Below are 57318 nucleotides of genomic sequence, written 5' to 3' on the forward strand. Positions count from 1 at the left end.
GCGAAGTCGCTGCCGTCCTGGGCGCGGGCCTGGGCGGCGCGGTCTTCGGCTTCGATCACCTCGATCAGCTTGGCCGCTGCCGAAATGGCCGATACGCCGCGATGGGGCTGGCTGGAATGGGCGGGAATGCCGGTAATCAGCGCTTCCATCACGTAACAGCCTTTATGGCTGTTCACGACCTGCATCAGGGTCGGCTCGCCGATAATCGCCGCGCGCGGGCGGATTCCTTCCGCCAGCAAATCGACCAGCAGCGACGGCACACCCTGGCAGCCGGTTTCCTCGTCGCAGGATAGGGCGATATGCAGCGGCACCGGCAGCGGATTGGCCACTAACGCCGGAATTTGCGCCAGGGCGACGGCACAAAAGCCCTTCATATCGGACGTGCCGCGCCCATACAGCAGCCCGCCGCGTTCGGTGACCGTAAAGGGATCGCTGGTCCAGTTCTGCGCCGCGACCGGCACGACATCGGTATGGCCGGAGAGCACTAACCCGCCCCGCGTTGCTTCCCCATCGTGGGCGGCAATCGTGGCAAAGAGATTGGCCTTATGACCATCGACGGATTGAGTGAGGCGGAAGGGGACGTGCCAGCTTTCAAGATACTCCCCCACACAGCGGATCAAATCCATATTGCTGTCGGAAGATACGGACGGGAAGGCGACCAGACGGTCGAGCCATTCCCGTGCAGTCAGGCGGATACCATGCGGCACGATAATTTTCCTTGGCGGTGGCGGGCAGGGTTTCCCCCGCCCGCGCAATATTTATACCGCTGAGGAGCTTAGACCCGGCTGGCTGATCAGCGCCAGAAATTCACGCCGGGTTTCGATATTGCTGCGGAAGGCGCCGAGCATACGGCTGGTCACCATCGCCACGCCCGGCTTGTGCACACCGCGCGTCGTCATGCACTGGTGCTGCGCTTCGATAACCACAGCGACACCGAGCGGCTGCAACACCTCGTCCAGCACATTGGCGATCTGCGCCGTCATCTTTTCCTGGATTTGCAGGCGTTTAGCGAAAACTTCCACCACCCGCGCCAGCTTGGAGATGCCGACAACGCGGTTTTTCGGCAGATAGGCGATATGGGCCTTGCCGATGATCGGCGCCACATGATGTTCGCAGTAGGATTCGAAGCGAATATCGCGCAGCAGCACCATTTCGTCGTAGCCGTCGGTTTCTTCGAAGGTGCGTTGCAGCATATCCTTCGGATCGACCGCATAGCCGGCGAACCATTCTTCATACGCGCGAACAACGCGGGCGGGCGTATCGACCAGCCCTTCGCGGCTGGGATCATCCCCCGCCCAGCGCAGCAGCGTGCGCACGGCGGCTTCAGCCTCCTCCCGGCTAGGGCGGGGCGCCTCAGTCACCGCTTCGGAGGAAACAAGGTCAGTTTTAGGGGTAATGAATGCGTTCACGATCAATCCTTTCGTCCGACGCGCGGGCCGGAAACCCATCCCGTGGAGTCAGTCTGCCGAACCTTTCAGCAGGTTGGCGCCTGCAAGCCTTTGAGACATGGCGCCCCTACCCACAAAGTCAAGCGCTGTACGGGGTTAATTCAGCCGAACGACCGCGTGCGGGGAATCGAGCGAGAAGGCGGGGACGGCAATTTCAAACCGTTCGCCGGTCTCGGCCTCCATCTCATAGCTGCCGACCATGATGCCCGAGGGCGTCGCCAGCGGCGTGCCACTGGTATATTCGAAAGCCTGGCCCGGCTTTAGCACCGGCTGTTCGCCAACCACGCCCGCCCCGCGCACCTCCAGCCGCCGCCCCAGCGCATCGGTAATCTCCCAATGGCGGTTCAGAAGCTGCACGGTGCGGTCGCCGTCATTTTCAATGCGGATGTGATAGGCCCAAACAAAGCGGCCTTCCCCAGGTTCCGACTGATCTTCCAGAAACGTCGGCTGCACGGTCACGGTGATGGCACGGGTGGTGGCGCGGTACATGGTAAGGGGTTCGGTTCCTTGGCGGCCCCGTTCAGCGGGGGCGGTGATCATTCGGGCCCAGCCTAGCGCCCCCCCTGCAAAAACAAAAGCGCCGATCCCCGAAGGGACCGGCGCCATATAGGCTAGGACTGACTGGCCGCAGTTTAGCGGATGGTCAGTTCAACGCGACGGTTGCGGGCTTCGCGCACGCCATCCGCCGTCGGAACGGCGGGTTCGGTTTCGCCGAGCGCGGTGACCGAGGTGCGTTCGGTGGCGATGCCCTTGGCGACCAGCGCGCTGCGGACCGCATCGGCACGACGCAGCGACAGGCGGGTGTTATATTCCGGCGTCCCCGAGCGGTCGGCATGACCGACGATGGTGATGCGGGCGTTGCCCGTGGCTTTCGCCGAGGCCGAGGCTTCATCGATGATGCGCAGGGCAGCGGCATCGAGACGCGCGCTATCCCAAGCGAAGTAGATGATGAAGTTCTTGCTGAGCGCAGCGGGCTGCGCCGGGGCCGGGGCCGGGGTGGCAACCGGGGTCACCAACTGGGCCAGGGCGTGTTCGAAGGTGCCACGGCACGACGCGATATCGGCCAACTGGAAGGCTTCTTCTTCCTGCTCAACCCAGCAATCGAAAGCCGCTTGGGCCTTCGCGGCAATCGCCGGCTTGGTGGTGCGGGCATTGGCATCCAGCGCCTGGATCAGCTTCGCGCGGGCGGTGCCGAGTTCCTGGGCCTTTTCCGGGGTCAGCGACCAATTGGTCAGCACTTCCGGCAGCACGTTTTCACCGCGCGAGGCGGCCAAGCCCTTCGCCGCGAAGGTATAGGCATCCGGCCAATCCTTCATTTCATCGGCTTCGAAAATCGTCAGCGACCGATATTCGGTGGTGAGTGCCTTAGTGAAGGCAGTGCCCTGCGACGGCTCGGTAGTGCCGCGCAGCGCGTCGATATCCAAAGCGCCGCAGCCCGACAGAAGGGCCAGACCGGCAACAACACCGAGCAGCTTAACCGACTTCATCGCATTCTCCTTTTTTGTCTCGCCCAAGCCCGGGCGCGCCAGCGCTTGAGGGCGAGCCTCAACCTTTAAACTCATGGTGCCATTTCTAATGCGCGCGCGCCGGGGGAGCAAGCCTGAACCGACGCGAAGATGTATCACGTGGCTCTCCACCCGATGGATTCGCCGCTTTCGTTGCGAAATTGCCGCATTGATGCGGGAAAGCCACGGGTTTTGCCTCTCGTCGGCGGTCCTGATCCTCTCCGCCTTCCGGGCTTGCATCCCGGCGCGGGCTTGCCTATAAGACTGTCACTGACGCGCGGACATGCGCCGTGCGGGTGTAGCTCAATGGTAGAGCAGAAGCTTCCCAAGCTTACGACGAGGGTTCGATTCCCTTCACCCGCTCCAAAATCTTCAACTCGATACGATCTTTCGTCGGCTCTGTGCTGATCACAGGGGTGCGAGCCGATACTCCGTCCGCTGCGTGTAGTTGTCCCCGGGTGCCAAACGGGCGGAGGGGAAATGCGGCTGGTTCGGGCTATCGGGGAAGAACTGCGGCTCGAGCGCCAAGCCCGCGTAAGCGCCGTGCGGCGTTGGCAGACCGTGGCCATCATAGACCTGAAGCCCTGCCGCATCGGTCCAAATCGCGCAGGATAGCCGCTCATCCGGGCCGATCAGCCGGGCGATGGGGCCGAAGTGCCCGGCGGGTTTGCGCAGCACGAAATTGATATCGTAAGGATGATCCGGCGCCTGCCGGATTCGGCGCAGCGTGCGGAAATCGAAGGGTGTTTCGGCCACCCGGCGGATTTCCCCCGTCGGGATCAGGTCGGTATCGACGGGGGTGTAGAAATCGGCGGCGATTTCTAAGCGATGGTCGCGGCTGTCGCTGCCCGGTTGCAGCGTGAAATAGGAATGATGGGCGAGGTTCATCACCGTTACGGCATCGCTGACGGCCTGATACTCGACGCGCAAGGTCGCCGGGGCGTCCAGCGTGTAGCGGCACTGCAAGCGCGCCGTGCCCGGGAACCCGTTATCCCCTGCTGGCGAGAGCAGTTCCAGCGTCACTGAGTTGTCTGAAACCGCGACGACGGACCAGTTTTTCCGCGAAACGCCGCTGGTGCCGCCGTGCAGATGCTGGCGGCCTTTTTCGTTGCAATCGACCTCGTAGCGCTGCCCATCCAGCTCAAAGCGCCCTTGTGCGATGCGGTTGGCATAACGCCCGGCGGTTACGCCAAGATAGGCGGGATTGCTGAGGTAGCCGAGTGGATCGGCGTGTTTCAACACCAAGGGCCGCGGCCCCTCCGGCAGGGTCAGCACCAGATCCCACACGGTGGCGCCAAGGGTTAGGATTTCGGCACGCAACGCGCCCTGAACCAGGGTAACGACTTCGACCGTCTGATCGTCCAAGACCGCAAGACTACGCCGCATCATGCCGCCCCCCGCCGCAGGCTGGCGAAGGATCGGGCGATGCCGCGCTGGAAGACGATGAAGGCGAACAGCAAGCCGCCGACGGCGATCTTCGTCCACCAGGAATTCAAACTACCGTCGAAGGCAATCAGCGTCTGGATCACCCCTTGGATCAGCCCGCCGAACAAGGTGCCCAGCAAATAGCCGACCCCGCCGGTCAGCAGCGTCCCGCCGATGACGACGGCGGCGATGGCGTCAAGCTCCACCCCCACCGCCGCCAGCGGATAGCCGGAGGCGGTATAGAGCGTGTAGAGAATCCCGGCGAGGCTGCTGTAAAAGCCGCTGAGCGCGTAAATCCCGATCACCGTGCGCCGTACCGGCACCCCCAGCAGCACCGCCGAGGTGCGGTCGCCGCCCAAAGCATAGACATTGCTGCCGAACCGGGTCCAATGGGCGAGAATCAGGCCACCCGCCAGCGCCGCCAGCATGATCAGCGCGCCGACCGTCAGCCCGCCGCGCCCCGGCAATGGCACGCGCACCCCGGCCAGCATGTCGATAAACGGGTGTTGGATGGCGATGGATTCCAGCGTTAACCCGAAGGCCAGCCCGCGCAGCAGGAACATCCCGGCCAGGGTGACGATGAAGGGCTGAATATCGAAGGCTTCGATCAGCCAGCCCATCGCGGCCCCAAATGCGACGCCGAAGACCAGCGCCGCCCCGGCGGCGGCCAGCGGGTGCCAGCCCGCTTGCGTGACCAGCAGGGCAAAGCCGACGCCGACGAAGGCGATCATGGAGCCGACCGAGAGATCGATCCCGCCCGACAGGATGACGAAGGTCATGCCAATCGCCGCCGTGATCAGAAAAGCGTTATCGGTCAATAGATTGCCGAGCACCAGAGTGGAGGCAAAATTGCGGTACTGTACCATCCCCAGACCATAGAGCAGCAGAAAGACAAGCAGAGTCGCGGCGAGCGGGATTAGGCGTTCGTTCTTAAGCATCTCCAGCCTCCTAGCGCCGGGCGAAACCGAGCAGGCCGAGGCGCGGCGATTGCAGGAACAGCACCAGCAAAATCACCACAGCTTTCACGACCAGCGTATATTGCGGCGGCAGGCCGCTGACCAAGATCGAGGTGGTCAGGCTTTGGATCACCAGCGCGCCGATCAGGGTGAGGCCGAGGGAGAAGCGCCCGCCGATCAAACTAGCGCCGCCGATGACCACGGCCAAAATCGCATCGAGTTCGAGCCACAGTCCGGCGTTATTAGCATCCGCCCCGCGAATGTCGGCGGTCAGGATAATGCCTGCCAGCGCCGAACAGAGACCGGAGAAGGCATAGGCCGCCAGCCGTACCCCGCGCGCTTCGATCCCGGCAAGGCGGCTGGCGGCGGCATTGCCGCCCACGGCTTCGAGAAACAGCCCGAGCGCGGTGCGCCGTAACAGCAACCCGGCGAGAACGGCGAAAACCGCCAGCAGCCACACCCGCGACGGGATCCCCAGCAGATACCCGCTGCCGAGAAAATCCATGACCGCGCTATGGAAGGTGACGATCTGGCCGTCGGTAATCATCTGCGCAATGCCGCGCCCGGCCACCATCAGGATCAAGGTGGCGACGATGGGCTGGATTTCCAAAAACGCCACCAGGAACCCGTTCCACAGGCCGCAAGCGACACCAACCATCAGCACAATCAGCAGAATTGCCGTGGGGGATAGATCACCCGCGCGTAATAAGACGGCGGCAACCGCGCCGCAAATCGCGATAATGGCGCCGACCGAGAGATCAATCCCGCCGGTGGCAATCACCACCGCCATGCCGAGGGCGACGAAACCCAGGGGGGCGGCGCGGTGAACAATATCCACCGTGCTGCCGAACAAATGGCCATCGACGATGCGTAAGGCAAAAAAGCCGGGCGACAGCACAAGATTGGCCGCCAAGATCAGCAGCAGCGCCGCTACCGGCAGCAACCAACGCCGGTTTTGCAACGAGAGTTTCGGGGTCATTGGGCGATAGCCTCGATAATTCCGGCTTCCGTCACCCCCGCGCCGGTCAGTTCGGCAACGCGGCGGCGGTCGCGCAGCACGACAACCCGGTCGGCCACGGCGGTGATTTCCTCAAGTTCGGAGGAAACGAGCAGTAGGGCCATCCCCTCCGCACAGAGTTTGCGGATGAGCGTCATGATTTCGGCGTGGGCGCCGACATCAATGCCGCGCGTCGGCTCGTCGAGCAGCAACAGCTTGGGGTGTGTGATCAGCCAACGGGCCAGAATGACCTTCTGTTGATTGCCGCCGCTGAGCTGCCCCACCGGCTTTTCGCCATCGGGGGTGCGGATGCCGAGCGCGTCGATCATCTCCGCCGCAATCGCCTGCTGGGTCGCGTGGGGCACGCGCTTCAGCCAACCTTGGCGGGCTTGCAGGGCCAGAATGATATTTTCGCGCACCGATAGGTCGGCAACGATACCGTGGTGCTTGCGGTCTTCCGGGCAGAAGGCGAAGCCGTGGCGGATCGCTTGGCGGGGGGAGCGGATATCGACCGCCGCCCCGTCCAGCAGCACGCGCCCCCGGTCGCGGCGGGCAGCGCCAAACAGCAGTTCCACCGTTTCTGACCGACCCGACCCGAGCAACCCGGCCAAGCCGACCACTTCCCCGGCGTGAACGCTGAGATCGACACTCTCCAGCATATGCCGTTTGCCGATGCCTTCGGCCACCAGACGCGGCGGGCCGTCCGGCGCCTTCGCCTCCGCACTGCGATGAGCGGTCACGGCGTCGACATGCTGGCCCAGCATCCATTGCACCAGCTCGCGCCGGGGCAGATCGGCGGCACGGGCGGTGCCGACGCGCTTACCGTTGCGCAAAACTGTGATGCGGTCGGACAGCGCATAGACCTGATCAAGAAAATGGGTGACGAAGACGATAGCGATGCCGCGCGCCTTCAGGCGGCGCAGCAGATCGAACAGCACCTCGACCTCATGGGTATCGAGGCTGGCGGTCGGCTCGTCCAGAATCAGGATTTTCACATCCCCGGCGAGTGCGCGGGCAATGGCGACCATCTGTTGAATGGCGATGGAGTACGACCCTAGCAACCGCCCGACATCAAGCGACAGGCCGAGCGGCTTGAGCAGCGCTTCCGCCTCCGCCCGCGCGGCGCCCCAGCGGATCAACCCCAAGCGGCGCGGTTGGCGCCCGAGGGTGAGGTTTTCGGCAACCGTCAGCGTCGGCACCAGGTTCACTTCCTGATAAACCGTGCTAATGCCCAGCGCCTGCGCGTCCTGCGGGCTGCGCGGGTTGATCTCGGCGCCGTCCAGGCGCATCGCGCCGCCATTGCGGCGATAGAGACCGGTGAGAACCTTGATCAGCGTCGATTTTCCAGCGCCATTTTCCCCGAGCAAGGCATGCACTTCGCCGGGGTAAAGGTCGAAATCGACGCCATCGAGGGCCAAGACCCCCGGAAAACGCTTGGTAATACCCGTTAGGGTCAGTACGGGCGGCAGCGATGTCATAGCAGCCCCTTCGTCATAAAACGCGAAAAAGGGGCCGGGCGGTCGATTAGAAACCGGCCCGACCCCAGGGGGAGCCGATTACTGGGCGCTGCGGCGCTTATACTCGTCCGCCGCCGTATCCGGCAGATAGAGCGGGCCTTGGGCCTTGATCCACTTCGCGACGGGCTTGCCCGCCTTGGCGGCGTCAATCGCATCGAAGGCCGGGCCGCCGAGATGCGGGTTCAACTCGATGGTGGCGTTGGTATCGCCATCGGCCATCGCTTTGAAGATATCCGGCACGGCGTCGATAGAGATGATCGACAGATCCTTGCCCGGCTTCAGCCCGGCTTCCTTGATCGCCTGAATGGCGCCGAGGGCCATATCGTCGTTATGGGCATAAACGGCGCAGAGGGCCTTACCGCCGTCTTCGGCCTTCAGGAAGCTTTCCATTACTTGCTTACCGCCAGAGCGGGTGAAATCGCCGCTTTGCGACCGGGCCTGTTCCATGCGCGGGAACAGTTTCACCACGTCTTCGAAGCCCTTCTTGCGGTCAATTGCGGCGCTGGAGCCAACGGTGCCCTGAAGTTCCACATAGCGGCACTTGCCGCTGGTGCGGGTTGCCAGCCAAGCCGCGGCCAAGCGGCCTTCTTCCACGAAATCCGACGCGACCTTGGTCAGATAGAGCGATTCGTCGGCGACTTTCACACCGCGATCGACCAGAACCACCGGGATTTTGGCGTCTTTGGCTTCCTTCAGCACTTGATCCCAGCCGGTTTCGACCACCGGGGCCAGCAGAATGCCGTCGACACCCTGGGCGATGAAACTGCGCAGCGCCTTAATCTGATTTTCCTGCTTCTGCTGCGCATCGGAAAATTTCAGGTCGATCCCGCGCTTCTTGGCTTCGGCCTTGATCGATTCGGTTTCCGACGTGCGCCAGCCGCTTTCTGACCCGATCTGCGAAAAGCCGATGGTGAGGGCGCTGGCACCGGTCGAGAGCACGGCGAGCGAGGCACCGACCAGCAGCGCCGAAATTTTGGTCCGCGTCATGACATTTCCTTCCTTGGGTCACAGTTTTTTTGGGTGCAACAATCCTCCGCCGATCTGATGTTGATCGGTGGGGCGTTTTGGGGAATTTTGGGGCAGTACAAGCCTGTTCCGCCCAAACAAAGGATTTGGGCCGGTCAGGATTAGAACTGTCTCTGGGACGACGATTGGCGCTTAGGCCATCGTCCTATTGCTCTGCATTCTGTCGTTCCTCCGCCTTTCACTGCCGCGTTTTCCGCTGGTCAGATTTATTTTTAAGGACGAATTAAACGATAAGCAGGTGCGGGGAGGGCGTCCAATACCATTTTCAGAATTAACCATATCGGGTTTGGCATGGTTAATAGATTTACGATTATAAACCTGCTATGGGCCGCGCCGATAGGGGGCCGGTTTGCGCGGCCCCCCGCTTGATCGCTTGACGTGGATCAGGAAATCGGCGCGCCGGGCGTCAGGCTAGACACCGCCCGGACGATGCCCGCCGTATCGATGCCGAAGTGGCGATAGAGGTCGCCGATGGTCCCGGTTTGGCCGAAATGATCGACGCCGAGCGCGATCGTGCGATGCCCAAGCACCCCGCCTAACCAAGCCAGCGTCGCCGGATGACCGTCGAGAACAGTGACGATCCGGCAGTGCCGGGGAAGCGGGGCGAGCAGGCGTTCAACGGCGCAGTCCGCCGTCTGGCCCGCTTGGCGAAGCTGTTGGGCGCCCAGCCAGCCCGCGTGCAGCCGGTCGGCGGAGGTGATGGCGAGCAGGCCGACGTCCCGGCGCTTTTGCGCAATCTGGGCGGCGGCGGCAATCGCTTCTGGCGCGACGGCCCCCTGATAAGCGATCACGGTTTCACAGTTCGGCCCTGGCGGGCGCAACCAATAGCCGCCCGCCAGCACCCCATCGCGGAACCCAGCTTCCGGCAGCGGCGGCTGTTCCAGCGGGCGGGTGGTGAGGCGCAGATAGACGGCGCTGCCTTTATCGTCGGCCAGACCGGTGCGTGGGTCGCGGGCGGGGCCGCCGTCCCGCTGCATGAAATCGAAGCTCCAGGCCATGATCGCCGCCAGTTCGGCGGCGAAGGCCGGTTCGAAGGCGGCGAGACCATCCTGCGACAGGCCGATCAGCGGCGTATTGATCGATTGATGCGCCCCGCCCTCCGGTGCCAACGTTACGCCGGAGGGGGTGCCGACGATCATAAAGCGGGCATCCTGGTAGCAGGCATAGGTCAGCGCATCGAGACCCCGGCAGACGAAGGGATCGTAAACCGTGCCGATGGGCAGCAGCCGTTTGCCGAACAGCGATTCGGTCAATCCTGCCGCGCCGAGGTGCAGGAAGAGGTTCATTTCCGCGATGCCGAGTTCGATGTGCTGCCCGGCGGGGGAGAAGTCCCATTTGGCGGTGGAGGGAATTTTCTGCGTGCGAAACAGGTCGGCCTTATCATGCCGCGCCCAGAGTTTGCGCCGATTGACCCAGGGCCCAAGGCCGGTGGTACCCGTCACGTCGGGGGAGGTGGTCACGATCCGTTCGGCGAGGGGGGAGGCGTCGCGCCCAATGTCGTCCAGCAGGCGGCTAAAGGCCATCTGGGTCGAAATCTCTTTCGCTGCCGGGGCGGCGAGCGCCGGAACCGGGATGCGTGCATCGGTCAGGCGGCGGGGGCCAGCGGCGAAAAACGGTACCTGCGCTAGAAAGGCCCGCAGGCCATCGGGATCGGCGACGCCGGCGAGGGGGGCCCACTCCTGGCCAACCGGCACCCCCATATGGGTTTGCCAGTCGCGCATTTGCTCCGGCGTCATCAGACCGCCGTGATTATCCTTATGGCCCGCAATCGGCGTATTCCAGCCTTTGATCGTATAGGCTAGGAAGCAGACGGGCCGGTCATGGGTGATGCTGGCGAAAACTTCGGCCAGGGTTTCGACGCAGTTACCGCCGAGATTTTCCATCAGCGCCGCCAGATCGGCGTCGCTGCGCCGATCGATCAGCGCGGTTACCGCCCCTTGATCGCCAAGGTCGCTCATCAAATGCTCGCGCCAAACGGCGCCGCCGCGATAGGTGAGGGCGGCATATAGATCGTTCGGGCAAGCGTCGATCCAGGCGCGCAACTGTTCGCCGCCGGGTTCGGCAAAGGCGGCGCGTTGCAGGGCGCCATATTTGACGCGCACCACGTCCCAGCCGAAGGCTTCGAAAATCCGTTCGATGCGGGCCCACAGCCCTTCGTGGACGACGCCATCCAGCGACTGGCGGTTATAATCGATGATCCACCAAACATTGCGCAAATCGTGCTTCCAGCCTTCCTGCAAGCATTCATGCACATTGCCTTCATCGACCTCGGCATCGCCCATTAAGGCGATCATCCGCCCCGGCTTAATGTCGGCGCCCCAGGGTTTGCTGGCGATATAATCCTGAAGGATCGAAGCAAAACTGGTGATGGCGACGCCGAGACCGACGGAACCGGTGGAAAAATCCACGTCATCGGTATCCTTCGTGCGGCTGGGGTAGCTTTGCACCCCGCCATAGCCGCGGAAGTTCTTCAGTTTTTCGACGTCCAGCCGCCCCATGAGATACTGCATAGCGTGGAAGACCGGCCCCGCGTGGGGCTTGACGGCCACCCTGTCTTCCGGGCGCAGCGCCGAGAAATACAGCGCGGTGAGGATCGAGACCATCGAGGCCGAGGAGGCCTGATGCCCGCCGATCTTAATACCGTCCTGCTTCGGGCGCAGGTGATTGGCGTGATGGATCATCCAATGCGACAGCCACTGCAAGCGGCGTTCGACGATTTTTAAGGGCGATGGCGTCATGGCGGCTTCCTCGGTTTTCTCTCTCCAGCATGCCCCGAAGCGCCCCAGCGTGTCCTTGCAAAGACGGCTTAAAAAGCCCTAGGATTAAGAGGAAAACGCTCTAATATGGTTCATAGTCAGTGGAAAACCCTAAGTTTGATAGTTTTGACGTGAAAATCCTCCGCGCGTTGCGCGACGATGGCCGTATGTCCATTCAAGACCTCAGCGAGCAGATCGGCCTAAGTCCAACCCCGGTGGCGCGCCGGGTAAAGCAGTTGGAGGCGGCGGGGGTAATCACCGGCTATTCGGCCCTGTTGGACGAAGCCGCCCTCGGCTATTCGGTGTCGGTCTTTGTGTCCGTCAAACTCGACCGTCAGGTGGATCAGGCCTTGGCGCAGTTCGAAGCGGCGGTACGGGCCTTTCCCGAGGTGGTCGATTGTTGGTTGATGACCGGCAACCGCGATTATTTGCTGCGGATCGTGACCGAGAATCTGGCCGGGTTCGAACGGTTTTTAACCTCGGATCTGACCCGGCTGGCCTGCGTCTCCAGTATCGAAAGCTCCATCCCGCTGCGGCGGGTTAAGGCTGGGACGTCCCGCGCGCCTTAGCCGATGTGTCGAAACTATGTCTGGCTGGCCTAGGCTTTGCATCGTTGGGAAAACGCGGGGCAGTAGCGCCCCGCCGGGCCTTCCGGGGGCGGACCGGGGGTTCTGACGTTTTCCCCGGTGGAGTGGCCGATGAGTGTTTCGAAGCGCGTTTTCCTCAAGGGTATGGTGGCCGGGGTTGGCCTGATCGCCGGGGTTCTGGTGGCTGGGACGGCTGGTGCACAGTCGTTGCTGGAGACGATCACCAAGACGAAAACGATCAAGATCGCCGTGCCGACCGATTATCCGCCCTATGGGTTCGTCGGCCTCGACCTGAAGCCCCAGGGCCTCGATATTGCTGTGGCAGAACTGATTGCTGAAAAATTAGGCGTTAAGCTCGAAACCGTTCCGGTGACCAGCGCCAACCGCATCCCCTACGTCCAGACCAAGCAGGTCGATCTCGTCATCTCGACCCTTGGTAAGAACGAGGAGCGGATGAAGGTGATCGATTTCACCCATGCCTATGCGCCGTTCTTCCAGGCAGTCTTTGGCCCCAAATCGCTGTCGATCAAGAGCTTCGACGATCTCGGTGGTAAGACCATCGCCGTCGCCAAGGGGGCGATGGAGGAGCAGGAGTTGGTCAAGGTCGGCCCGGCGTCGATGGATTTCAAACGCTATGAAGATCAGGCCGCCGCCTCGGCCGCCTATGTCGCTGGGCAAACCCAGGTGATCGCCACCAGCATTTCGAACGCCGGGCTAATTGCGCAGAAAAACCCGCAATTGGGGTCGGAATATAAGCTGCTGATCAAGGATAGCCCCTGCTACATCGGCGTCGCCAAGGGTGAAGACGCGCTGCGCGCCAAAGTGAACGAGATTATTCTGGCGGCCAAGGCCGACGGCACGCTCGAAAAACTCTCCCAGAAGTGGTTGGGCCGTCCGGCGGGCGATCTGCCCCTGTCGAACTAACGCGATCCTGCCGGGGGCCATTGCCCCCGGCCTATCCGGTTCGGCGGGAGGGTGAATGCAGGTCGATCTGAATTTTTGGGCCATTCTTAGCCAATGGCCGTTCCTGTTAAAAGGCATTGCCTGGACGGTCGGGCTGACGGCGGTGTCGCTGATTATCGGCTTTACCCTCGGCATTCTTTGCGCTTGGGCGCGGGCTTACGGGCCGAAGGGCCTGCGTTGGCCCGTGGGGGCCTATGTGGAGGCAATCCGCAATACGCCCTTTATCGTGCAGCTTTTCTTCATCTTCTTCGGGTTGCCGTCCCTGGGCGTGCGCCTGTCGCCGGAGGTAGCGTCCGTCATCGCGATGGTGCTGAACCTCGGCGCCTATTCGACCGAAATCATCCGCGCGGGCCTGATGGCAACGCCAAAGGGCCAGACGGAGGCGGGGGTAAGCCTCGCGCTTAGCCCCGTACAGGTGTTCTTCTATATCGTGCTGCCGCCGTCCTTGAAGCGCGTTTGGCCCGCCTTCGTCTCGCAATGCGTTATCGTCATGCTCGGGTCTGCCGTCTGCGGTCAGATCGCGACGGAGGAATTGAGCTACGCTGCCAACGTCATCCAGGCGAAAAATTTCCATACCTTCGAAGCCTATATCGTCGCGACGATCCTCTATCTGCTGCTGGCCGTGGCGCTCCGCCGTCTGCTGACCCGGGCCGGGCCGCGCTTTATTTTTGGGAGATAGGCAATGGTCGATTTCTCCCTCTGGGACATTATCCGCAATCTGTTGCTGGCGGCGCGCTGGACGGTGGTGCTGTCGCTGATTGCCTTTATCGGCGGCGGGTTGGTCGGCGGTGGGCTGCTGGTGGCGCGACTAACCGGTAAGCGCTGGATCGAGGTTTCCGTCGCGCGCTATGTGCAGGTGTTCCAGGGCACGCCGCTATTGATGCAGATTTTCCTCGCCTATTTCGGCATTGGCATGTTTGGCATCAAAGTATCGCCCTGGGTTTCGGTTTCGGCGGCGCTCACCCTCTATACCAGCGCCTTTCTGACCGAAATTTGGCGCGGTTGCGTGGCATCCGTGCCGAAAGGCCAGTGGGAGGCTTCGCAAAGCCTGGCGCTCAGCTTTGGTGAACAATTGCGCTATGTGATCCTGCCCCAGGCGCTGCGGGTGGCGGTACCGCCGACGGTTGGGTTTCTGGTGCAGGTGATCAAAGGGACGGCGCTCGCCTCCGTCGTCGGCTTTGTCGAACTGACGCGGGCGGGGAACATGATCTCCAACGTCACCTATGCCCCCTTCACCGTCTTTGCCTGCGTCGGTCTGCTCTATTTCGCCCTGTGCTACCCGATCAGCCTTTACGCGCAATTCCTTGAAAGGAAGCTCCATGCCGTCCGCCGCTGACGCTGCCGTTTACGAACCGCCGATCGTTCAAATCACGGCGCTGCGCAAATCCTATGGCGAGGTCGAGGTGTTGAAGGGCATCGACCTTGAGGTCAAGCGCGGCGAGGTCATTGCCATCATCGGCAAGAGCGGATCGGGCAAAAGCACGCTGCTGCGCTGCATCAATGGGCTGGAAGTGTTTCAGGACGGTGCCCTAACCGTCGATGGCAAGCCGCTGGTACACGATAGTCAGGCGGCGATGCGGGCCTTGCGCCAGCGCGTCGGCATGATTTTTCAAAGCTTCAACCTGTTTCCGCACCTCACGGTGGGCCGCAATATCATGCTGGCGCCGACGCTGGTGAAAAAGCGCGATCAGGCAGAAGCGGCCGCCCAGGCGCGGGCGCTGTTGGACCGGGTGGGGTTGGCGGAAAAATTCGACGCGATGCCCGACCAGCTTTCTGGCGGGCAGCAGCAGCGCGTCGCCATTGCCCGCGCGCTGGCGATGGAGCCGGGGGTGCTGCTGTGCGATGAAATTACCTCCGCCCTCGATCCCGAATTGGTCGGCGAGGTGCTGCGCGTCGTCGAACGCTTGGCCGACGAAGGCATGACCCTGCTGATGGTGACCCACGAAATGAACTTCGCCCGCAAGGTCGCCGACCGGGTGATTTTCATGCACCAGGGTCGCGTCCATGAAATGGGGCCGCCGGAGGCCTTGTTCGGCAGCCCCGCGACGGCCGAGTTGCGGCAGTTCCTCTCGTCGTTGCTCGATTAAACCCAGGCCGTGTCGGCCTCCAACGGGTAAATCGGGCGGCGGGCACGGCTATAGGGCATTTTGGTCAGGTCGGGGGTGCAGAGCGCGCCGCTGTCGCAGACGATAACCTCCCCCGCGATGGGGTCGAAGGCGGCGCGGAAATGCTGCATGGATTTCAGCGCCACAACGCGCCGTTCGGTCGGTTCGATGCCGAAGGCTTGGAACTGCGCAAGGTCGAGCACCTGGGTGACGTTGCTGACCACCAGCACCTCGATGCCGCCGATGCGCACGGTGGCACTGGGGCCGAAGCTGCCCTTCAGGCCACCCATCATCGGGCCGTGCCCCACGTAAGTCCCATCGAAGAGACCAATCAGCGTGACCGAGAGATCGAGCGGCCCGCCGCCGAAGCGGGCATCGGTCTTACCGCCCAGCTTCAAGCGCACGGTATCGCCCGGCTGATGCTTGCTCAGCAAGTCCACGCTCTCGGGGTCGAAGATTGGGGCGAAACACGCATCCTGCACGTCTGCCGCGATTAGGGCGGCCAGCAGGGCCGTTGAGTCGCCATAGGCGCCGCCGCCAGGATTATCGGCGAAATCGGCGATGACCAGCGGGCCTTTGCTGACATTGAAGGTTTTGGCGTAACGGGCGGCGGCGTCCACGCTCAGCAGCGGCGCGCCTCGGTCGGCGCGCTTCTCCCAAATATCCGCCGCCAGCCCACGGATGAAGGCTTGGTGCTTCGGCAGATCGCCCTGGCAGGTCACCAAGACGCTCGGTCCCACGTCGGCAATATCGGCATTGGGGAAGGCGCCGTTGACGCTGACAGCGAAAACATCCGGCTCCGTCTCATAGGCACGGGCGGCGGCGATGCGCGGAACCATCGGGCCGATGTCGGTGCGCCCGCCGGTCGCTTCTTCCAGCATCGGCAGTTTCTCCCAAAGGGTGACGGGGCGGATTTCCCCGGCCATCGTCCGCCCGATGATGCGGGCGGCCTGCTCGCCGCACTCGCGCATATCGACGTGCGGATAGGTTTTGTAGGACACAATGGCGGTGGCGAGGCGGACCATCCGTTCCGTCACATTGGCGTGCGGATCGAGCGTGATGCCAATGGGCAGATCCGGGCCGACGATGGAGCGCAGCCGCTCCAGTAACTCGCCCTCGCCATCCTCCACATGGGCTACGACCATCGCGCCGTGCAGACCGAGCAGAATACCGTCGAGGCTGCCGCGCAGAATCTTCGCCGCATTAACGATGACGGCGGCGACATGCTCATACGCCTCGCGCGTGACCGGACCGGATGGGGTGGCGCCAGCGCTGATCGCGTGGTGGACGGTCCAATTTTCGGCGCGGGCAATTTTCAGAAACCCGGCGAGCGGGGTATTGGCGGTCCCACGTTCGGCAATGGCATCCGCCCCGACGAAATAATAGCGGTCGCGGAAGGCGGCCAGATCGGTCGGCCGTTGACTGAACGTATTGCTTTCGTGGGAAAATTCGGCGGTCAGGACGCGGAAACTCATGATCGGGCAGCTCCGGGGCGGTCAGGCGCTGGGGTGGTGGCAGGCGGTCGGGTGATGGTCTGCCGAGAGGGTGGGGCGGGTGGTGCGGCAGTGGTCGCTCGCGCTCGGGCAGCGGGCGGCGAAGGCGCAGCCGGGTGGGCGCTGCCACGCGCTGGGAATTTCGCCCGACAGCCGCGCTACCCGTTTGCGCTGGCCAGGATCGGGGGCGAAGCTGCTGTCCATCAGCGCCACTGTGTAGGGATGGCGCGGGCGGGCCTGGGCGGTCGGCAGGATTTCGACAATCGACCCCAGGTACATGACGATGATCCGGTCGCAGGTGTAGCGCACCAGCCCGAGATCGTGGGAAATGAACAAATAGGTTAGTCCCAGCCGGTCGCGCAGGTCTTCCAGGAGCGCGATGATCTGCGCCTGGATCGACACATCGAGCGAGGCGGTGGGTTCGTCCAGCACCAGAAAACTCGGCTCCAGTGCCAACGCGCGGGCGATGCCAACGCGCTGTTTCTGCCCGCCGGAAAGCTGGTGCGGATATTTCTCCGCCAAGGCGGGATCGAGGCCGACCATCCGCAGCAGGCTGGCGGCTTTGTCCGCTTGCTCGGCCGGCAGAAGCGGCAGGCCCTGGACCTGAAACGGCTCCAGCACCGCGCGGGTGATGGTGAAGCGCGGGTCGATGGCGGAATAAGGGTCTTGGAAGACCATCTGCATTCGCCGCCGCGCCCGGCGCAGGGCGGCGGGGGGCAGGCTTCCCAGATCCTCCCCCTGGAAGATCACCCGCCCATCGGTGGCGTCCAGCAGGCGCAGCACCAGCCGCGCCAGGGTGGATTTGCCGCAGCCGCTTTCGCCGACAACCCCGGTGACGGAGCCGCGCGGCAGATCGAAGGACACAGCATCAACCGCACGCATCCGGCGCTTTGGGCGGAACAAGCCGCCGCTGGCGGTGAATTCCCGCGTTAGGTTTTCGACGCGCAGCACGGGAAGCTCAGACATGGGCGGCCCCCTCCGGGTTCCAGCAGGCGGTGAAACCCGTGCCAACGGGGGAAAGGGCGGGCGTATCGGTTGCGCAAACCGGCAGGCGGGCGGCGCAGCGCGGATGAAAGCGGCAGCCACCGGGATAATCCTTCACCCCCGGCACGGTGCCGGGAATGCCGTGTAGGCTGCCGGGTGCCTGATTTTCCTGCGGAATGCAGTCGATCAGCGCGCGGGTATAGGGATGCTGCGGGCGGGCGAAAATCTCGCTAACCGGCGCGCTTTCCGCCACCCGCCCGGCATAGAGCACCGTCACCCGGTCACAGATTTGCGCGACGACGCCCATATCGTGTGTGATCAGCATCAGCGCGAGGCCCCGGCTGGCGACAAGATCGGCGAGGATTTGGACGATTTGCGCCTGGATGGTCACGTCTAGCGCCGTTGTCGGTTCGTCAGCGACGATCAAATCCGGGTCGGCCATCAGCGCCATCGCAATGACGATGCGCTGTTTCATGCCGCCGGAAAGCTGGTGAGGATAGGCGCGGTAGACGGTTTCCGCCTCCGGGATGCGCAACTGGCCCATCAAATCGAGCGCCTTGGCGCGCGCCGCCGCTTCGGTCTGGCCAAGGTGCAGGCGGGCGACTTGGGCGATTTGCGGGCCGACTGGGCGGATCGGATCGAGCGAGGTCATCGGGTTCTGGGAAATCAGCGCGATGCGGTGGCCGCGTAAGGCGCGATACTGCCGTTCCGGCAGGCGGGTTAGGTCTTGCCCATCAAAGAGGATCTGCCCGGCCGTAATCCGCCCGCCCAAGCGGGGCAGCAGGCCCATGACGCTCATCGCAGTGAGGGACTTGCCGGAGCCAGATTCGCCGACCAGCCCGTGGACCTCGCCTTTTTCGACCGCGAAGCTAACGGCGTCCAGCGGCGCAACGGGGCCAATGGCGACAGAGAGGGAGCGCACCGACAAAAGGGCCATCTCAGCGCTCCTTCAGGCGGTTGCGGATGTCGAGCGCGTCGATCAGCGCGTCGCCGAACAGGTTGATGGCGATGACGGTGACAGCGATGGTGACGCCGGGGAAAATCACCACCCAAGGCGCGAGATAGATTTGCGCCACGCCACCGTGCAGCATCGCCCCCCAACTCGGTAGCGGCGGTTGGGCGCCCAGGCCAAAGAAGCCCAAGGTGGCTTCCAGCACAATGGCGTCGCCGATTGCCAGCATCCCGGCGACCAGCACCGGCGTTAGCGCGTTGGGAATAAGGTGGCGGAACAGGATATGGCCGTGGGAGGCGCCAAGGTTCACCGTCGCCTCGATATAGGTTTCGGCCTTCAGCGCAATGATCTGTGCCCGCGTCAGCCGCGCGAACTGCGCCATATAGCCGATGGTGATGGCAATCGCGGTGCTCCCCAGGCCCGGCCCGAGAATCGCGATCAGCACCAGGGCAATCAGGATTTCTGGGAAGGACCAGGTAATATCGACCCCAGCCATGACGATGCGGTCGAACCAGCCGCCGAAATAGCCCGCCAGCGCTCCCAGCAGCACGCCCAAGCTAACGCAAGCGGCGACGGAGGAAACGGCTACCCCCAGCGAAATACGCGCGCCATAGACGAGGCGGGAGAAAAGATCGCGGCCAAATTCGTCGGTTCCCAACCAATTAGCCGCGCTCGGCGGCAGATAGGCATTGGGCAGGCTTTGGGTGTCATAGGGCGCCGGGGCGATCCACGGGGCAAAGAGCGCGGCGATCACCAGCAAGACCAGGACGGCGGCAGGGATGAACCCGCGCGGAGTGGCAAGGCTGCGGTGCAGGGCGAGGGGAACGGCCATTTTAGGAAATCCTATCGCGCATGCGCGGGTCCATCAGCACTTGCACGAGATCGCCCAGCAGCGTGCCCAGCAGCACGGCGCAGCCCAGCATCAGCAGGCAGCCTTGAACCAATGGGTAATCGCGCTGGCTTAGGGCGTTGATCAGCAGCGTGCCGAGGCCGGGGCGGGCGAAGACGAATTCGATGGTGACGGCGCCACCCAAAATCCAACCGATCTTCAACGCCAGCAAGGTCACGATGGGCAGTAGCGCATGCCGCAAAATATGCTTGAGGTAGATTTGCCAGGCGGGAACGCCCTTGGCGTGCAGCATCATCACGAAATCCTGACGGGCAATATCCCCCATCGCCGCACGGGTGACGCGGGCGACCAGGGCAATCCCACCAAGGCTAATGGTGGCGACCGGCAGCACCAGCGCCTCCCAGGTGCGGGCGCCGGAAACCGGGAACCATTCAAGCTGCACGGCGAACCCCAGGATCAGCAGCAGCCCGAGCCAGAAGGCCGGGACGGTGGAGCCGAGCAGGATCAGCGTCATCACCGCCCGGTCAAGCCAGCTATCACGGAAAATCGCGGCGAGGGCGCCCGTCGCAACCCCCAAGGTCATAGCAACCGCCAGCGACAGGCCACCGAGGGCAAGGCTATAGGGCAGGTTTTGCAGAATGAGATCGAGCACCGGCTGTTTTAAAATCAGCGCCGTGCCGAAATCGCCCGTCAGCATGCGCCCGAGCCACAGGACATATTGCACCGGCAAGGGCTTGTCGAAACCAAGCTGCGCCATCAGTTCCGCCCGCCGTTCGACGGAGGAGCCGATTTGCAGCATGTGATCGATGGGGTCGCCCGGCACCAGATGGACGATGGCGAAGATCACCATCGACATGGCTAAAAACACCGGTAGCAGCAGGGCGAACCGCTTCAGGAAATAACCCAGCATCCACGGCTCCCAAGGGAGGGGGGAGGCCCGGCGGCGTCCGGGGGGATCGCCGCCGGGGAACGGACCGCCTTACTTAACGGGTTCGGCGTCCAGAATCGTCTGGCTGGTCACGCGGGTGCCGCGCACCACCTCTGGCAGCTTCAGCTTTTTGGCCGAATAGGTGAAGACGTTGGCCGGTTCATAGATCGGCGCGAAGGCGTATTGCGACAGAACATATTCGTGATAGGCGATGAAATTCTTCACGCGCTCGTTCCAGGTGCGGGACTTGTTCATCGCCGTATCGTTCAGCTCTTCGGCCTTCGGATCGTTCAGCATCGACACGTTCGGATAACCGAGGCGCTTGCCGGAGAAGAACCAGTCGATGATGTCGGCATTGGTCCAGGAATAGCTGCGGATCGCGAGCTGGTGTTCCGTCTTCTTCTTATACTGGGCATTGATCGTGCTGGCGTCGAACAAGGTAATGTCGGCCAGGATACCAACCGCCTTCAACTGGGCCTGCACGGCTTCGCTGATGCGCTTGAATTCGGTGCCGTTGGTCGTCCACAGCTTAACCTGCAGCTTCTGGCCGCCCTTGGCGCGGATCCCATCCGGCCCCGGCACCCAGCCTGCTTCGTCCAGCAGCTTTTTGGAGCGGGCGGGATCGTAGGCGATGGCGAATTTCGGGTCGATCTTGGCTTCTTCCAACCCGCTGATCAGGAAGCCGTTGGCGGGCTTGCCGATGCCGCCGTAGAGCGCCGTCCAAATATCTTTCTGATTGATCGCATAGGCCGCAGCGGCGCGCAGTTTAATATCGGTGAACGGTTCGACGCTGGTGTTGATCGGCATGTAAACGACTTCGGTGCCAGGGATGACCATCACCTTCAGCGCCGCTTCCTGCTTCAAACGCGGCAGAAAATCGGTCGGCACGGTATACAGAAAATCGACGCCGCCGGTTTTAAGCTCCAGAAAGGCGGTCGAATCGTCGGCGATTTCGCGGACGGTGATTTTCTTCAGTTTCGCCGGGCCGCGATTTTGCGACAGGTCCGACCCCCATTTATAATCCTCGTTACGGACCAGCACGGTTTCCTGACCGACGGTGAATTTCTCCATCTTGAACGGCCCGGTGCCGGTCGCGGCGGTCACGCCAAACTTATCGCCCAGCGCGTCATAGGCTTTTGGCGACGGCACGCCCATGAAGGAACTAGCAAGGTTGAACAGCAGGTTCGGGTCAGGCTTTTTCATCAGGAAGCGGAAGGTCAGATCGTCAACGATCTCCACCTTATCGATGGCTTCCACCATATAGGCGTTCTCGGTGCCCGCGAATTTCGGGATCCACCAGTCGATAACCTTGGCATTGAAGGGTTCGCCATCGTGGAACTTTACGCCGGGCTTCAGCTTGAAGGTCCAGATCATGCCGTCCGGCGTGCTGTCCCACGATTGGGCGAGTAGCCCGTGGAAACTCTGGTCGGCATCCTGCAACAGCAGCCGGTCGAAAATCAGCGAATTGGCGCTATTGAGGCGCGTGCCGGTGATCGGATTATAGCTCGGTGCCCCCACTTCGCGGGCGGTAACGGCGAAAACCGCGTCCTGGGCCAGGGCGGGCAGGGCAGCGGATAGAATAGTGGCGGCGGATAAAAGCGCGGCCCGTGACAGCATACGCATCGCAAAAACTCCCCCAAATGCCGGTTTGGCAGCGTGAAACCTGAAACTGTTCGTGGAATGCCGGGGCGACCCCGGTCGTTCTTATGGGTAGGCTTACTTCTCGGCCCCGCCGGTATCGCCGACATGGCCGGTGAAATGGCTGTAGAGCTGCGACACGCGGGTCATCCGCGCCTCGACACTCGGGCCGATTTCGATGGAGACGGCGTTCATCATCAGATTGACGAGGCTCGCCATTGGGGCGGTTGAGTCCCAAAACAGGTTGAATTCGGTCGGCACGGTGAACATTTCGTCCACCAGATCGGGTGCCCAAGCACAGAAAGCGTCGGTGATTAGGGTCACCGGAATGCCCGCTTTTTTGGCTTCCTGCGCCAAGACCTGCGCCAAGCGCGAATAGCGCCGCGCTTCGAACATCACCAGGCACACGCCGCTAGGGTCGGTCGCCAGCAATTCGATGAAATTGCCGCCCGCAAGGTCGAGGCGCTGCACCCCATCCCGCAGATATTGTAGTTGATAGGCGAACATATCCGCCATCGCCCGCTCCGTCTGAAACCCAGCAACGAAGACGCGGCGGGCCGTCGTCAGCCGCGTCACCACCCGCTTCCATTCGGGGCTGCGCGCCAGTTCGTAGACAGCCACCAAACCGGCGATTTCAAGCTGCAGCGATTGCGCCAGCGCGTCTTCCCCGGCCAGTGAGCGTTCTTGAAACTCCTTGAGCCGGTCGGCGATCAACCAGGGCCGATCGCCGAGATCTTGGCGGAACTGTTCTTTTAGATCCTTGAAGCTCTTGAACCCCAGAGAGCGGCAGAAGCGCCCGACCGTGGGTTCGCTCACCCCCACTTTTTCCGCTAGGGTGGCGGCGGTTTCAAAGGGGATGGAGGCGGTTTTTGCCAGGATATAGGTGGCGAGCGCCCGGTCGGCCTTCGAGCCGCTGCGCGCACAATCCTCCAAACGCTGTCGAACGGGTTCCGCCATGCTGGTATCCCCTGCGTGATCTGGGATTCACGATGAAAGTTTTTCTTTCATTATGTCAATGAATTTTATTTTTCTTGCAGATACGCCGAATTTACGCGCAGGGTGACGAAGATCGGGAGAAGCCCGCAGGGATGGAAGAGGCAGCGCGAAACGCAATGGATGCGGTTGATTTTCTGGTAATCGGGGCCGGGATTTCCGGCGCGTCGGCAGCCTACGAACTGGCGGCGGTGGGCAGCGTTTGCCTGATCGAGGCGGAGGCACAGCCGGGGTATCACAGCACCGGCCGGTCGGCGGCGCTCTATACCGCCAACTTCGGTAGCCCCCTGGTGCGCAAGATCAACGCGGCGGGCTATGGGTTCTTTTTTACGCCGCCCGATGGTTTCACCGATCTGCCCTTGGTATCGCCGCGTGGGGCGCTGACCCTGGCGAAACCGGGGCAGGAGGCGGCTTTGGCGGCGCTCGTTGCCCAGTCTTCGCCGGATCACCCGATTGTGCCGCTCTCACGCGATGCCGCGTTGGCGAAAGCCCCGCTGATGCGGCCCGAGCGTTTTACCGCCGCCGCCTATGAGGTGGGGGTGCTGGATATGGATGTGGATGCTCTGCATCAAGCCTATCTGCGCGGCGTTAAGCGCCGGGGCGGGGCCTTGCAGTGTTCGGCCCCGGTAACGGCGCTGCGGCGCGACGGCGACGGCTGGATCGTCATGGCGGGCGGGGTTGCCGTCCGCGCGCGTGTTGTCATCAATGCTGCTGGGGCTTGGGGCGATGCGGTCGGCGCGCTTGCCGGGGCCGCCCCGCAAGGCTTGGTGCCGAAGCGTCGCACGGCGATGACGGTCGATGCGCCGCCGGGCCTTGCGGTCGAAAGTCTGCCGCTGGTCGAATATGTCGGCGAGGGGCCGTATTTGAAGCCGGAAGCGGGGGCGCTGATGGCGTCGCTCGGCGATGAAACCCCGGTTGCGCCTCAGGATGTGCAGCCGGAAGAACTGGATATCGCCCTCACTGCCGAATGGCTGGAAACCCATACCCAGGTGAGCGTGAAACGCGCCCCGCGCGCCTGGGCGGGCCTGCGCAGTTTCGTGTCGGATGGCGACCCGGTGGCGGGCTTCGATCCAACCGTGCCGGGCTTCTTCTGGCTGATTGGGCAGGGCGGCTATGGGATTATGATGGCGCCGACCCTGGCGCGGATCACGGCGGCGCTGGCGGCGGGGCAGCCGATGCCCGCCGACCTTGCCGCGCGCGGGATTACGGTGGCGGCCCTACGCCCCGGGCGCTCGGGCTAAACGGTTAAGCTCTCGACGACCTGCGCCAAGAAAGTGTCGCAGGCGGCTAATTGATCGAGCGCGCAAAACTCGTCCGGGCGATGGGCCTGGGCGATGGAGCCGGGACCGCAGACCAAGGCGGGGATACCCGCGCGCTGGAACAGCCCGGCTTCGGTGCCATAGGCGACCTTCGGCGGCACGGCGGTGCAGGCAAAGCGCGACATGGCGGCGACGAACCCATCCGCCGGATCGGCGGCTAGGCCGGGATAATTGGTGATTTCTTCGAACAGAATCTCTGCCCGCTGCCGGTCGGTGGCGAGGTTTGTGTCGGTAAACGCCTGGATCCGGGCGAAAATTGCCTCCGGGTCCGTATCGGGCAAATGGCGGCATTCGAAGACGAAGCGGGCGAGGTCCGGCACCGTATTGGTGGACATGCCGCCCTCCATCACGGTGGTCAGCAGCGTGGTGAAGGGGACATCGAACCCGTCATCCGGCTGGTCGTTGCGGCGGACCTCGGCGGAAATTCCGGCGATTTCGGCGATCAGGCGGGCGGCGCCTTCCACCGCATTCACCCCTTCCGGCGCGCGCGACGAATGGACGGCGTGGCCCTTGACCGTGCAGCACCAGGCGCGCTTGCCCTTATGGCCCAGAACGATCTTCATCTCGGTCGGCTCGCCGACGATTACCCCGGCCGGGCGATAGGGCAGCGTATCAAGGAAGGTCAGCAGATCGCGCACGCCGATGCAGCCCACTTCCTCGTCATAGGAAAACGCGAAATGCAGCGGGCGGCGCAGCGGGGCATTGCGGGCGGTTTCGGCAATCGCGGTGGCGGCGGCAACGAAACCCTTCATGTCGCAGGCGCCGCGCCCATAAAGGTTTCCGTCGCGGATCACGGCCTTAAACGGGTCGGAGGTCCAGGCCTGCCCATCGACTGGGACGACATCGGTATGGCCGGAAAGAATGATGCCGCCGTCTACCTCCGGCCCGATGGTTGCCCAAAGATTGGCCTTCGTGCCGGTCTTATCCGTTACCAGCGTGGCGGAAACGCCAAGGGCGGCGAAATGATCGCGCAGCCATTCAATCAGCCCTAGGTTGGAATTACGGCTAACCGTATCGAAACCGATGAGCGTTTCCAGAAGCGGAAGCGTTGCGGATGCCATCGCGGCCTTCTCCCTCGTCCCCGTAAGCATACAGACTGCGCGCAGGGGGATCGGAAAGACAAGCGCTTAACCGATGGGAGTCGGTTGCGTCGCGAACAGATAACCGATGCCGCGTTCGGTGCGAATAAACGCCGGCTGCTGCGGGTTGGCCTCGATCTTGCGGCGTAGGCGCAGAATAGTGACGTCGATCGACCGTTCGAACACGGCATCGCTGGTCCGCCCGCAGCGGCGCAGGATTTCTTGACGGCTTAGCACCTCGCCGTGGCTTTCGACCAGCACGGTCAGAAGCTCGAATTCCGTCGTGCTCAGGTCGGCGATAGCGCCATTGGGCTGCACAAGGCGGCGCAGAGCAAGGTCGAGCGTCCAACCGGCAAAGTGATAGCCCTTTTGCGTCGGGGCGGCGGTGGGGATGGGCGGCGGCGGCGGCGCGGCTTGGGCACGGCGGGTGACGGCCTTGATCCGCGCCAACAGCTCGCGCGGATTGAAGGGTTTAACGACATAATCATCCGCCCCCAGTTCCAGCCCAACGATCCGATCCACATCGGCGCCGCGCCCGGTCAGCATGATGATCGGTACCGGCGATTGCGCGCGGATTTGGGCCGCGAGGGCAAAGCCGTCTTCATCGGGCAAACCAAGGTCGAGCAGGATCAGATCGACCGGCGCGCGGCTCAGCAGCGCGCGCAGGGCGGCGCCGCTGGGGCAGGGGTGGACCTGATACTCCTCTCGCCCGAGGAAATCCCCGAGACTATCGGCAACCAGCGGGTCGTCTTCGACAAGCGCGATATGCAGGCGTGGGCGGGCGGCGGAAGGGGCGGTCATCGGCGTCCGGCTCCTGTAGCAGCGAGGGCCTGGGTTAGGCTGGGGAGGGTGAACGGTTTGCGCAGGACCGGCAGTGCGGCTAGCGCCGGATCGAGACCCGCCTGCGGGCTGGGGTCATAGCCCGTGCAGACCAGGACCGGCAAGTCTGGCCGGGCGGCGCGGGCAGTGCGAATGATGGTCCAGCCGCTCTGCGCGTCGCCAAGCAACAGATCGGTCAGCAGCAAATCGACGGGGGTTGCCGCGAGATGGGCCAGGGCCTCCGCCTCCGTCGCACAGGCGGTGACGCGGTGGCCGAGGTGCGTCAGCATATCGCCCAAAGCTTCGCGCACGGCGGTATCGTCATCGACCAGCAGAATGGCGAGCGGCGGCACCATGGGTTCGGGCGCTGGGTGCGCGGCGGCCAAAGGTTCGACCGGCTTACGGCGCGGCAGAAATAGGCTAACGCGGGTGCCGCGCCCCGGTTCGCTGGCAATGCGCACGTCGCCGCCGCTCTGGCCGATGAAGCCATAAACCATGCTGAGACCCAAGCCGGTGCCGCCGCCGGGCGGTTTGGTGGTGAAAAACGGGTCGGCGGCGCGGGCCATCACATCCGGCGTCATGCCGCTGCCAGTATCCTCCACCGCCAAACAGACCCAGGGATCGGCGGGGCCAAGATCGTCGGGTGCCTGAATGCGGGTGCTGAGGGTGATACTCCCCCCTTCCGGCAGGGCGTCGCGCGCGTTCAGCACCAGATTGACCAACGCGCTTTCGAGCTGTCCCGCATCGACCAGCGTATGTCCGACGGCGGGGTCGAGGTCGAGATGGATGCGAATATCCGGCCCGACCGATAGCTCCAGAAACTCGCTGATGCCGTGGATCAGATCGTTGACCGCCAGCAGTTCCGGTTGCAGGGCCTGATTGCGGGCGAAGACCAGCAGGCGGGCAATCATCGCTGCGCCCCGTTCGGCGGCTTCCAGCGCCCGGCGCAGACGTGGCGGCGGGGCCTCGGCCTCCTGATCGGCCAGCAAGTGCAGGTTGGTTAGAATCGCGGTCAGGAAATTATTGAAGTCATGGGCGATGACTCCGGTAAAACGGCCAATCGCCTCCATCTTCTGCGCTTGCCGCAACTGCCGTTCGATGGAACGGCGCTCGGTCACATCCATGCAGGCCAGAATGGCGAAATCACCCCGGGGCAACGGGGTCCAATGCACTTCGACAATCGGTTCACCCGGGCCGCCATCGGCGCGCGGGCCGGGGAAGGTGAATTCCCAGCGGCCAGGGGCTTGCGCCGGGTGCGTCAGAATATCGTCGGCCAGGATCAACTGCCGCCCGGCATTGCACAGCCGCGCCGAACGATCAATTGCAGCGGCAAGCAGGCCGCGCCAATCGTCCCCCTCTTGCGGCGGTTCCGGCAGGTGCAGCAGGGCGGCCAAGCGGGGATTGGCGTGCAGCAACCGGCCGCCGGGGGTGAAGATCGCCAACCCTTCATCGAGATTATCGAACAGCGCGCGGACGAGGCGGCTTTGCTCGGTCACTTTTTCCAGCAGTTCCACCCGCTCTTGCGCCTGATCGCGGAAGACGCTGAAGGCGCGGGCGAGGCGGCCGATTTCATCGGTGCGGCTGACGGCGGGAACGGGGGTGTCGCGGTCACCACTGGCAAGGCGTGCCATCGCCGCCGTGATCGCATGCAGCCGATGGGCGAGGCGCCGGACCAGGGTAAAACAGGCGAAGGCGGCCAAGCTGGCGCAGCCCGCCCCCAGCAGCAGCATACTGATTTTGGAGGAACGCTGAGCGGTGATCGCGGCGGCGCTATCGGCCCGGGCGCGCGCCTGGACGCTTTGGGTGAGGGCGGAAACCTGCTCAATCAGCGCGGCGGACTGCCGGGCGGTGCGGGCCAGGGTTCCGCCCATCGTCTGTTCGGCCAGCAGCATTTCCCGCCGAAGATCGAAAATCTCGGTATGGGTGCTGGTCAGCGCGCCGAAGGCTTTCTCCAGCGTTTCTGCCGGGAACCCGAGGTCGAGCAGCCGCGCGACGCGCCCGGTCAGCGCGACGGAGGAAGTAACATAGGCGGCCTCCGCCTGTTCGATATCGTTGAGGTGATCAACAGCGAAGGCGGATAGGGTGGCATTGACCAGCCGCGCCGCTTCCTCCGCCGCCAGCCCCAGCGCCAGGACGGCGGCGGCGGGATCGGCGGCGGTGGCGGGGCCGCGCAGCCCACTGGCCGATTGCACCAGCTTGGTTTGCCAGAGCGCCAGATTGCTTTTGGCGCTGGTGTAAAGATCCTTTTGTTGCAGCATCCGGATGCGCAGATCGAGGATGGTGCGGCGGGCGCGGACAAGGCTGCGCAACTCCCCGGCCACATCCTGCGCCGTGCCAGAAATCCGGTCCCGCCACGGGCCGGATGGGGTGGGGCTTGCGCTGTCGGCAGCGAAAAACCCTTCAAGGCTGCGGCGCAAATCGCCCTCGCGCTCCGACAGTTCGTCGGCGATCCGGGCGAGCGGCGGGGCGGCGTCCGCCGTCACGATGACCGGGGCAATGGCGGCCAGCCCAGCGCTGGCATCGGCTAGGGCGACGGCGGCGCTCATCACCGGCATGGCCTGCTGCGACAGTTGATCGGTCACCCGTTCCGCCTGGGTCAGCGCCACCCAACCGATGGCGGCGATGGCGAGCGTCAATAGGCTCGATCCCATGAAGGCGACCAGCAGCTTCGTGCGCACGCTCCACCCGGTGGCGGTTCCCAAGAAAGGCACGGGTTTCCCCTCCGTCTTTGCTTCGGCCTGACGCCGATTTTCCCTCTGCCATGATTACGCCTGAATCAGGATTGACGCGAGTAAAAATAAAGTTCAAATATAAATCATCAAGTTTACTTTATTTCACATGAAGTAACACTTGTAACATAAGAAATATTGGAGGATAGGCAATGAGCGGTTTAGCGAAACTCTCGGCGGTTGCGGCGCTTCTCGGGTCCAGTCTTTTTGTTTCCACGGGGGCACATGCCCAGGGTGCCTTGACCGTTTACTGTGGTGTGCAGGAAGAATGGTGTCAGGCCATGTCGGTCGCCTTTCAGCGCGCAACGGGCGTTCAGGTGGCGCTGACGCGCAAGAGCGCCGGGGAAACCCTGGCCCAGGTGCGCGCCGAAGCCAGCAACCCGAAGGCCGATATTTGGTGGGGCGGGCCAGGCGATCCCCAGTTGCAGGCGTCGGAAGAAGGGCTGCTCGCGGCCTATGAGTCGCCGAACCTTAAGGATTTGCACCCCTGGGCCGTGAGCCAGTTCAAGCAGTCGAAGGGCCGTAGCGTCGGCATTTATGCCGGGGCGCTGGGGTTCATTTATAATACCGACGAGCTGAAGAAACGGAAAATCGCCGCGCCGAAGTGCTGGTCTGATCTGCTGAAGCCGGAATTCAAAGGCGAAGTGCAGACCGCCAATCCCAATTCTTCCGGCACCGCCTATACCTCTCTGGCAACGCTGGTGCAACTTTTCGGCGAAGAGGATGGCTTCAGCTATATGAAGAAGCTGCACCCGCAGGTGAACCAATATACGAAATCCGGCATTGCCCCGGCCAATGCGACGGCGCGCGGCGAAACCTTGGTCGGGCTGATCTTCATCCACGATGGCGTGACCCAGAAGATCAACGGTTTTCCGGTCGATGTTGCTACCCCCTGCGAAGGCACGGGGTATGAAATCGGCTCGATGGCGATCATCAACGGGGCCAAAAACCTCGATAATGCTAAAAAATGGTATGACTGGGCGCTAACCCCGGACGCCCAGGCCATCGCGGGCCAGAATAAAAGCTATCAGGTGCCGTCGAACAAGAAATCGCCGATCCCGGCCGAAGCGCCGCGCCTCGCCGATATTCGTCTGATCGACTATAATTTCCAAAAGTACGGTACCGCCGACGAGCGAAAGCGCCTGCTGACCCGCTGGGATAACGACATCCGCGCGTCCTCCAACTAACCCCATCGCGGGGGAGCGGCATTCGGCGGTTTCCTGTTATCCGCCTGAATGCCCCGTTGCGGATACTTGCGCGCGGCGGCGTTTGATAGTCGCACGCGCGCCTTTTCTCTCTCAGGAGCAATCAAATGCGGCGACCGGTCGGCTTTTGGCTGATCACCGGATGGCTATGCTATGCGGTGATCCCCTGGTACGCAGGGCAGGCCTGGGGCGTGCCTTTTTTCCTCTCTGCCGGGCCTGATGCGGGCGTCGGCCCGGCCCTCTGGGCTGGGCTTGCCCAAGGGCGCTGGTGGCTGGTGCCGATTGGCGCCGCCTTGGCTTTCGCGACGGCGGCGACGCTCTGGCCACTGCCCAATCCGGGGAATGATCCGGCGCGGGCGGCGGTGCACCGGGCTTGGCGCGGCCTCGGTCTCGCCCTCGGAGGGGCGTTCGGTCTGGCGGCGTTGCTGGCCCAAGGGTTCGGCATCGGTCTGCGCGGTTGGACATTTTCCGCCGGGGAAGCCCTGTTCGGTATCGTTGACGCCCAAACCGGCATCGGCCTTGGCGCCTGGGGCACTGGGCTTGCGCTGCTGTTTCTGCTGACCTATGGGTTGGCCGACCGGGGTGCCTTCAAGGGCGATGGGTTCACCGCTGGCGCCGTGGGGCTTGCCGTCGCGGGGATCGGTGTTTTCGTCTTCCTGCCCGTTTTCTATGTGCTGGCCGCTGCGGTCGTTGGGACCAAGGGGGATTTCTCCTTCCTCGCCTTCCTCGACCGGCTGACTACCCGCTCGATCTGGAGCCTTGATTGCGTCGTCGGCGGGCGCCGCTGCGGAGTGGTGTGGAACTCCTTGCTGCTGGCGGTTTTGACGGGCTTCTGCACGACGCTGCTCGGCCTTGGCTTTGCCTTGGTAGCCGTGCGCACCGGCTTTCGCGCCAAAAAGCTGCTGCGGCTGTTGACCGTGTTGCCGATCATCACGCCGCCTTTCGTGATCGGTCTAGCGCTGATCTTGCTGTTCGGGCGCAACGGGATTGTGACCTCGATGGTTTCAACCCTCTTTGATATTCCGCCGTCGCGCTGGATTTATGGGCTACCCGGCGTGCTGCTAACCCAAGTGCTGGCCTTTACCCCCATCGCTTTTCTGGTCATGATCGGGGTGGTGCAGGGCGTCAGCCCGTCGGTGGAAGAAGCGGCGCAAACCCTGCGCGCCGGGCGCTGGCAGACCTTCCGCACGGTGACGTTACCGTTAATCCGCCCTGGCCTCGCCAATGCTTTCCTGATCGGGTTCATCGAAAGCCTAGCTGATTTCGGCAATCCGCTGATCCTGGGCGGGAATTTCGACGTGCTCTCGACCAAGATTTTCTTCTCGGTCGTCGGCGCGCAGAACGATCCCGGCATGGCGGCGACCCTGGGGATTATTCTGCTCACCCTCTGCCTAACCGCGTTCTTCGTGCAGCGGCTGTGGCTCGGCAAGAAGTCCTATACCAGCGTCGGCGGAAAGGGCGACGGCGGCCAGCATGCGCTGCTGCCGCGCCGGGTCTCGCGCCTCGCCTATGCCGTGGTGCTGCCCTGGGCTGGGTTTACGGCAATTCTCTATGGCATGATCCTGTATGGCGGCTTTGTTGAAACCTGGGGCCGCAATCACACGCTGACCCTGCGCCATTACGCGACGGCGTTTAGCGCGGAATGGGTCAACGGCGGGATTCTTTGGACGGGGCGGGCCTGGGCGTCCTTGTTCACCACGCTCGAAATCTCCGCCCTTGCCGCGCCGATCACGGCGGCGGTGGGGCTGCTGACCGCCTATCTGCTGGTCCGCCAGCGCTTTACAGGGCGGGGGGCGTTTGAATTTGCGACCATGCTGAGCTTTGCCATTCCCGGCACTGTCATCGGCATCAGCTATATTATGGCCTTCAACCAGCCGCCGATTGAACTGACGGGCGGCTTTGCAATCCTGATCATCTGCTTTGTCTTCCGCAACATGCCGGTCGCCATCCGCGCCGGGATTGCCGCGATGAGCCAGATCGACCGCAGCCTCGATGAATGTTCCCAGACGCTGGGGGCCAGCAGCGCCACCACGTTGCGCCGGGTGATCCTGCCGCTGCTGCGCCCGGCCATCGTCGCCTCGCTGGTCTATAGTTTCGTTCGCGCCATTACCTCGATCAGCGCCGTCATCTTCCTAGTCTCGGCGAAATACGAGCTGGCGACCGCCTATATCGTCGGGCGGGTGGAGCAAGGGGATTTCGGCCTCGCCGTTGCCTATTGCTCGGCCCTGATCGTGCTGATGGCAGTGGCCATCGGCGTCATCCAACTCCTCGTCGGCGAGCGGCGCATCGGCCGCCGCCCCATCGCCGCCCCCGTGCCCCAAGCTGTGGAGAAAACCGTATGAGCCCCCTTACCACGCGCCCGGCGGGCGTCGAATTCCGCACCGTCACCCGCGCCTATGGGCCGGTCAAAGCGGTCGATAGCGTTTCCTTCACCATTGCGCCCGGCACGCTGGTCACGCTGCTCGGCCCGTCCGGCTGCGGCAAGACGACGACCCTGCGCATGATCGCCGGGCTAGAGTTTCCGACCGATGGGCAAATTCTCATTGGCGGTAAGGATGTAACCCGCCTGCATGCGACCGAACGCGATGTGACGATGGTGTTCCAGTCCTATGCGCTATTCCCGCATATGAGCGTGATCCAGAATGTGTCCTACGGTCTCACGCTCGGGCGGTTGCCGAAGGCGGAGATCGAGGCGAAGGCGAAGGAAGGGCTGCGCCTCGTCGGCCTTGCAGGCTATGAAAACCGCCTACCGTCAGAGCTTTCGGGCGGGCAGCAGCAGCGCGTCGCCGTGGCCCGCGCTCTGGTGTTGGAGCCGGAAGTGCTGCTGTTCGACGAACCACTGTCGAACCTTGACGCCAAGCTGCGCCGCAAGATGCGCGACGATATCCGCGATCTTCAGCAGTCGCTGGGCCTCACCTCCGTCTATGTCACCCACGATCAGGAAGAGGCCTTGGCAGTTTCTGACCGGGTGATCGTCATGAACCGCTCTGTGATTGCCCAGGAAGGCACGCCGACCGATCTGTACGAGCGGCCGGTGAACCGCTTCGTTGCCGACTTCATCGGTGGGGCAAATCTCTTGAACGCCGAACTTTTGGCGCGGACGGATGAGGAACAGGGACAGGTGCGCCTCGGCGATCTGAGCCTGACCCTGCCGCACCGCGATCTTGCCCCCGGCGGGGTGACCCTGGCTGTGCGCCCCCATGCCATCCGGGTTTCCGCGCAACCGGGGCCGAATTCCGCCCCGGCAGAGGTTAAGAAGGCCACCTATCTCGGGTCGCACATCGAATATCACCTTAGCAGCGCCTTCGGCGATTTGTTTGCCGTTGGCGGTGATCTGATGCAGGCGCTGCCCGCCGGGGCGACGGCCCATATCAGTCTGGCCGAGCGCGGCGTAACGCTGCTGCCCGGCGCCTGACGCAGCACAGGGGGAGGGAGCGGTGTCATGGCTACAAAAACGGGGTTCTTCGCAGGGGTAAGGGCGAAACTCTATCTGTCGCTGCTGCTGATCGTGGCGCTCACGGTGGCGGCGAGCGCTACCGGTCTGATCGCTTTCGGGCGGATCGAACAGAGTCTGGCACGGATTACCGACCGTGCTTTGCCGGTCACGGTGCTGGCCCAAGATGTGGCCGTGCGCAGCGGCGCTATCGTTGCGCTCGCCCCACAGCTTGCCGCCACCCGGCGGCAGATGGAGCGGGGGGAGACGATTTCTGATCTGGAGGAGCAGGGCCGTTTGCTAGACGAAGCGATGGCGCGGCTCGATCCCTTCGGCTTTCCGCTCGGCGGCCTACGGAAGGCCCGGGCCGATCTGGCAGCAGCCTTGAGCGATCTCGACGCCACGGTCGAAACCCGCTTGCAAACCCAGCCGCGCCGGCTGGCCCTTTCGGCAGATTTGGCGCGACGGGGAGAGGGGTTGAAAGACACCCTGTCCCCCGCCGAAACCCTGGCGGATGATCAAAAGGCCCGACGCCTCGCCCTGCGCGCAACGGTGGCCGAAGCGCGGGCGCTGTTGGTTCAGGCGCTGGAAGCCGCCGATCCGCGCGACGTGGGGCAGGCCAAACGGGGCTATCCCGATGCCGTTACCGCCGTGCGGACAGCGGCGGCAGAGATTGCTGATGCTTCGGTCGCCGAACAGGTTGAGGCATTTCTGAAAATCGGCGAGGGGGCGCAGGGCCTGTTCGCCGTGCGGCAGACCGAGCTTGACGCCGCCCAACGGATCCCCGATCAACTGGCCGCCGTTCGGCAAGCGGCGGCGGCGATTTCCGCCGCCGTCACGGCCCTGGTCAACGCCGTCAACGATCAAGCCTCTGCCGAAGCGGGGGCGGTTGCGCAGGTGCTGGGGGAAAGTTTCCGCACCCTGGTGTGGGTCGCGGCGGTTAGCCTAGTGCTGGCCCTTATCATTGCCTGGCTTATCGTGCATCGCACCCTGCTGCGGCGGCTCGACCGGTTGGTGGTTGCGACGGAACGGATCGCGGGCGGCGATCTTGGCGCCGATATCCGCGTGGCCGGGCGCGATGAACTGGCCCGCATGGCCGATGCGCTGGCGGTCTTCCGCCGCAATGCCCAAGACGTGCGCGATCTGAATGCCCAGGCAGAGGATGAGCGCCGCCATGCCGGGGACCGTCGCCGCGCCGACCGGCTGTCGCTGGCCGATAGTTTCCGCGACCGGGTGCAGGGGATTCTGGCGGCGGTGACCGAGGATATTCGGCAGGTAACCGATCTATCGGCAGGGCTAAGCGAGACGGCGGGAACCGTGAGCGGGCAAATGCAGGGGCTGATGGGGCGGGTGCGCGCCATCAATAGCAATATTCAAGCGGTGGCCGGGGCGGCGGCCCAGCTTTCCGGCGCGATCCAGCAGGTGGAAGGCCGGGTCATCCAAGCCCAGGGCGTGGCGGAAACTGCGGTGCGGATTGCAGGCGAAGCCAATGCCCAGGTAACCGAAAGCCTGACCGCAGCGCAGCGTATCGGCGAGGCGAGCCGGTTGATCGAGGATATTGCCGCCCGCACCAATCTTTTGGCGCTGAATGCGACCATCGAGGCGGCGCGGGCGGGCGAAGCAGGCCGGGGCTTTGCCGTCGTGGCGGGCGAGGTGAAAACCCTCGCCAATCAAACCGCGACCTCCACCCACGAAATCGCCGGACAAATTGCCGAAGTGCGCCGGGCGGCGACAGGAACGGCAGAGGCGATGCGGTCGATGGATGGGGTTGTTGCCGATCTCAACAGCCTTACCCAAGCGATGGCCACCGCCTTGCAGGAGCAGGGGCAAGCGACCGGCGATATTGCTCGCCGCATGGCCGATGCGGCGGACGAAACCCATCGGGTGGTCGCGGTTGTCGATGACGTTGGTAAAGCCGGGGAGGGCGCCGCGTCCGCCGCCGCCGCCGCACAAGCCGCCAGCGGCGTTATTCAACGCAGCGCGGCAACCTTAGGGGTGGCGGTCGAGCAATATCTCGAAGACCTGCGCGCGGTTTAGCGTTTGCACCCGTGCCCCCATCGTCTAGCTTGACCGAACGCTGGACGATGGGGCTACCGTGATCGATTTTCGTAATCTCGAAACTTTCTTTTGGGTCGCCAAGCTCGGCAGTTTTCGCGGCACGGCGGAAAAGCTGCACACGACCCAGCCCGCGATTTCCGCGCGCATTGCCCAGCTTGAGGATAATCTGCAAATCCGCCTGCTGAACCGCGAGGGGCGGCGCCCGACCCTGACGGTCAAGGGCGTCGAGCTGCTGGATTACGTCGAACGGCTGCTGGCTTTGCGCGATGAAATGGTTATGGCCGTGACCGACCCGAGCGCCTTGAAAGGCATGGTGCGCCTGGGGTTGTCAGAAACCATCGTTCATACGTGGCTGCCCCGGCTGGTCAAGGAAGTCTATCAGCGGCACCCGCAAATCACGCTCGAAATCTCCGTCGATGTGTCGGTCAATCTGCGCGATGCCTTGCTGGAAGGGCAGCTTGACCTTGCCTTGCTGCTGGGGCCGATCAGCGCGCCGAATGTGACCAATCTGCCGCTCTGTACCTACCCAATCGCCTGGCTGGCCGCGCCCGATCTGGTGAACACCAATGCGCCGCTGTCGCTGGAAGACCTTGCGCAATGGCCGATCATTACCTACGCCCGCGCCTCGCGGCCCTATCATCAGGTGATCGAGCTGTTCAAGCGCAATAATATTCCCGGGGTGCGGGTCTTCGGCAATAGTTCGCTCTCGTCGATCGTCCGCATGACGATGGATTCGATCGGCATCAGCGCGATTCCGCCGACCGTGGTGCAAGAGGAACTGGCGGCGGGGAAATTGCGGATTCTGCCTACGAAAACGGCACTGCCCGATCTGATGTTTACCGCGACTTACGTTAATACGCCCGATAACTCCTTGGCGGTCTTGGTAGCGGCCATCGCGCAGCAGGTGGCGGAGACTGTCTAAAAAGGCAGCAAGGCTGACTATTTAATCAGCGGTCTTTGTTTCGGTTTCACTTTAAACCGCACCTAAACGCAAGTTTTTCTGCTTACTGATAAAAATCATTTATCAAAAACCGTCGAAAAAATAAATTGGACGAATGGGCCTCGCGGATGGCTTCATAAAATTGTCACCGCAGAGGAATCTTGACATGACTGATGTCCAGACAATGTCCGACGCCGCCTCGGTGCGAAAACTGATCCGGTCGGGAGTGATCTCCGGCCATACATCGGGTTTTGCGCCGGGTTATAGTCAGGGAAATGTGGTTATTCTGCCGCAAAAATTTGCCGACGACTTTCGCGAATTCTGTAAACTCAATCCGAAATCCTGCCCTGTTCTTGCCGAATCGAAGCCGGGTGATCCGCGTTTGCCCAGCTTGGGCGCGGGGATCGATATCCGCCACGATCTGCCGCGCTACCGGCTGTTTCATCACGGCGCGCTGACCGGCGAGGCGACGGATATTGCCGATGTCTGGCGCGACGACCTCGTGACCTTCGTCATCGGCTGTTCCTTTACCTTCGAAGCGCCACTGATTGCCGCCGGTATTCCGCTGCGGCATGTGGCGCAAAAGCGCAATGTGGCGATGTATCGGACGAATATTCCGACGACGCCGGCTGGCCCGTTCGCGGGGCCGATGGTTGTCTCCATGCGCCCGCTGAAACCGGCGGACGCCCTGCGCGCTATCGAGATTACCAACCGTTTCCCGGATATGCACGGCGGCCCGGTGCATTTCGGGTTTCCCGAGCAGATTGGGATTACCGACATCGCCACGCCCGATTACGGCGATGCGGTGGCGATTGAAGACGGCGAAGTGCCGGTCTTTTGGGCCTGCGGGGTAACGCCGCAGACCGTGATCCAGGCCGCCCGCCCCGAGTTCTGCATCACCCACTCCCCCGGGTGCATGCTGATCACCGACCTGCGGCACGCGTAATCCCGCCCTAGCACGGCTGATCCCCCACCCGTGCTAGGGCGTGCGCCGCCGCAGGTCGGTTCCTTTCCCCCACGATAAGACGATAAAAAACGGAGGCTTATGTCATGGTGAATGTGAAGACTCTTTTGGCATCGGCGGCTTTGTCCGCTGCATTGGCGCTTCCCGCCTATGCCCAGGTTTCGGAAGTCGTGATCGGCGTCATCGAACCCATGTCGGGCGCGGGCGCCCAGACCGGGATCGACGCCAAGGCGGCGATGGAAACCGCACTCGACATCATTAATGAAGATATTGATATCGGCCTGCCGCTTGGGCCGGGCGCCGGTCTACCGAAACTCGGCGGCGCCAAGATCAAACTGGTGTTCGCCGACCATCAGGCCGACCCGCAAAAGGGCCGCGCCGAAGCCGAACGCCTGATTACCGAAAACAAAGTGTCGGCCATCATCGGCGCCTATCATAGCGCGGTGGCTGCCGTCGTCAGCCAGGTTGCCGAACGCTATCAAGTGCCGTTCCTGGCCGCCGATTCATCTTCGCCCAGCCTGCACCGCCGGAACCTAAAATGGTTCTTCCGCACCTCGGCCCACGATGAAATGTTCTCCCAAGCCATGTTCGATTTCTATAAGGACATGAAGGAAAAGAAGAATATCACCGTCGATCAAGTGGCGATGTTCTATGAAGATACGATCTTCGGCACCGACAGCTCCAATATTCAGCGCAAGCTGGCGGGCGAACGCGGCATTAAGGTTGCGGGCGATATTAAGTATCGCGCCAACAGCCCCTCGCTGACCTCGGAAGTGCAGCAGCTCAAATCCTCCGGCGCACCGGTGCTGATGCCGTCGAGCTATACGACCGACGCGATCCTGCTGCTGAAAACGATGGGCGAGCTTGGCTATAAGCCGCAAGGCATCGTTGCCCAGGCGGCGGGGTTTGCCGAACAGGCCTTCTTGCAAGCCGTTGGCGATAAGGCGGAAGGCATCATCAGCCGCTCCAGCTTCTCGCTCGATCTGTCGGAAAAGCGCCCGATGGTCGCCAAGGTCAATGAAATGTATAAGAAGCGCAGCGGCAAAGACCTGAACGATAATAGCGCCCGCCAGTTGATGGCGGTGTTGGTGATGGCTGATGCGATCGACCGCGCCGGGTCGATCAAGAACGAAGACATTCGTGGCGCCCTGCAAAAGACCGATATTCCGGGCGACAAGACGATCATGCCGTGGGCCAATGTGCGCTTTGACGAAAACGGTCAGAATACTGGCGCCACCCCCGTGCTGATCCAGGTGCAGGACGGCGTTTACCGCTCCGTCTGGCCGTTCGAAACCGCTAGCCGCCCGGTCGTTTGGCCGATCCCGGCCCGCTAATCGGCGCCCGAGACTAGGCCATGACGATATCCGCCATTGCCCAGCTCGTGGCCAGCGGCCTCTTGATCGGTTTGATCTACGCCCTGATCGCGGCGGGCTTGTCCCTGATCTTCGGATTGATGGACGTTGTGAATTTCGCCCACGGCGAATTTTTGATGACGTCCATGTATGTCACTTTCGGATTGTACCTGTTCTTACAGCTCGATCCGATCCTGCTCATGCCGGCGACGGCCCTGGTGATGGCGGCCTTCGGGATCTTCATCTATCGAACCGTCGTCAAACGCGCCCTGGCCGCCAAGGTAAACGCCGGGATGGTGCAGATTTTTGCAACCTTCGGGCTTGCGATCACCATGCGCGGTCTGGCGCAGCTTTTCTGGACGCCGGAGTACCGCAGCATCAAGGACAGCGTGGTCGCCGATAAGACGATCTCGATTGCCGGGGTGTTTCTGCCGGTGCCGCAGCTTGCGGCGGGCGTGGTCTGCCTGCTCGCCTTCCTGGCGCTCTATCTTCTGATCCAGCGCACCGATTTTGGCCGCGCCTTGGAAGCGACCCGCGAGGATAGCGAGGCCGTCAGCCTGATCGGTATCGACCGCCACAAGATTTTCGCGCTCGGCTGGGCGTTGGGGGCGGCGGCGGTCGGCGTTGCCGGGGCGATGCTGGCGACCTTCTACTACGTTCATCCGGGGGTCGGGGCGACCTTCGCGCTCATCGCCTATGTGACGGTCGCGACCGGCGGCTTCGGCAATCTTCTGGGGGCGTTAGCCGCCGGGTTGCTGGTTGGTCTGGTCGAATCCGTCTCGGCGGTGGTGCTGGAACCCGCGCTCAAGCAGCTCGGTATCTTCGCCCTCTATCTCCTCACCGTTCTCCTGCGTCCGCGAGGCCTCTTTGGCAAACTCTAACCTTTGGAGGTCGCTCGACCTTCGCCACCGCCATCTCGCCGCGGGCGCGGTTTTGATGGGGGTTCTCGTCCTGCTGCCCCATGCCATCAGCAGCGTGACCATCCTCAACATTCTGATTTTGACGCTGCTCTATGCCGGTCTGTCGCAGGCGTGGAATATCCTCGGCGGCTATTGCGGACAAATCTCGCTCGGCAATGCGCTGTACTTCGGGATCGGCGCCTATACGTCCACCCTGCTGTTGACCCACCTCGGCGCGTCGCCCTGGTTCGGCATGGTGGTCGGCGGCACCATCGCCGCCGGTCTGGCCCTGCTGATCGGTTGGCCCCTGTTCCGCCTGAAAGGCCATTACTTCGTCATCGCCACCATCGTGATTGCCGAAGGCGCCTTACTGCTGTTCCAATCCTGGCCGTGGGTCGGCGGGACGCTGGGGATCTACATTCCCTTCCTCGGCGATAGCTGGACGATGCTGCAATTCCAGACGGCGAAGCTGCCCTTCTATTATGTCGCCCTCGGCTATGCCGCGCTGCTGTGGCTGGTCACCTACACGGTCGACGGCGGCAAGCTTGGTCACTATTGGCGGGCGATCAAGGACAACCCCGAAGCGGCGCAAAGCCTGGGGGTGAAGATTTTCCCGACCAAGATGCAGGCGGCGGCCCTATCGGCCTTTTTCACCGGCGTTGGCGGGGCTTTCTATGCGCAGTTCGTCAGCTACATCGACCCCGAAAGCGTGATGAACTTCCAGATTTCCTTGCTGATGACTTTGCCCGCCGTGCTGGGCGGCCTTGGCACCCTGTGGGGGCCGGTGGTCGGGGCGGCGGTGTTGATCCCGGTTTCGGAACTCACCCGCTCTTACATCGGCGGCAGCGGCCAGGGCCTCGATCTGATCTTCTACGGCGGTTTGATCATGGTCATCGCGCTGCTGAAGCCGGAAGGTATCGTCGGTCTCTGGGCGGATTTCACCCGGCGCCGCCGTCAATCCCGCCCGTCGCTCGCTTCGCAAAAGGTGACGCCATGAGCCTGCTGCGCGTGGATAAAATCTGTCGGCAATTCGGCGGGCTGGCCGCAAATACCGATGTTTCCTTCAGCTTGGAGGAAGGGGAAATCCTGGGATTGATCGGCCCGAACGGCGCCGGGAAATCCACCCTCTTCTCCATCATCGCGGGGGCCTTGCCCCCAACTTCCGGGCAAGTGTGGTTCGAAGGGAAGAATATCACCGGCCTCGATGCTGCTGCCTGTTGTGCGGCGGGGATCGGGCGGACGTTCCAGGTGGTGCGCAGTTTCGAATCGATGACCGTGCTCGAAAACGTCACGGTTGGCGCCTACAACCGGGCGAAATCGACCAAAGCCGCACAAAAGCTGGCGATGGAAACTTTGGAGTGGACGGGTCTGGCCCCGCAGGCGCATCGGCTGGCGGTGGAACTCACCCCGCCGGAAAAACGCCGGTTGGAAGTGACGCGCGCTCTGGCCACCAAACCGCGCCTGTTGCTGCTTGATGAGGTGATGACCGGGCTAACGCCGACGGAGGCCCAGGCCGGGGTTGAACTGGTCCGTGCCATTCGCCAGAAGGGCATTACCGTGCTGATGGTCGAACACGTCATGGAAATCGTCATGCCGCTGGTGGACCGCGCCGTGGTGCTGAACTTCGGCAAGGTTTTGACCGAAGGTAAGCCGACCGAGGTGATCAAGAATCCCGAGGTGATCAAAGCCTATCTGGGGGACCGCTATGCTCAAGGTCACTGATCTTCAAAGCTCCTACAAGGGCCTGGTCGCCATTCAGGGCATTTCGCTGGAGGTGGGGCAGGGCGAGATCGTCGCCGTTGTCGGCTCCAACGGGGCGGGCAAGAGCACGCTGCTGAAAAGCATCGCCGGGTGGGTGAAGCCGGATCGCGGCGGCGTGTCCTTCAAGGGAACCGATCTGCTGAAACTGCCCGCCCATCAGATTTCCCGCACCGGTGTGGCGCTGGTGCCGGAAGGGCGGCGGCTGTTCCCGAAACTGTCGGTGCGCGACAATCTGATGCTGGGCGGCTATACCAAGGCCAAAGGGGCGGAGCGGGAAGCGCCGCTGGAGTTTATCTTCTCGCTCTTCCCGCGCTTGTCCGAACGGCTGGACCAGCAGGCGGAAACCCTGTCGGGCGGCGAACAGCAGATGTTGGCGATTGGCCGGGCGCTCATGGGGCAACCGAGCCTTTTGATGCTCGACGAACCCAGCCAGGGCATCATGCCGAAGCTGGTCGATGAGCTGCTGGTCGCCGTGCAGCGCATTCGGGATCGTGGGACGACGGTGCTGCTGGTCGAACAGCGGGTGGCTGAATGCCTGGATGTGGCCGACCGCGCCTATGTGCTACAAACCGGCCGCGTTGCGTTGTCCGGTACCTCGTCCGAAGTAGCGGCCGACGACGGCGTGCGTCGCGCCTATCTCGGCATCTGAACAAACTTCAAAAAAAGGAACCTCACCATGCCCGATGGCAAGGCGAACGGGCAGTGGCAATTCTGGATCGACCGGGGCGGCACCTTCACCGATGTCGTCGCCCGGCGGCCCGATGGCCAACTGCTGACAAAGAAGCTGCTCTCCGAAAATCCCGAACGCTACCGCGACGCGGCCTTGCAGGCGATCCGGGAGTTTCTGGGGGTCGCCCCCGGTGCGCCGATCCCGGCGGACCAGATTGCCGCGGTCAAGATGGGCACCACGGTCGCCACCAATGCGTTGCTGGAGCGTAAGGGCGACCGCACGGTTCTGCTGATCACCGAAGGCTTTGGCGATGCCCTGCGCATCGCCTATCAGGACCGGCCGGAGATTTTTGCGCTCGATATCAAACTGCCGGAATTGCTCTACGAGCGGGTGATCGAAGCCAAGGAACGGGTGCGGGCCGATGGCACCGTCGAAACCCCGCTCGACCTTGCGGCGACTAAGGCCGCGCTCGCCGCCGCCTATGCGGATGGGATCCGCTCTTGCGCCATCGTCTTCATGCACGGCTACCGCTATACCGCCTATGAAAAGGCGGCGGCGGAGATCGCGCGGAAAATCGGCTTTACGCAAGTCTCGGTCAGCCATGAGGTCAGCCCGCTGATGAAGCTGGTCGGGCGTGGCGATACCACCGTGGTCGATGCCTATCTGTCGCCGATCCTGCGCCGCTACGTTGATCAGGTGGCGGGCGAATTGGGCGGCACGCGGCTTCTGTTCATGCAGTCGAACGGCGGTTTGACCGACGCCAGCCTGTTTCAGGGCAAAGACTCGATCCTGTCGGGTCCGGCGGGCGGTATCGTTGGGGCGGTGCAATCCACCCTATCGGCCGGGTTCGAGAAGATGATCGGCTTCGACATGGGGGGCACCTCCACCGACGTGTCGCATTTCGCGGGCGAGTATGAACGCGCCTTCGATACCCAGGTGGCGGGCGTGCGCATGCGCGCGCCGATGATGCAAATCCACACGGTTGCGGCGGGTGGCGGCTCGATCCTCAGCTTCGATGGCACCCGCTACCGCGTCGGTCCCCATTCGGCGGGCGCGAACCCAGGCCCCACCGCCTATGGCCGCAACGGGCCGCTGACTGTGACGGATGCCAATGTGATGGTCGGCAAGCTCGACCCGGCCTTCTTCCCGAAAGTCTTCGGTCTTAATGGCGATCTGCCGCTCGACCGGGCCGCCGTTGTCGCCAAGTTTACGGCGCTGGCGGCGGAGATCGAGGCGGCGACGGGCATAACCCGCACGCCAGAAGACGTGGCCGATGGTTTCCTGAAAATCGCCGTCGAAAATATGGCCAACGCGATCAAGGAAATCTCCATCCAGCGCGGCTATGACGTGACCGATTATACCCTGTGCAGCTTCGGCGGTGCGGGCGGGCAGCACGCCTGTTTGGTCGCGGATTCGCTGGGGATGACCAAGGTGTTCCTGCATCCCTTGGCGGGGGTTCTCTCGGCCTATGGGATGGGCCTTGCCGATTTCCGCGTGATGCGCGAAGCGGCGGTGGAAGCGCCGCTGGCGGCGGACCTTCTGCCCCAGCTCGCCGAGACCGTGGCGCGGTTGACCGTCGCAGCGAAGGCGGAGTTGGCAAGCCAGAAAATCCCCGACGCGCAAATGACGGCGCTGCCTACCCTGCGCCTGCGCTACGAGGGGACCGACGCCTTCTTGATCGTCGATCTGCCCGAGGGGCCGGATGCGGTGGCGGAGCTTATCCGCCGCTTCGAGGATGCTCACCGCCGCCGCTATGGCTTCATCGTCCCCGATAAGCGTCATATCGTCGAAGCCGTGGCCGTCGAGGTCGTCGGCGCGATGGACCGGCATCAGGACGCGCCGGTGCCCGCCCGCACCTCGGGCACGGCGGAACCCATTGCGCAGGTCGCGGTGTATACCGGCGGCAAGAGCCATCAGGCCGCCGTCTATGACCGTATGCTGTTGCTGGCGGGCGATAAGGTGTCTGGTCCCGCCGTCATCATCGAACCGACCGGCACCAATGTGGTGGAACCGGGCTGGGAAGCCGAGTTGACCGGGCGCGGCCATCTGGTGCTCACCCGCGTTGTCCCGCTGGAAAAGAGCTTCGCGGTCGGCACCACGGTTGATCCGGTGATGCTGGAGGTGTTCAACAACCTCTTCATGTCGATTGCCGAGCAGATGGGATCGACGCTGGAAAACACCTCCCATTCCGTGAACATCAAGGAACGGTTGGATTTCTCCTGCGCGATTTTCGACGGCGACGGTAATTTGATCGCCAATGCCCCGCATATGCCGGTGCATTTGGGATCGATGGGCGATTCGGTGCAGGCGGTCATTCGCCAGAATGCCGCAAGGATGGGGCCGGGGGACGTCTATGTGCTCAACGCGCCCTACAATGGCGGCACGCATTTGCCGGATATTACCGTCATCACCCCGATCTTCCTGGACGGCGATAGCACGCCCAGCTTCTACGCCGCGTCGCGCGGGCATCACGCCGACATCGGCGGGATCACGCCTGGCTCGATGCCGCCAACCTCCAAAACCGTCGATCAGGAAGGCGTGTTGATCGACAATGTGCTGCTGGTGGAGCGGGGGCGTTTCCGGGAAGCCGAAATGCGGGCGTTGCTCGCCTCCGGCCCGTATCCCGCCCGGAATATCGACCAGAATATCGCCGACCTCGGCGCGCAGATCGCCGCGAACGAGCGCGGGGCGACCGAGCTTAAGCGCATGGTTGGTCAGTTCGGGCTGGATGTCGTGCGGGCCTATATGGGCCATGTGCAGAATAACGCCGAAGAACAGGTACGCCGGGTTATCGACGCCCTGAAAGACGGTAGTTTCCGTTATGAAATGGACGATGGCGCCACGGTCACCCTAAGCGTTACCATCGATAAGGCCAAACGGTCGGCGAAGATCGACTTTACCGGCACTAGCCCGCAGCAGCCGAACAACTTTAATGCCCCCGCCAGCATTTGCCGGGCGGCGGTGCTCTATGTCTTCCGCACCCTGGTGCCGGACGATATTCCGATGAACGCGGGCTGCTTGCGGCCTTTAGATATTGTTATCCCGGAAGGCAGTATGCTCAACCCGCGTTATCCCGCCGCCGTTGTGGCGGGGAACGTCGAAACCAGTCAGGTGATCACCGATACGCTCTATGGCGCCCTCGGTATCTTGGCGGGGGCCCAGGGTACGATGAACAATTTCACCTTCGGCAACGATCAGTACCAATATTACGAAACCATCTGCGGTGGTGCCGGGGCGGGGAGTTCTTTTGATGGCACCTCCGGCGTCCACACACATATGACGAATTCGCGTCTGACCGACCCTGAAATCTTGGAATGGCGTTTTCCGGTCTTGCTGGAAAGCTTTTCTATCCGCAAGAATTCAGGGGGGGGCGGAAAGTTCAAGGGCGGCGATGGGGTTATTCGCCGCGTCCGGTTCCTGCAAGCGATGACGGCTGCGATTCTGGCCAATCGCCGCCGGGTCGCCCCGTTCGGGTTGGCGGGCGGTCAGCCCGGGACCGTGGGGCGAAACTATGTCGACCGGAGTAACGGCCAGCGGGAGGTTTTCGGCGCAACCCACGAGGTTGCGATGGCGGCGGGCGACTGCTTCGTCATCGAAACCCCGGGCGGGGGCGGGTACGGCACCCTCTAACGCCTAGGAGACCAGTATGCCGGGCATTTTTCGCGTCCTCGATCGGATTACTATCACGCGCCGTATCACCCTGGGGTTCGGGGTGCTGATTCTGGTGAGTGCGGGCCTCGGGCTTCTGTCCTGGGCCGCCCTCAGCACAGTTTCGGCAAACTTGGCCCAGGTGAAGCAGAGTGCTGCCACCAGCACGGCGGCGGCGCAACTTGACCTTGCCCTGACCGGGCTATGGCCGAAGATCGATGCGGCGGTGCTGGCCGATGGGGCTGCGGTGCCCGCCCTGCTGGACGATGGGGCGCGCCGGGTGGCGGCCTTCGACGCCGCCCTGTCGCCCGCCTACCGCGACTATGCCGACAGCGTGCGCCAAACGCTGTCGGTCTCCGACCAATGGGCAGCCGTGCGCCAACAGATGCCCGCGCTGGAAGCGGTCTTCCCGCCCGCCCTAAAGGCCTTGTCCGATCACCGCAAGCTGATCTTCGATGCGGAAGGTGTTGCCGCGATTGCCGACCTGTCCACCCGGCTGGACGATGGCATCAAACAGCATCTCGCTTTAGCCGAGCGGGCGGGGGCTGGGCTGACAAAAACTTCTGCAACCGAACTTCCTGCCCGTGCCGATGCTTTACTGAAGGCCTGGAAGTACGCGTCCGACAGCTTGAAGACCTTCGCTGCCACCGCCAATGGCAGCGAAGAAACCGAAGCGGTCGCCAAACTTCAGCCCGCTGTGGAGGCCTATGCGAAACTGCTGCAACAATCCGCCGATCTGCTAATCGCCCGCGCCAAACTACGGCTGGAAAAGCTCGCGCCGATCCAGGCGGGGCTCGCGGAAAAACTGCGCGGCGTGAGCGAGGCGGCGCAGGCCGATCAGGCGGCGCTGATCAATGAAACGTCCCGCACGGCGCAGGCGGCAACCTGGCAATCGATTGTCGTGCCTTCGGTCGCGCTGGCAATCGGTGGGGTGGCGGCGGTCTTGGTCGCCCTCTCGATCACCGGGCCGCTCGGGCGGATCACGCAGGCGATGCGCGATCTTGCGGGCGGCGATCTGAATGCCCGCGTCGATCTGGGGCACGCGCGCGGCGAAATCGGCGCGCTGGTGGCGGCGCTCGATGCGTTTCGGCAAAATGCTTTGTCGCGCCGTGACCTCGAAATCGCCCAAGCCGAGGCGCAAAAGGCCCGCGAAGCGCGGTTGCACCGGCTAGATACGCTGACCAAAGGCTTGGATGCGACCGCCCATGATCTTTTGGGCACTTTGGCCCAGGCGGCCGACCAGTTGGAAGGCACGGCCCAGTCGCTCGCCACCGTCTCGCGCGAGGCGACCGCCCAAGGGAATGCGATTGCCGAAGCCTCGGCGCTCGCGTCCGAAAGCATTCAATCGGTGGCGACGGCCAGCGATCAGCTCGATAGTTCTATCGCCGAAATCGCCCGGCAGGCGGCGATGAGCCAGCAGGTTGCCGATGACGCGCGGCAAAAGGCGGCGGAGGGGATGCAGTCGGTGGCGCAGCTTGAAACCGCCAGCCGCAAAATCGGCGACGTTGTATCCCTGATCAATCAAATCGCCGGGCAGACCAATCTGTTGGCCCTCAACGCCACCATCGAAGCGGCGCGGGCAGGGGACGCGGGGAAGGGCTTCGCCGTCGTCGCCTCGGAAGTCAAAACCTTGGCCGGGCAGTCCAGCAAAGCGACGGAGGAAATCGCCGCCCAGGTTGCCGATGTGCAGCGGGTGGCGGAGGAAACTGCGGCATCGATCCGCGCAATCTCGGGCGTCATCGCCCATGTTGCGACCATTGCCGCCACCATTGCCAGCGCGGTGGAGGAACAATCGACGGCCACCCGCGAAATCGGACGGCAGGCCGGAACCGCCGCCGCCGGGGCGGAAAGCGTTAGCCGGTCGTTGACCCAGATCCGCCAGGGCATCGGGGTGACGTCCAGCAGCGCCGGGCAGGTACTCGATTCGGCCCAGAACCTCAGCCGCGAAACGGGGGTGCTGCGGGCGGAACTGTCGAGCTTCCTTAAGGATGTGCGGGCCGCATAACCGGTAAAAGATGATTTGACGGTAAAAAGCGGGGGAGGGATCGTCCCTCCCCCGTAAGAAGTCCAAACAGGGATACACTAGACTGTCGGTTAATCCTGGATATACGTAATCGCGCCGTTGGCTCCTTTCTTCCATGTGTAGGTAACGTAATCGACGTTCTTACGGTCGCCCTTAGCGTCGTAGCTGATATCGCCGATGACGGTTTTATAGGTGCCGCCCGCGTGCAGGGTTTTCGCGGTCTTCTCGGCATCAACGGCGCCCGTTTGCTCGATTGCCTGCTTCAGCACTTGAATGGCGGCATAGGCATACAGTGTATAGGCTTCCGGGTTGAATTTGCGCTCCTCCAGGAAGCGTTTCACCACGGCGGCGGCTTCCGGGCGCTGGCGCGGGTCAGGCGGGAAGGTCATTTTCGTGCCCTCGAGCGCCGGTCCCGCGACCGAGGCCAGTTCGTCGGACGTGGTGCCATCGGCGCCCATCGCGGTCAGCTTCAGCCCCTGTTCGGCGGCCTGACGGATGATTAGGCCGAACTCGACGTGCAGCCCGCCCCAATAAAGAAACTCCACCCCAGCGGCTTTCATTTTAGAAATGAGCGAGGTGAAATCCTTATCCCCAGTGTTGACGCCCTCATAGACGGTTTCGGTCACCCCGGCGGCATTCAGATTTTTCTTGGTCTCATCGGCTAGACCTTTGCCATAAGCGGTCTTGTCGTGGATGACCGCAATCTTCTTACCCTTGTGAGTGTTCAGAATATACGTGGCGGCAACCAGACCCTGCTGATCATCCCGCCCACAGGTGCGAAACGTGTTCCAGAGATTGCGGTCGGTGAACTTCGGATTGGTCGAAGCCGGGGTGATCTGGAGAATCCCCGCATCGGCGTAGATATCCGACGTCGGGATCGAGACGCCCGAGTTGAAATGGCCGACGACGAATTTAACGCCGGACGATGCAAATTTATTGGCGACCGCCACGCCTTGGCGCGGGTCCGAGGCATCGTCCCCCGTCGTCAGCACGATCTTCTGCCCCAGAATGCCGCCCGCCGCATTGATATCGGCGGCGGCCTGTTCTGCGCCCTGCACCAATTGCGCGCCGAAGGCGGCGTTCGCCCCGGTGATCGGCCCGGCAACGCCGATTTTAATATCGGCGCGGGCAGCGGGGGCGGCCAGCGCCGCCGCCAAAACCGCGACTCCGATAAACCGCTGTTTCATGGTAAAAGACCTCTCCTGTTCTTTGGTTTGGGGTCGAGCCCATAACCATCAAAACATCTTTTGACGGTTTTAACAATGTCCGATCATCCGTCGCGTGCCGGAAGTCTGATGCTGGTGGGCGGTCTGCCCGCGTTGGATTTCGTCAATACCGCCAGCGGGCGCGGCGGACCGTGGGCGCTGGAGCATCTGAAAGCCCCGGCGCATCTGGTGCTGTGGGCAGAGCATGCGGGCGTCGTGAGTGCGGAAACGGCCGCAGCGGCGCTTGATCGGTTACCGGGGGAGGAGGGGCGCGCCTTTTTGCGAAGGGCCTTAGAGGTGCGGGAGGCAATCTTCCGCATCGGCACTGCCGTCACCCGTAAAGATGCGCCGTTGCGGGCGGATCTTTTTCTGTTGAAGCAGGAAGCCGCCCACGCCCTTGAACACGCCGATCTGGAGGCGGAGGCGGGCGGCGCTTTTACCATCCGCTTTGGTGACCGGCCCCCGGCGGCGATCCTCGGCCCGCTGACGCAATCGGCGCTCAGCCTTTTCCTCGGCGGTGGGTTGGAGCGGCTGAAGCAATGCCCGGCGCCGGACTGCGGCTGGCTGTTCTACGACCGCTCCAAAAACAATTCCCGCCGCTGGTGCGATATGGCGACCTGCGGCAACCGCGAGAAAGCCCAGCGCTTCCGCGCAGGCGAGGGGCGGGGCTTGAAAGCGGAGCGGCTGGATTAAGCGGCTACCCCATCGTCGCCAAATGGCTGCGGAAGCGGCGCAGGCTTATCAGAAAGAAAGCGCCGCCGATCAGGGCAACCGAGAGGAAATTTACCCAGACGGTTTCGATCCCGGCCCCGCGATAGAGAATGCCCTGGGCCATCGCCACGAAATGGGTGGAGGGGGAGGCGAGCATGATCGTCTGCAAGGCTTCCGGCATGCTCTCGCGTGGCGTCTGCCCGCCGGAGAGAAGGTTCATCGGCAGAAACACTAGGATGAACAGTAACCCGAGTTGCGGCATCGATTTCGCAACCGTGCCCAGAAACATGCCCAGCGCGGTGGTGAAGAAGAGGTAGAGCGCCACACCTGCTAGGAACAGCGGCAGCGACCCAGCAAGCTGGACCGATAGGGCCGTTTCCACAACGAATTTCAGGGATAGGGCGGTCAGCAGCAGGATCACTGCGCCATTCGCCAACACTTTCGCCATCATAATATCGAAGGGCCGAACGGGCAGCACGAGCAGATGTTCGATGGTGCCATGTTCGCGCTCGCGCACCAATGCCGCTCCGGCCAGCAGGATCGACAGCATGGTGATATTGTCGATCAAGGCCATCACGCCGGTGAAGCGCGGTGTGTTCAAATCCTGATTGAAGGCGAAGCGCCAGTGCAGATCGACGGGCGGGCGCGCCGGTTTGGCGTCGTTACGGGCGAGGAAACGCTGGGTTTCGTCCAGCACCATTTGCTGAATATAGCTGGCGCCGATGCCCGCCTGCATCATGGCGGTGGCATCGACCAGCACTTGCACGGTGGGCTGGCGCCCGGCCCGCGCATCGGCTTCGAAATTCGGCGGAATATCGAGCACGAAGGTAAAGCGCGCCGCATTCATCGCCCGGTCGATTTCATCGAGGCGGATCAAGTCCGGTGGCTGGAACTGCGGCGCGCGGAAGGCCGAAATCAGCCTTCCTGACAGTTGCGAGCCGTCTTCATCGACAATCCCAATCGCGGCGCGGTGAACCTCGTGCGATAGGCCGTTGGCTTGCGAGTAGATGGCGAAACTGAAAGCGTAGATCGCAAAAGCCAGCAGCGCCAAATCGCGGATTAGGCTGGCGAATTCCTTGCCCATCAGGGCGGTGATATTGATAAAGCGCCCCATATCAGCGCTCCTGCTTCTTCAACAGGAGCATCGACAGGCCCCAGAGCACCGGGATGAAGGCCAGCAGCGACAGCAGAAAGGGCATGAGATCGGCGAAGGTCAGCCCCTTCGTGAACGCGCCGACGCTAATTTTCATGAAATAGGTGGTGGGGAAGAAGGTGCCGATCAGCCGCGCCCCATCCTCCAAACTCGCCACCGGCTGCATCATGCCGGAAAACTGCACGGCAGGCATGACGGAGGCGACGGCTGTGCCGAACAACGCGGCAATCTGCGTGCGCGCGAAGGAGGACATGAAGAGGCCGATGCCGGTGGTGCAGGTCACGTAAGCGAGCGCCCCGAGCGCGAGACCAAGCACGCTGCCCTTCAGCGGCACGCCGAACAGCGTGACCGCCATGACCCCCATCAGGGTGAAATTCACCATGCCGATCAGCACATAGGGGATCTGCTTGCCGATCAGAAATTCGAAGCGGCTGGTGGGGGTTACGTAGAAATTGGCGATGGTGCCCATTTCCTTCTCCCGCACCACCGCCAGCGCCATCAGGATCGCCGGGATCATCACCAATAGCAGGGCGATGGTGGCGGGCACCATCGCATCAAGGCTGCGGAAGCCCTGATTATAGCGAAAGCGCGTTTCGATCTGGATCGGCGGCGCGGGCAGGGTGATGCCATTCTCCCGCGCCAGGGTTGCGATGAACTGCTGGTGCAGGCCGACGACATAGCCTTCCACGGTTTCCGCCCGAAAGGGCATGGCGCCGTCGATGGCAACGCTAATCTCCGTCGGCTGGCCACGGCGCAGATGCAGGCCGAAATCGGGAGGAATCTCGATAGCCGCCGCAATGCGGGCGCCGCGCAGTGCCTTCATCAGCCCATCGGGACCGGCAGGCGGCGTTACCTGCCGGAAGTAGGAGGAGCCTTGAAACTGCTCCAGATAGGCCCGGCTTTCCGGCGATTGGTCGTAATCGAGCGCGGCGAAGGGAACTTTCTCGACGTCCAGCGAAATGCCGTAGCCGAACACGATCATCAGCAGAGCGGTGCCGAACAGCGCCACGGTCAGCCGTACCTTATCGCGCAGCATCTCCAACGCCTCGCGCCAAGCATAGGCGCCGAGACGGTTGAGGGAGAAGAGCGGCGGTTTGCCGTGCGACGGCAGCGGATCGGGGAAGGGCGCCTCCGTCGAGGCCGCAGGGCCGAGGGCGTCCTCCATCGCGCCGATGAAGGCGGCGTCCAGGCTTGGCGCGCCGCGCGCCGCTTGCAACGCCTCCGGCGTGTCGATGGCCAGCACCCGGCCCGCGTGCATGAAGGCGATGCGGTCGCAGCGCGCCGCCTCGTTCATAAAATGGGTGGAGACGAAGATCGTCACCCCCTGCTCCCGCGATAGGGTGAACAGTTCCTGCCAAAAGGCATCGCGGGCGACGGGATCGACGCCAGAGGTTGGCTCGTCGAGGATCAGCACATCGGGTTCATGCAGAATGGCGACCGCCAAGGATAGCCGCTGGCGCACCCCGAGCGGTAAATCGCCGGAGAGATGGTCGAGATAGGGGGCAAGGCCGAAGCGGGCCGACAACGCCGCTTCCCGCCCGGCTGCCGCTTCGGGCGCCAGGCGGAAGATTTTTGAATGTAGGCGCAGGTTCTGCCGGACGGTAAGCTCGCTATAGAGCGAGAAGGCCTGCGACATATAGCCGACCTTGCGCCGGGCCTGTAGATCGGTCGGGTCGATGGGTTGGCCGAGTAAAAAGGCATCCCCGGAACTGCTGGGCAGCAGGCCGGTCAGCATTTTCATCGTCGTGCTCTTGCCGCAGCCGTTGGAGCCAAGGAAGCCGAAAATCTCGCCGCGCCGGATGGCGAAATCCACATGGTCAACGGCGGTGAAGGCGCCAAAGGTGCGGGTTAGGCCGCGCGCTTCGATCACCGGCGCTGTATCGCCCCCCTCCGGCAAGGCGGTTTTCTGCGGAAGACGGTGGCCCGCCTTCGCCTCGGGCGGCAGCAGGGCGATAAAGGCGTCTTCCAGGCTGGCGCTGCCGGTCTGGGCTTTCAGATCGGCGGGCGGGGCGCAGGCCAGGATTTTGCCGCCGTGCAGGGCGGCCACCCGGTCAAACTGGTCGGCTTCATCCATATAGGAGGTGGCGACCAGCACGCTCATTTGCGGGCGGTTTTCCCGAATGCGGGCGACCAACTCCCAGAACTGGCGGCGGGAGAGCGGATCGACGCCGGTGGTCGGCTCGTCGAGGATCAAGAGGTCGGGATCGTGGATCAGGGCGCAGCACAGGCCCAGCTTCTGTTTCATCCCGCCCGACAGTTTGCCCATCGGCCGGTCGGCGAAAGGGGCAAGGCCGGTGCCGGTGAGCAGGGCGACGCTGCGCTCCTCCCGCGCTGCCGCCGATAGGCCGAAGAGCTTGCCGAAAAACTCCAGATGCTCGCGCACGCTGATGTCGGGGTAGAGATTCTTCCCCAGACCCTGCGGCATATAGGCGATGCGCGGTTGAACGCGGGTGCGCGCGCCGCTGCGGCGCATATCGGCCCCCAGGGTAATGACGCTGCCATCTTGCACCGCCTTGGCCCCGGCAATGAGGGCGAGCAGGGTGGATTTCCCCACCCCATCCGGGCCGATCAGCCCTAGGGTACAGGCTTCTGGAACGGTTAGCGACACCGCGTCCAACCCTACGGTCGTACCGTAGCGGTGGGAAACTCCGGTCAGCGCAACGGCATCGGTCACGTTGCTAGCGTCACTGCGGTTTGGTCAGGTCGGATTGCAGCCACTCGGGCCACGCCGCCTGCGGGGCGAGTTTCACATAGCCCATGCCCGTAAGGCCGGTTTTCACATACTCGATGTACTGCTGCACCAGGGTTTCCGGCACGCGGATCTTGATGCGGTACATCATGCGATCCCGCTCCCGCTGGGTTTCCACCTGACGCGGGGTGAATTGCGCGCGGGCGGACACGAAGGAGACGGTCGCCGGAATGGCGCGGCCCGGCAGGGCATCCAACACGATGCGGCCTTCCGCCCCCATCGCCAGCGCCCCTGCCTCTTGGGTCGGCAGGAACAGGGTCATATAGACGTTCGAAAGATCGAGCAGCGTCACCACCTTGCCGCCGGCGGCTAGCACTTCACCCGGTTCGGCGAGGCGATAGAGTACCCGGCCCGTCACCGGGGCTTTCAGCGTGCCGTCGGCGATTTGGACGCGTAAGCGTTCGGCCTCGGCGCGGGCGGCGGCGATGGCCTCCTTAGCGGCATCCTGGCGGCTGCGGGCGGCATCGAGCGCCGCCGCCGCCGTCCGCCGTTGGTTGCGCGCTTGATCGACGCGCTGCTGCGAGACATTGCCCTTGGCAATCAGGGCTAGCGCTCGGTCCAGCTCTTGATCCGCCAGGGTTAACTCGCTCTTGCGTTGGGCGATTTGGGCGTCCGCTTCGGCTTGCGCCTTCTCCGTCTGCCGTACATTGGCCTCGGCGGCCCGTAAGGCGGCGTCGAGGTCGGCGGTGTCGATCTTCGCGACAATCGCCCCGGCCTGGACCATATCGCCTTCCTGCACCGCCACCTCCGTCAGGCGCCCGGCGAATTTTACCGCAAGATCGGTCTCGTTCGCTTCGATCCGCCCGTTGCTGCCGATAATCCCGGCAGGCAGCGCCGCTTTCGGTTTATAGAGGCGATAGGCGAAATATCCGCCACCGGAAATGGCAAGGGCGAGCAGCAGTAGCCCGAGAATTTTCAGAAAACGCATAATGATCCGCCGTTAGCGCCGTTTGCGGGGTGCGACTTTAACCGGAATAGCGACAGGCACCGCCGACCGGTCGATGCGCTGGCGCTTGCCGCCGCGCGGCTCGTCATCGTCATCAATCAACATAACAGCGATGCCGACCTGCACCCCGCCGAAGGTCACGGCAAAGCCCCAGGGCAGCAGCACCCAGGCCGCAAACCCGAAATTCGCCTGCCGGGCCAGGGTCGCAAGGCCCCAGGCATCCGCCAGCAATAGACCGAACCCAACCGCAGCCCCAAGCCCCGCCCCGGCGAGGGCGTGACGGATGATGAAATGGACGAGCGAGGGCAGTTGCATGGCTCACCTCTGGCAGATCGGGCGCCCGCCGTCCTTGATCTGGGTCAGGGCGCCATCGCTTAGCTAACGCCCAACCTGCCGCATACGTCAACCGTACCCGATGCCGCAGCCGCCGCTTTTTATGGAATTTTTATGCGGCGCCGCCCGGCTTCGTCTCGAAGTTTCACGCGGGTTTGCCGTCTCCTGGTTCCGGTGGGACATCCCGTCCCAGGAGAAAAACATGCTGGATTTTCTGTTCCTGGCCGCCCTCGGCGCCGGATTTTCGGCTCTGGTCGGCTATGCCCTGGCCTGCGCCAAGGAAATCGACCGATGAGCCTCGATCTAATCCTCGGCGGCGCCACGGCCCTCGGGCTGCTCGCCTATCTGCTGGCCGCCCTGCTGCGGCCCGAGCGTTTTTAGAGCGTCCGTTGTTCGCTTCGGCTCACAATGAACGCTCTAAAGTATTGTTTTTCCAGCAAATGCGTCGTCGCGGGTGCTGCACCCGCTCGGGATTTGCTCTGAGAGACCCGTCATGACAATTACTGGATGGGCGCTGATCGCGCTCTTTTGCCTTTTAATTCTGATGCTGACCCGGCCCACGGGCGGCTATCTCACCCGCGTTTTTGCCGGGGAGCGCGTGGTGCTGACCCCCGTGATGGGGCGGCTGGAGCGCGGTTTTTATGCGGCGGCGGGCGTGTCGCCGAAAGCCGGGCAGGGCTGGGTTGCCTATACCGTTTCGATGCTGGTGATGAATGGGGCGGGGGCCGTGCTGCTCTACACCATTCTGCGCTTGCAGGACGTACTGCCGCTGAACCCCCAGGGTTTCGGCGCCGTTTCGCCCGACCTTGCCTTCAACACGGCGGTCAGCTTCGTCACCAACACGAACTGGCAGTCTTATGGCGGCGAGACCACCCTGAGCCATTTCAGCCAGATGGCCGGGCTGACCGTGCAGAATTTCTTGTCCGCCGCGACCGGAATCTGCCTTGCGGTGGCGGTCATCCGGGGCTTCGCCGCTAAATCGGCGCGGGATTTGGGGAATTTCTGGGTCGATCTCACCCGCTGCACCCTCTATGTGCTGCTACCGATTTCCTTCATCGCGGCGCTGTTCTTCGTCTGGCAGGGCGTGCCGCAGACGTTGGCGGCCGGTGCCGAAGCGGTGACTTTGGAAGGCACGCGCCAGACCCTCAGCCTCGGGCCGGTCGCCTCGCAACTCGCCATCAAGATGCTCGGCACCAACGGCGGCGGTTTCTTTAACGCCAACTCCACCCATCCGTTTGAAAACCCAACCGCCCTGTCGAACCTTGTGCAGATGCTGCTGATTTTCGTCCTCGGCGCTGGGCTGACCAACAGTTTCGGGCGCATGGTCGGCAATGAAAAGCAGGGCTGGGCGATTTTCGCCGCCATGGGGGTGCTGTTCTTGATCGGCACGGCGGTTGTTTACGGTGTCGAAGCCTCTGGCAATCCGATCCTGGCGCAGATGGGCGTCACGGGCGGCAATTTCGAAGGCAAGGAAGTCCGCTTCGGTCTGGCGGCCACCGCGCTGTTCACCGTTATCACCACCGCCGCCTCCTGCGGGGCGGTCAACGCTATGATCGATAGTTTCCTGCCGCTCGGCGGCATGATCCCGCTGATCAATATGCAACTCGGCGAGATTATCGTCGGCGGTGTCGGCTCCGGCCTCTATGGCATGCTGGTCTTTGCCGTGCTGGCGGTTTTCATCGCCGGGCTGATGGTCGGGCGCACGCCGGAATATCTCGGCAAGAAGATCGAGAAGGCGGAAGTGGCGATGGCGATGCTGTCGATGCTCGTGCTGCCGCTCTCGATTCTCGGCTTTACCGCGCTGATCGGCTTCCTGCCGGCAGGCCTTGCCAGTTTGCAGGACGCCGGGCCGCATGGGTTTTCGGAAGCGCTTTACGCCTATACCTCCGCGACCGCGAACAACGGGTCGGCCTTTGCGGGCTTCAACGCTAATACCCCCCTGCATAATACGCTGCTGGGGGTCGCCATGCTGCTGGGGCGCTTTGCCATGCTGGTGCCGGTGATGGCGGTGGCGGGATCGTTGGCACGGAAAACCCCGCAACCAGCCTCCCCCGGCAGTTTCCCGACCGATACCCCCTTATTCGTCGGCCTTTTGGTTGGGGTGATCCTGATCGTCGGCGGGCTGACCTACTTCCCTTCGCTCGCGCTGGGGCCGATTGCCGAACATCTGGCACTGGCCGCCGGGCAACTTTTCTAAGG

Annotated in this window: 47 protein-coding genes and 1 tRNA gene (1 of these 48 running past the window's edge); 23 read left to right on the forward strand and 25 right to left on the reverse strand. The window is 63.2% G+C overall.

Annotated features, from left to right (window positions below; translation table 11 throughout):
* The 4 genes from argE (CHR90_RS08420) to CHR90_RS08435 form a co-directional block, all read right to left on the reverse strand.
* Positions 1 to 707 carry the 5' portion of an acetylornithine deacetylase gene (gene argE, locus CHR90_RS08420; protein WP_212668650.1) on the reverse strand. It extends 487 nt beyond the left edge of the window, so the window shows 707 of its 1194 coding nt (coding positions 1–707); it begins with the start codon at positions 705 to 707; its stop codon lies beyond the left edge, outside the window.
* Positions 708 to 758: 51 nt separating this feature from the next.
* The gene (gene folE / locus CHR90_RS08425; protein WP_229671549.1) at positions 759 to 1397 is read right to left on the reverse strand and encodes a GTP cyclohydrolase I FolE; all 639 of its coding nucleotides are present in this window, start codon (positions 1395 to 1397) and stop codon (positions 759 to 761) included.
* Between the two features lie 147 nt (positions 1398 to 1544).
* On the reverse strand, positions 1545 to 1937 hold the full coding sequence (gene apaG / locus CHR90_RS08430) for a Co2+/Mg2+ efflux protein ApaG (protein WP_094408678.1): 393 nt from the start codon (positions 1935 to 1937) through the stop codon (positions 1545 to 1547).
* Between the two features lie 143 nt (positions 1938 to 2080).
* Positions 2081 to 2935 (reverse strand): OmpA family protein, encoded by an 855-nt coding sequence (locus CHR90_RS08435; RefSeq protein WP_170941351.1) that lies wholly within the window; start codon positions 2933 to 2935, stop codon positions 2081 to 2083.
* Between the two features lie 310 nt (positions 2936 to 3245).
* On the opposite strand from CHR90_RS08435, the gene CHR90_RS08440 reads away from it, so the two are divergent.
* Positions 3246 to 3319 (forward strand) — tRNA-Gly (locus tag CHR90_RS08440).
* 42 nt (positions 3320 to 3361) lie between these two features.
* Here CHR90_RS08440 and CHR90_RS08445 read toward each other — a convergent pair.
* From CHR90_RS08445 to CHR90_RS08470, 6 genes are all read right to left on the reverse strand, one after another.
* Positions 3362 to 4342, reverse strand: a complete 981-nt coding sequence (locus tag CHR90_RS08445) for an aldose epimerase family protein (protein WP_094408542.1) — start codon at positions 4340 to 4342, stop codon at positions 3362 to 3364.
* The gene (gene yjfF, locus CHR90_RS08450) at positions 4339 to 5316 is read right to left on the reverse strand and encodes a galactofuranose ABC transporter, permease protein YjfF (protein WP_094408543.1); all 978 of its coding nucleotides are present in this window, start codon (positions 5314 to 5316) and stop codon (positions 4339 to 4341) included. The genes CHR90_RS08445 and yjfF overlap by 4 nt, the downstream gene beginning before the upstream one ends.
* Positions 5317 to 5326: 10 nt before the next feature.
* Entirely contained in the window at positions 5327 to 6313 is a 987-nt protein-coding gene (locus tag CHR90_RS08455; RefSeq protein WP_094408544.1) for an ABC transporter permease, read from the reverse strand.
* Positions 6310 to 7809, reverse strand: coding sequence for a sugar ABC transporter ATP-binding protein (locus tag CHR90_RS08460; RefSeq protein ID WP_094408545.1), 1500 nt, complete (start codon positions 7807 to 7809; stop codon positions 6310 to 6312). Before CHR90_RS08460 ends, CHR90_RS08455 begins: the two co-directional genes overlap by 4 nt.
* Before the next feature lie 78 nt (positions 7810 to 7887).
* A complete protein-coding gene (locus CHR90_RS08465; RefSeq protein ID WP_094408546.1) occupies positions 7888 to 8835 on the reverse strand; it encodes an ABC transporter substrate-binding protein in 948 nt (315 codons plus the stop codon).
* A gap of 422 nt (positions 8836 to 9257) precedes the next feature.
* Positions 9258 to 11612 (reverse strand): transketolase, encoded by a 2355-nt coding sequence (locus tag CHR90_RS08470; RefSeq protein WP_094408547.1) that lies wholly within the window; start codon positions 11610 to 11612, stop codon positions 9258 to 9260.
* Between the two features lie 149 nt (positions 11613 to 11761).
* On the opposite strand from CHR90_RS08470, the gene CHR90_RS08475 reads away from it, so the two are divergent.
* The 5 genes from CHR90_RS08475 to CHR90_RS08495 all read left to right on the forward strand — a co-directional run bounded on the left by CHR90_RS08475 (position 11762) and on the right by CHR90_RS08495 (position 15267).
* Positions 11762 to 12199, forward strand: a complete 438-nt coding sequence (locus tag CHR90_RS08475) for an Lrp/AsnC family transcriptional regulator (RefSeq protein WP_229671543.1) — start codon at positions 11762 to 11764, stop codon at positions 12197 to 12199.
* 129 nt (positions 12200 to 12328) lie between these two features.
* Positions 12329 to 13141: a transporter substrate-binding domain-containing protein gene (locus CHR90_RS08480; RefSeq protein ID WP_170941352.1), complete on the forward strand. Its 813-nt coding sequence runs from the start codon at positions 12329 to 12331 to the stop codon at positions 13139 to 13141.
* Between the two features lie 55 nt (positions 13142 to 13196).
* Positions 13197 to 13859 carry an amino acid ABC transporter permease gene (locus CHR90_RS08485; RefSeq protein ID WP_094408549.1) on the forward strand — a complete coding sequence of 221 codons (663 nt, stop codon included), beginning with the start codon at positions 13197 to 13199 and terminating at the stop codon, positions 13857 to 13859.
* Between the two features lie 3 nt (positions 13860 to 13862).
* Positions 13863 to 14516, forward strand: a complete 654-nt coding sequence (locus CHR90_RS08490) for an amino acid ABC transporter permease (RefSeq protein WP_094408550.1) — start codon at positions 13863 to 13865, stop codon at positions 14514 to 14516.
* A complete protein-coding gene (locus CHR90_RS08495) occupies positions 14500 to 15267 on the forward strand; it encodes an amino acid ABC transporter ATP-binding protein (RefSeq protein ID WP_094408551.1) in 768 nt (255 codons plus the stop codon). The genes CHR90_RS08490 and CHR90_RS08495 overlap by 17 nt, the downstream gene beginning before the upstream one ends.
* On the opposite strand, the gene CHR90_RS08500 is transcribed toward CHR90_RS08495, so the two are convergent.
* The 7 genes from CHR90_RS08500 to CHR90_RS08530 form a co-directional block, all read right to left on the reverse strand.
* Positions 15264 to 16760, reverse strand: a complete 1497-nt coding sequence (locus CHR90_RS08500) for a M81 family metallopeptidase (protein WP_094408552.1) — start codon at positions 16758 to 16760, stop codon at positions 15264 to 15266. The two genes, CHR90_RS08495 and CHR90_RS08500, sit on opposite strands and share 4 nt — an antisense overlap.
* Positions 16761 to 16781: 21 nt before the next feature.
* Positions 16782 to 17744 (reverse strand): ABC transporter ATP-binding protein, encoded by a 963-nt coding sequence (locus CHR90_RS08505; RefSeq protein ID WP_094408553.1) that lies wholly within the window; start codon positions 17742 to 17744, stop codon positions 16782 to 16784.
* Positions 17737 to 18699 carry an ABC transporter ATP-binding protein gene (locus CHR90_RS08510; protein ID WP_094408554.1) on the reverse strand — a complete coding sequence of 321 codons (963 nt, stop codon included), beginning with the start codon at positions 18697 to 18699 and terminating at the stop codon, positions 17737 to 17739. Before CHR90_RS08510 ends, CHR90_RS08505 begins: the two co-directional genes overlap by 8 nt.
* Position 18700: 1 nt before the next feature.
* Positions 18701 to 19546, reverse strand: coding sequence for an ABC transporter permease (locus CHR90_RS08515; protein ID WP_094408555.1), 846 nt, complete (start codon positions 19544 to 19546; stop codon positions 18701 to 18703).
* Position 19547: 1 nt separating this feature from the next.
* A complete protein-coding gene (locus CHR90_RS08520; protein WP_094408556.1) occupies positions 19548 to 20474 on the reverse strand; it encodes an ABC transporter permease in 927 nt (308 codons plus the stop codon).
* 69 nt (positions 20475 to 20543) lie between these two features.
* A complete protein-coding gene (locus CHR90_RS08525) occupies positions 20544 to 22115 on the reverse strand; it encodes an ABC transporter substrate-binding protein (RefSeq protein ID WP_094408557.1) in 1572 nt (523 codons plus the stop codon).
* Between the two features lie 93 nt (positions 22116 to 22208).
* Entirely contained in the window at positions 22209 to 23087 is an 879-nt protein-coding gene (locus CHR90_RS08530) for a MurR/RpiR family transcriptional regulator (RefSeq protein WP_094408558.1), read from the reverse strand.
* 155 nt (positions 23088 to 23242) lie between these two features.
* Between CHR90_RS08530 and CHR90_RS08535 the strand changes: the two genes are divergently transcribed.
* A complete protein-coding gene (locus CHR90_RS08535; RefSeq protein WP_094408559.1) occupies positions 23243 to 24364 on the forward strand; it encodes an NAD(P)/FAD-dependent oxidoreductase in 1122 nt (373 codons plus the stop codon).
* Here CHR90_RS08535 and argE (CHR90_RS08540) read toward each other — a convergent pair.
* The 3 genes from argE (CHR90_RS08540) to CHR90_RS08550 all read right to left on the reverse strand — a co-directional run bounded on the left by argE (CHR90_RS08540) (position 24361) and on the right by CHR90_RS08550 (position 29051).
* Positions 24361 to 25503 carry an acetylornithine deacetylase gene (gene argE / locus CHR90_RS08540; RefSeq protein ID WP_212668651.1) on the reverse strand — a complete coding sequence of 381 codons (1143 nt, stop codon included), beginning with the start codon at positions 25501 to 25503 and terminating at the stop codon, positions 24361 to 24363. The two genes, CHR90_RS08535 and argE (CHR90_RS08540), sit on opposite strands and share 4 nt — an antisense overlap.
* 66 nt (positions 25504 to 25569) lie before the next feature.
* Positions 25570 to 26322, reverse strand: coding sequence for a response regulator (locus CHR90_RS08545; protein ID WP_094408561.1), 753 nt, complete (start codon positions 26320 to 26322; stop codon positions 25570 to 25572).
* Positions 26319 to 29051, reverse strand: a complete 2733-nt coding sequence (locus CHR90_RS08550) for an ATP-binding protein (protein ID WP_141210909.1) — start codon at positions 29049 to 29051, stop codon at positions 26319 to 26321. The genes CHR90_RS08545 and CHR90_RS08550 overlap by 4 nt, the downstream gene beginning before the upstream one ends.
* 170 nt (positions 29052 to 29221) lie before the next feature.
* Between CHR90_RS08550 and CHR90_RS08555 the strand changes: the two genes are divergently transcribed.
* From CHR90_RS08555 to CHR90_RS08615, 13 genes are all read left to right on the forward strand, one after another.
* Positions 29222 to 30256: an ABC transporter substrate-binding protein gene (locus tag CHR90_RS08555; RefSeq protein WP_094408563.1), complete on the forward strand. Its 1035-nt coding sequence runs from the start codon at positions 29222 to 29224 to the stop codon at positions 30254 to 30256.
* A 125-nt stretch (positions 30257 to 30381) separates the two neighbouring features.
* Positions 30382 to 32616, forward strand: coding sequence for an ABC transporter permease (locus tag CHR90_RS08560; RefSeq protein WP_094408564.1), 2235 nt, complete (start codon positions 30382 to 30384; stop codon positions 32614 to 32616).
* Positions 32613 to 33689: an ABC transporter ATP-binding protein gene (locus CHR90_RS08565; RefSeq protein ID WP_094408565.1), complete on the forward strand. Its 1077-nt coding sequence runs from the start codon at positions 32613 to 32615 to the stop codon at positions 33687 to 33689. Before CHR90_RS08560 ends, CHR90_RS08565 begins: the two co-directional genes overlap by 4 nt.
* Before the next feature lie 27 nt (positions 33690 to 33716).
* The gene (locus tag CHR90_RS08570; RefSeq protein ID WP_094408566.1) at positions 33717 to 35744 is read left to right on the forward strand and encodes a methyl-accepting chemotaxis protein; all 2028 of its coding nucleotides are present in this window, start codon (positions 33717 to 33719) and stop codon (positions 35742 to 35744) included.
* A gap of 58 nt (positions 35745 to 35802) precedes the next feature.
* Positions 35803 to 36687, forward strand: coding sequence for a LysR family transcriptional regulator (locus CHR90_RS08575; protein WP_094408567.1), 885 nt, complete (start codon positions 35803 to 35805; stop codon positions 36685 to 36687).
* A gap of 184 nt (positions 36688 to 36871) precedes the next feature.
* Positions 36872 to 37651, forward strand: coding sequence for a putative hydro-lyase (locus tag CHR90_RS08580; protein ID WP_094408568.1), 780 nt, complete (start codon positions 36872 to 36874; stop codon positions 37649 to 37651).
* 104 nt (positions 37652 to 37755) lie between these two features.
* A complete protein-coding gene (locus CHR90_RS08585) occupies positions 37756 to 39003 on the forward strand; it encodes an ABC transporter substrate-binding protein (protein ID WP_094408569.1) in 1248 nt (415 codons plus the stop codon).
* Positions 39004 to 39023: 20 nt separating this feature from the next.
* Positions 39024 to 39902 (forward strand): branched-chain amino acid ABC transporter permease, encoded by an 879-nt coding sequence (locus tag CHR90_RS08590; RefSeq protein ID WP_094408570.1) that lies wholly within the window; start codon positions 39024 to 39026, stop codon positions 39900 to 39902.
* A gap of 55 nt (positions 39903 to 39957) precedes the next feature.
* Positions 39958 to 40917, forward strand: a complete 960-nt coding sequence (locus tag CHR90_RS08595; RefSeq protein ID WP_094408571.1) for a branched-chain amino acid ABC transporter permease — start codon at positions 39958 to 39960, stop codon at positions 40915 to 40917.
* A complete protein-coding gene (locus tag CHR90_RS08600) occupies positions 40914 to 41642 on the forward strand; it encodes an ABC transporter ATP-binding protein (protein ID WP_094408572.1) in 729 nt (242 codons plus the stop codon). The genes CHR90_RS08595 and CHR90_RS08600 overlap by 4 nt, the downstream gene beginning before the upstream one ends.
* On the forward strand, positions 41626 to 42330 hold the full coding sequence (locus tag CHR90_RS08605) for an ABC transporter ATP-binding protein (RefSeq protein WP_094408573.1): 705 nt from the start codon (positions 41626 to 41628) through the stop codon (positions 42328 to 42330). The genes CHR90_RS08600 and CHR90_RS08605 overlap by 17 nt, the downstream gene beginning before the upstream one ends.
* A gap of 27 nt (positions 42331 to 42357) precedes the next feature.
* The gene (locus tag CHR90_RS08610) at positions 42358 to 45981 is read left to right on the forward strand and encodes a hydantoinase B/oxoprolinase family protein (RefSeq protein ID WP_094408574.1); all 3624 of its coding nucleotides are present in this window, start codon (positions 42358 to 42360) and stop codon (positions 45979 to 45981) included.
* 16 nt (positions 45982 to 45997) lie between these two features.
* Positions 45998 to 48004, forward strand: a complete 2007-nt coding sequence (locus tag CHR90_RS08615) for a methyl-accepting chemotaxis protein (protein ID WP_094408575.1) — start codon at positions 45998 to 46000, stop codon at positions 48002 to 48004.
* Positions 48005 to 48093: 89 nt separating this feature from the next.
* On the opposite strand, the gene CHR90_RS08620 is transcribed toward CHR90_RS08615, so the two are convergent.
* On the reverse strand, positions 48094 to 49209 hold the full coding sequence (locus CHR90_RS08620; RefSeq protein WP_094408576.1) for a branched-chain amino acid ABC transporter substrate-binding protein: 1116 nt from the start codon (positions 49207 to 49209) through the stop codon (positions 48094 to 48096).
* Positions 49210 to 49284: 75 nt separating this feature from the next.
* Between CHR90_RS08620 and CHR90_RS08625 the strand changes: the two genes are divergently transcribed.
* A complete protein-coding gene (locus CHR90_RS08625) occupies positions 49285 to 49920 on the forward strand; it encodes a CGNR zinc finger domain-containing protein (protein WP_094408577.1) in 636 nt (211 codons plus the stop codon).
* Between the two features lie 4 nt (positions 49921 to 49924).
* Here the strand turns inward: CHR90_RS08625 and CHR90_RS08630 are convergent, their stop codons facing one another.
* Genes CHR90_RS08630 through CHR90_RS08645 form a run of 4 tightly spaced genes read right to left on the reverse strand, consistent with a single transcriptional unit; the run spans position 49925 to position 55101 of the window.
* The gene (locus CHR90_RS08630; protein WP_094408578.1) at positions 49925 to 51052 is read right to left on the reverse strand and encodes an ABC transporter permease; all 1128 of its coding nucleotides are present in this window, start codon (positions 51050 to 51052) and stop codon (positions 49925 to 49927) included.
* 1 nt (position 51053) lies between these two features.
* Positions 51054 to 53765 carry a ribosome-associated ATPase/putative transporter RbbA gene (rbbA, locus tag CHR90_RS08635; RefSeq protein WP_094408579.1) on the reverse strand — a complete coding sequence of 904 codons (2712 nt, stop codon included), beginning with the start codon at positions 53763 to 53765 and terminating at the stop codon, positions 51054 to 51056.
* Between the two features lie 10 nt (positions 53766 to 53775).
* Positions 53776 to 54768 carry an HlyD family secretion protein gene (locus CHR90_RS08640; protein WP_094408580.1) on the reverse strand — a complete coding sequence of 331 codons (993 nt, stop codon included), beginning with the start codon at positions 54766 to 54768 and terminating at the stop codon, positions 53776 to 53778.
* A 12-nt stretch (positions 54769 to 54780) separates the two neighbouring features.
* Entirely contained in the window at positions 54781 to 55101 is a 321-nt protein-coding gene (locus CHR90_RS08645) for a hypothetical protein (RefSeq protein ID WP_094408581.1), read from the reverse strand.
* Between the two features lie 309 nt (positions 55102 to 55410).
* On the opposite strand from CHR90_RS08645, the gene kdpF reads away from it, so the two are divergent.
* Positions 55411 to 55500 carry a K(+)-transporting ATPase subunit F gene (gene kdpF / locus CHR90_RS19195; RefSeq protein WP_141210910.1) on the forward strand — a complete coding sequence of 30 codons (90 nt, stop codon included), beginning with the start codon at positions 55411 to 55413 and terminating at the stop codon, positions 55498 to 55500.
* Between the two features lie 112 nt (positions 55501 to 55612).
* Positions 55613 to 57316 (forward strand): potassium-transporting ATPase subunit KdpA, encoded by a 1704-nt coding sequence (gene kdpA / locus CHR90_RS08655; protein WP_094408583.1) that lies wholly within the window; start codon positions 55613 to 55615, stop codon positions 57314 to 57316.
* Positions 57317 to 57318: the final 2 nt, after the last annotated feature.

The organism is Elstera cyanobacteriorum, from assembly GCF_002251735.1.
Classification (GTDB): domain Bacteria; phylum Pseudomonadota; class Alphaproteobacteria; order Elsterales; family Elsteraceae; genus Elstera; species Elstera cyanobacteriorum.

What these genes read in the sequence shown, in the direction of transcription:
- CHR90_RS08525 (WP_094408557.1), bottom strand. Translation starts at nt 22,115, where the DNA reads ATGCGTATGCTGTCACGGGCCGCGCTTTTATCCGCCGCCACTATTCTA.
- CHR90_RS08560 (WP_094408564.1), top strand. Translation starts at nt 30,382, where the DNA reads ATGCGGCGACCGGTCGGCTTTTGGCTGATCACCGGATGGCTATGCTAT.
- CHR90_RS08630 (WP_094408578.1), bottom strand. Translation starts at nt 51,052, where the DNA reads ATGGGGCGCTTTATCAATATCACCGCCCTGATGGGCAAGGAATTCGCC.
- CHR90_RS08515 (WP_094408555.1), bottom strand. Translation starts at nt 19,546, where the DNA reads ATGGCCGTTCCCCTCGCCCTGCACCGCAGCCTTGCCACTCCGCGCGGG.
- CHR90_RS08590 (WP_094408570.1), top strand. Translation starts at nt 39,024, where the DNA reads ATGACGATATCCGCCATTGCCCAGCTCGTGGCCAGCGGCCTCTTGATC.
- CHR90_RS08470 (WP_094408547.1), bottom strand. Translation starts at nt 11,612, where the DNA reads ATGACGCCATCGCCCTTAAAAATCGTCGAACGCCGCTTGCAGTGGCTG.
- CHR90_RS08615 (WP_094408575.1), top strand. Translation starts at nt 45,998, where the DNA reads ATGCCGGGCATTTTTCGCGTCCTCGATCGGATTACTATCACGCGCCGT.
- CHR90_RS08580 (WP_094408568.1), top strand. Translation starts at nt 36,872, where the DNA reads ATGACTGATGTCCAGACAATGTCCGACGCCGCCTCGGTGCGAAAACTG.
- CHR90_RS08620 (WP_094408576.1), bottom strand. Translation starts at nt 49,209, where the DNA reads ATGAAACAGCGGTTTATCGGAGTCGCGGTTTTGGCGGCGGCGCTGGCC.
- CHR90_RS08530 (WP_094408558.1), bottom strand. Translation starts at nt 23,087, where the DNA reads ATGGCGGAACCCGTTCGACAGCGTTTGGAGGATTGTGCGCGCAGCGGC.
- CHR90_RS08605 (WP_094408573.1), top strand. Translation starts at nt 41,626, where the DNA reads ATGCTCAAGGTCACTGATCTTCAAAGCTCCTACAAGGGCCTGGTCGCC.
- kdpA (WP_094408583.1), top strand. Translation starts at nt 55,613, where the DNA reads ATGACAATTACTGGATGGGCGCTGATCGCGCTCTTTTGCCTTTTAATT.
- CHR90_RS08505 (WP_094408553.1), bottom strand. Translation starts at nt 17,744, where the DNA reads ATGTCTGAGCTTCCCGTGCTGCGCGTCGAAAACCTAACGCGGGAATTC.
- CHR90_RS08610 (WP_094408574.1), top strand. Translation starts at nt 42,358, where the DNA reads ATGCCCGATGGCAAGGCGAACGGGCAGTGGCAATTCTGGATCGACCGG.
- yjfF (WP_094408543.1), bottom strand. Translation starts at nt 5,316, where the DNA reads ATGCTTAAGAACGAACGCCTAATCCCGCTCGCCGCGACTCTGCTTGTC.
- CHR90_RS08545 (WP_094408561.1), bottom strand. Translation starts at nt 26,322, where the DNA reads ATGACCGCCCCTTCCGCCGCCCGCCCACGCCTGCATATCGCGCTTGTC.
- CHR90_RS08595 (WP_094408571.1), top strand. Translation starts at nt 39,958, where the DNA reads ATGGGGGTTCTCGTCCTGCTGCCCCATGCCATCAGCAGCGTGACCATC.
- CHR90_RS08465 (WP_094408546.1), bottom strand. Translation starts at nt 8,835, where the DNA reads ATGACGCGGACCAAAATTTCGGCGCTGCTGGTCGGTGCCTCGCTCGCC.
- CHR90_RS08480 (WP_170941352.1), top strand. Translation starts at nt 12,329, where the DNA reads ATGAGTGTTTCGAAGCGCGTTTTCCTCAAGGGTATGGTGGCCGGGGTT.
- CHR90_RS08555 (WP_094408563.1), top strand. Translation starts at nt 29,222, where the DNA reads ATGAGCGGTTTAGCGAAACTCTCGGCGGTTGCGGCGCTTCTCGGGTCC.
- CHR90_RS08495 (WP_094408551.1), top strand. Translation starts at nt 14,500, where the DNA reads ATGCCGTCCGCCGCTGACGCTGCCGTTTACGAACCGCCGATCGTTCAA.
- argE (WP_212668651.1), bottom strand. Translation starts at nt 25,503, where the DNA reads ATGGCATCCGCAACGCTTCCGCTTCTGGAAACGCTCATCGGTTTCGAT.
- CHR90_RS08460 (WP_094408545.1), bottom strand. Translation starts at nt 7,809, where the DNA reads ATGACATCGCTGCCGCCCGTACTGACCCTAACGGGTATTACCAAGCGT.
- CHR90_RS08565 (WP_094408565.1), top strand. Translation starts at nt 32,613, where the DNA reads ATGAGCCCCCTTACCACGCGCCCGGCGGGCGTCGAATTCCGCACCGTC.
- CHR90_RS08600 (WP_094408572.1), top strand. Translation starts at nt 40,914, where the DNA reads ATGAGCCTGCTGCGCGTGGATAAAATCTGTCGGCAATTCGGCGGGCTG.
- CHR90_RS08435 (WP_170941351.1), bottom strand. Translation starts at nt 2,935, where the DNA reads ATGAAGTCGGTTAAGCTGCTCGGTGTTGTTGCCGGTCTGGCCCTTCTG.
- CHR90_RS08445 (WP_094408542.1), bottom strand. Translation starts at nt 4,342, where the DNA reads ATGATGCGGCGTAGTCTTGCGGTCTTGGACGATCAGACGGTCGAAGTC.
- CHR90_RS08585 (WP_094408569.1), top strand. Translation starts at nt 37,756, where the DNA reads ATGGTGAATGTGAAGACTCTTTTGGCATCGGCGGCTTTGTCCGCTGCA.
- CHR90_RS08510 (WP_094408554.1), bottom strand. Translation starts at nt 18,699, where the DNA reads ATGGCCCTTTTGTCGGTGCGCTCCCTCTCTGTCGCCATTGGCCCCGTT.
- CHR90_RS08625 (WP_094408577.1), top strand. Translation starts at nt 49,285, where the DNA reads ATGTCCGATCATCCGTCGCGTGCCGGAAGTCTGATGCTGGTGGGCGGT.
- CHR90_RS08645 (WP_094408581.1), bottom strand. Translation starts at nt 55,101, where the DNA reads ATGCAACTGCCCTCGCTCGTCCATTTCATCATCCGTCACGCCCTCGCC.
- apaG (WP_094408678.1), bottom strand. Translation starts at nt 1,937, where the DNA reads ATGTACCGCGCCACCACCCGTGCCATCACCGTGACCGTGCAGCCGACG.
- CHR90_RS08535 (WP_094408559.1), top strand. Translation starts at nt 23,243, where the DNA reads ATGGATGCGGTTGATTTTCTGGTAATCGGGGCCGGGATTTCCGGCGCG.
- CHR90_RS08485 (WP_094408549.1), top strand. Translation starts at nt 13,197, where the DNA reads ATGCAGGTCGATCTGAATTTTTGGGCCATTCTTAGCCAATGGCCGTTC.
- CHR90_RS08500 (WP_094408552.1), bottom strand. Translation starts at nt 16,760, where the DNA reads ATGAGTTTCCGCGTCCTGACCGCCGAATTTTCCCACGAAAGCAATACG.
- CHR90_RS08640 (WP_094408580.1), bottom strand. Translation starts at nt 54,768, where the DNA reads ATGCGTTTTCTGAAAATTCTCGGGCTACTGCTGCTCGCCCTTGCCATT.
- CHR90_RS08520 (WP_094408556.1), bottom strand. Translation starts at nt 20,474, where the DNA reads ATGCTGGGTTATTTCCTGAAGCGGTTCGCCCTGCTGCTACCGGTGTTT.
- CHR90_RS08490 (WP_094408550.1), top strand. Translation starts at nt 13,863, where the DNA reads ATGGTCGATTTCTCCCTCTGGGACATTATCCGCAATCTGTTGCTGGCG.
- CHR90_RS08570 (WP_094408566.1), top strand. Translation starts at nt 33,717, where the DNA reads ATGGCTACAAAAACGGGGTTCTTCGCAGGGGTAAGGGCGAAACTCTAT.
- CHR90_RS08455 (WP_094408544.1), bottom strand. Translation starts at nt 6,313, where the DNA reads ATGACCCCGAAACTCTCGTTGCAAAACCGGCGTTGGTTGCTGCCGGTA.
- kdpF (WP_141210910.1), top strand. Translation starts at nt 55,411, where the DNA reads ATGAGCCTCGATCTAATCCTCGGCGGCGCCACGGCCCTCGGGCTGCTC.